The sequence below is a fragment of the Rhizobium sp. P1_C7 genome (assembly GCF_056406295.1).
Window position 1 is genome coordinate 169938 of the sequence record NZ_JBFUAL010000010.1, and the last position, 56011, is coordinate 225948.

General features: G+C 59.1%; 57 protein-coding genes and 1 pseudogene (1 of these 58 running past the window's edge). 45 read left to right on the forward strand and 13 right to left on the reverse strand.

Features of this window, described 5'->3' with window-relative positions:
* The 6 genes in view from nosZ to AC1D2R_RS17715 are tightly spaced (each overlapping or abutting the next) and all read left to right on the forward strand, a layout consistent with a single transcriptional unit that may run on beyond the window.
* Positions 1-439, forward strand: the 3' end of a protein-coding gene (nosZ, locus tag AC1D2R_RS17690; RefSeq protein WP_477968861.1) for a TAT-dependent nitrous-oxide reductase. The gene continues 1472 nt to the left of window position 1, outside the view; only the last 439 of its 1911 coding nucleotides appear in the window; the start codon falls outside the window, past its left edge; the stop codon is at positions 437-439.
* Positions 439-1809, forward strand: a complete 1371-nt coding sequence (locus tag AC1D2R_RS17695; protein ID WP_477968863.1) for a nitrous oxide reductase family maturation protein NosD — start codon at positions 439-441, stop codon at positions 1807-1809. Before nosZ ends, AC1D2R_RS17695 begins: the two co-directional genes overlap by 1 nt.
* On the forward strand, positions 1806-2723 hold the full coding sequence (locus AC1D2R_RS17700) for an ABC transporter ATP-binding protein (RefSeq protein ID WP_477968865.1): 918 nt from the start codon (positions 1806-1808) through the stop codon (positions 2721-2723). The genes AC1D2R_RS17695 and AC1D2R_RS17700 overlap by 4 nt, the downstream gene beginning before the upstream one ends.
* Entirely contained in the window at positions 2720-3547 is an 828-nt protein-coding gene (locus tag AC1D2R_RS17705; protein WP_477968867.1) for an ABC transporter permease subunit, read from the forward strand. The genes AC1D2R_RS17700 and AC1D2R_RS17705 overlap by 4 nt, the downstream gene beginning before the upstream one ends.
* Positions 3544-4077, forward strand: a complete 534-nt coding sequence (locus AC1D2R_RS17710) for a nitrous oxide reductase accessory protein NosL (protein ID WP_477968869.1) — start codon at positions 3544-3546, stop codon at positions 4075-4077. Before AC1D2R_RS17705 ends, AC1D2R_RS17710 begins: the two co-directional genes overlap by 4 nt.
* The gene (locus AC1D2R_RS17715; RefSeq protein WP_477968871.1) at positions 4070-5074 is read left to right on the forward strand and encodes an FAD:protein FMN transferase; all 1005 of its coding nucleotides are present in this window, start codon (positions 4070-4072) and stop codon (positions 5072-5074) included. The genes AC1D2R_RS17710 and AC1D2R_RS17715 overlap by 8 nt, the downstream gene beginning before the upstream one ends.
* Before the next feature lie 344 nt (positions 5075-5418).
* Here the strand turns inward: AC1D2R_RS17715 and AC1D2R_RS17720 are convergent, their stop codons facing one another.
* The gene (locus tag AC1D2R_RS17720; protein ID WP_477968873.1) at positions 5419-6333 is read right to left on the reverse strand and encodes a LysR family transcriptional regulator; all 915 of its coding nucleotides are present in this window, start codon (positions 6331-6333) and stop codon (positions 5419-5421) included.
* A 108-nt stretch (positions 6334-6441) separates the two neighbouring features.
* Here AC1D2R_RS17720 and AC1D2R_RS17725 point away from each other — a divergent pair, with 108 nt between their 5' ends.
* The 4 genes from AC1D2R_RS17725 to AC1D2R_RS17740 are packed head-to-tail and all read left to right on the forward strand — an operon-like array spanning position 6442 to position 9024.
* Positions 6442-7056: a nitroreductase family protein gene (locus tag AC1D2R_RS17725; protein WP_477968875.1), complete on the forward strand. Its 615-nt coding sequence runs from the start codon at positions 6442-6444 to the stop codon at positions 7054-7056.
* Positions 7053-7910 (forward strand): EamA family transporter, encoded by an 858-nt coding sequence (locus AC1D2R_RS17730; protein WP_477968877.1) that lies wholly within the window; start codon positions 7053-7055, stop codon positions 7908-7910. Before AC1D2R_RS17725 ends, AC1D2R_RS17730 begins: the two co-directional genes overlap by 4 nt.
* A gap of 52 nt (positions 7911-7962) precedes the next feature.
* Entirely contained in the window at positions 7963-8373 is a 411-nt protein-coding gene (locus AC1D2R_RS17735; RefSeq protein ID WP_477968879.1) for a VOC family protein, read from the forward strand.
* 27 nt (positions 8374-8400) lie between these two features.
* Complete coding sequence (locus tag AC1D2R_RS17740; RefSeq protein ID WP_477968881.1) at positions 8401-9024, forward strand: YdeI/OmpD-associated family protein; 624 nt, start codon at positions 8401-8403, stop codon at positions 9022-9024.
* Between the two features lie 311 nt (positions 9025-9335).
* On the opposite strand, the gene AC1D2R_RS17745 is transcribed toward AC1D2R_RS17740, so the two are convergent.
* Both AC1D2R_RS17745 and AC1D2R_RS17750 read right to left on the reverse strand, forming a co-directional pair.
* On the reverse strand, positions 9336-9599 hold the full coding sequence (locus AC1D2R_RS17745) for a hypothetical protein (RefSeq protein ID WP_477968883.1): 264 nt from the start codon (positions 9597-9599) through the stop codon (positions 9336-9338).
* Positions 9600-9731: 132 nt separating this feature from the next.
* A complete protein-coding gene (locus AC1D2R_RS17750; RefSeq protein ID WP_477968885.1) occupies positions 9732-10424 on the reverse strand; it encodes a GntR family transcriptional regulator in 693 nt (230 codons plus the stop codon).
* Positions 10425-10712: 288 nt separating this feature from the next.
* On the opposite strand from AC1D2R_RS17750, the gene AC1D2R_RS17755 reads away from it, so the two are divergent.
* The 4 genes from AC1D2R_RS17755 (at position 10713) to AC1D2R_RS17770 (ending at position 15580) form a co-directional block, all read left to right on the forward strand.
* Positions 10713-11723, forward strand: coding sequence for an amino acid ABC transporter substrate-binding protein (locus tag AC1D2R_RS17755; RefSeq protein WP_477968887.1), 1011 nt, complete (start codon positions 10713-10715; stop codon positions 11721-11723).
* Positions 11724-11883: 160 nt separating this feature from the next.
* Positions 11884-13032: an amino acid ABC transporter permease gene (locus AC1D2R_RS17760; protein ID WP_477968889.1), complete on the forward strand. Its 1149-nt coding sequence runs from the start codon at positions 11884-11886 to the stop codon at positions 13030-13032.
* A 3-nt stretch (positions 13033-13035) separates the two neighbouring features.
* Positions 13036-14130: an amino acid ABC transporter permease gene (locus tag AC1D2R_RS17765; RefSeq protein WP_477968891.1), complete on the forward strand. Its 1095-nt coding sequence runs from the start codon at positions 13036-13038 to the stop codon at positions 14128-14130.
* Complete coding sequence (locus tag AC1D2R_RS17770; protein WP_477968893.1) at positions 14123-15580, forward strand: amidohydrolase family protein; 1458 nt, start codon at positions 14123-14125, stop codon at positions 15578-15580. Before AC1D2R_RS17765 ends, AC1D2R_RS17770 begins: the two co-directional genes overlap by 8 nt.
* A 225-nt stretch (positions 15581-15805) precedes the next feature.
* Here the strand turns inward: AC1D2R_RS17770 and AC1D2R_RS17775 are convergent, their stop codons facing one another.
* Complete coding sequence (locus AC1D2R_RS17775; RefSeq protein ID WP_477968895.1) at positions 15806-17281, reverse strand: amidohydrolase family protein; 1476 nt, start codon at positions 17279-17281, stop codon at positions 15806-15808.
* A 170-nt stretch (positions 17282-17451) separates the two neighbouring features.
* Between AC1D2R_RS17775 and AC1D2R_RS17780 the strand changes: the two genes are divergently transcribed.
* The 8 genes from AC1D2R_RS17780 to AC1D2R_RS17815 all read left to right on the forward strand — a co-directional run bounded on the left by AC1D2R_RS17780 (position 17452) and on the right by AC1D2R_RS17815 (position 27472).
* Positions 17452-19017: an ABC transporter substrate-binding protein gene (locus tag AC1D2R_RS17780; RefSeq protein WP_477968897.1), complete on the forward strand. Its 1566-nt coding sequence runs from the start codon at positions 17452-17454 to the stop codon at positions 19015-19017.
* A gap of 94 nt (positions 19018-19111) precedes the next feature.
* Positions 19112-20617, forward strand: a complete 1506-nt coding sequence (locus AC1D2R_RS17785) for an amidohydrolase family protein (protein WP_477968899.1) — start codon at positions 19112-19114, stop codon at positions 20615-20617.
* A 269-nt stretch (positions 20618-20886) separates the two neighbouring features.
* Positions 20887-21855: an ABC transporter permease gene (locus AC1D2R_RS17790; RefSeq protein ID WP_477968901.1), complete on the forward strand. Its 969-nt coding sequence runs from the start codon at positions 20887-20889 to the stop codon at positions 21853-21855.
* An 18-nt stretch (positions 21856-21873) separates the two neighbouring features.
* The gene (locus AC1D2R_RS17795) at positions 21874-22824 is read left to right on the forward strand and encodes an ABC transporter permease (RefSeq protein WP_477968903.1); all 951 of its coding nucleotides are present in this window, start codon (positions 21874-21876) and stop codon (positions 22822-22824) included.
* A 5-nt stretch (positions 22825-22829) separates the two neighbouring features.
* Positions 22830-24023, forward strand: a complete 1194-nt coding sequence (locus AC1D2R_RS17800) for an amidohydrolase family protein (protein ID WP_477968905.1) — start codon at positions 22830-22832, stop codon at positions 24021-24023.
* Positions 24023-25516, forward strand: coding sequence for an amidohydrolase family protein (locus AC1D2R_RS17805; protein WP_477968907.1), 1494 nt, complete (start codon positions 24023-24025; stop codon positions 25514-25516). The genes AC1D2R_RS17800 and AC1D2R_RS17805 overlap by 1 nt, the downstream gene beginning before the upstream one ends.
* The gene (locus AC1D2R_RS17810; protein ID WP_477968909.1) at positions 25509-26492 is read left to right on the forward strand and encodes an ABC transporter ATP-binding protein; all 984 of its coding nucleotides are present in this window, start codon (positions 25509-25511) and stop codon (positions 26490-26492) included. Before AC1D2R_RS17805 ends, AC1D2R_RS17810 begins: the two co-directional genes overlap by 8 nt.
* Complete coding sequence (locus AC1D2R_RS17815) at positions 26489-27472, forward strand: ABC transporter ATP-binding protein (RefSeq protein WP_477968911.1); 984 nt, start codon at positions 26489-26491, stop codon at positions 27470-27472. Before AC1D2R_RS17810 ends, AC1D2R_RS17815 begins: the two co-directional genes overlap by 4 nt.
* A gap of 9 nt (positions 27473-27481) precedes the next feature.
* On the opposite strand, the gene AC1D2R_RS17820 is transcribed toward AC1D2R_RS17815, so the two are convergent.
* Positions 27482-28159: a GntR family transcriptional regulator gene (locus AC1D2R_RS17820; protein WP_477968913.1), complete on the reverse strand. Its 678-nt coding sequence runs from the start codon at positions 28157-28159 to the stop codon at positions 27482-27484.
* Between the two features lie 131 nt (positions 28160-28290).
* On the opposite strand from AC1D2R_RS17820, the gene AC1D2R_RS17825 reads away from it, so the two are divergent.
* From AC1D2R_RS17825 to AC1D2R_RS17835, 3 genes are all read left to right on the forward strand, one after another.
* Positions 28291-28920, forward strand: coding sequence for a flavin reductase family protein (locus tag AC1D2R_RS17825; protein ID WP_477968915.1), 630 nt, complete (start codon positions 28291-28293; stop codon positions 28918-28920).
* Between the two features lie 22 nt (positions 28921-28942).
* Positions 28943-29665: an aspartate/glutamate racemase family protein gene (locus AC1D2R_RS17830; protein WP_477968917.1), complete on the forward strand. Its 723-nt coding sequence runs from the start codon at positions 28943-28945 to the stop codon at positions 29663-29665.
* Between the two features lie 242 nt (positions 29666-29907).
* Positions 29908-30162, forward strand: coding sequence for a WGR domain-containing protein (locus AC1D2R_RS17835; protein ID WP_477968919.1), 255 nt, complete (start codon positions 29908-29910; stop codon positions 30160-30162).
* A 4-nt stretch (positions 30163-30166) separates the two neighbouring features.
* On the opposite strand, the gene AC1D2R_RS17840 is transcribed toward AC1D2R_RS17835, so the two are convergent.
* From AC1D2R_RS17840 to AC1D2R_RS17860, 5 genes are all read right to left on the reverse strand, one after another.
* A complete protein-coding gene (locus tag AC1D2R_RS17840; protein ID WP_477968921.1) occupies positions 30167-31756 on the reverse strand; it encodes a copper resistance CopC/CopD family protein in 1590 nt (529 codons plus the stop codon).
* A 17-nt stretch (positions 31757-31773) separates the two neighbouring features.
* The gene (locus AC1D2R_RS17845; protein ID WP_477968923.1) at positions 31774-32301 is read right to left on the reverse strand and encodes a YcnI family copper-binding membrane protein; all 528 of its coding nucleotides are present in this window, start codon (positions 32299-32301) and stop codon (positions 31774-31776) included.
* Positions 32302-32357: 56 nt separating this feature from the next.
* On the reverse strand, positions 32358-32801 hold the full coding sequence (locus tag AC1D2R_RS17850; protein WP_477968926.1) for a pseudoazurin: 444 nt from the start codon (positions 32799-32801) through the stop codon (positions 32358-32360).
* Between the two features lie 470 nt (positions 32802-33271).
* Positions 33272-35197: a hybrid sensor histidine kinase/response regulator gene (locus AC1D2R_RS17855; RefSeq protein ID WP_477968928.1), complete on the reverse strand. Its 1926-nt coding sequence runs from the start codon at positions 35195-35197 to the stop codon at positions 33272-33274.
* A 24-nt stretch (positions 35198-35221) separates the two neighbouring features.
* A complete protein-coding gene (locus AC1D2R_RS17860; protein ID WP_477968930.1) occupies positions 35222-35953 on the reverse strand; it encodes a Crp/Fnr family transcriptional regulator in 732 nt (243 codons plus the stop codon).
* A gap of 235 nt (positions 35954-36188) precedes the next feature.
* On the opposite strand from AC1D2R_RS17860, the gene ccoN reads away from it, so the two are divergent.
* The 14 genes from ccoN to AC1D2R_RS17930 all read left to right on the forward strand — a co-directional run bounded on the left by ccoN (position 36189) and on the right by AC1D2R_RS17930 (position 48841).
* Complete coding sequence (gene ccoN / locus AC1D2R_RS17865; RefSeq protein ID WP_477968932.1) at positions 36189-37811, forward strand: cytochrome-c oxidase, cbb3-type subunit I; 1623 nt, start codon at positions 36189-36191, stop codon at positions 37809-37811.
* Between the two features lie 8 nt (positions 37812-37819).
* Positions 37820-38554 (forward strand): cytochrome-c oxidase, cbb3-type subunit II, encoded by a 735-nt coding sequence (gene ccoO, locus AC1D2R_RS17870; RefSeq protein ID WP_477968934.1) that lies wholly within the window; start codon positions 37820-37822, stop codon positions 38552-38554.
* 9 nt (positions 38555-38563) lie between these two features.
* Positions 38564-38716: a cbb3-type cytochrome c oxidase subunit 3 gene (locus AC1D2R_RS17875; RefSeq protein ID WP_477968936.1), complete on the forward strand. Its 153-nt coding sequence runs from the start codon at positions 38564-38566 to the stop codon at positions 38714-38716.
* Position 38717: 1 nt separating this feature from the next.
* Positions 38718-39581 carry a cytochrome-c oxidase, cbb3-type subunit III gene (gene ccoP / locus AC1D2R_RS17880; RefSeq protein ID WP_477968938.1) on the forward strand — a complete coding sequence of 288 codons (864 nt, stop codon included), beginning with the start codon at positions 38718-38720 and terminating at the stop codon, positions 39579-39581.
* A gap of 11 nt (positions 39582-39592) precedes the next feature.
* The gene (locus AC1D2R_RS17885) at positions 39593-39778 is read left to right on the forward strand and encodes a hypothetical protein (protein ID WP_477968940.1); all 186 of its coding nucleotides are present in this window, start codon (positions 39593-39595) and stop codon (positions 39776-39778) included.
* Positions 39779-40128: 350 nt separating this feature from the next.
* A complete protein-coding gene (gene ccoG / locus AC1D2R_RS17890; RefSeq protein ID WP_477968942.1) occupies positions 40129-41697 on the forward strand; it encodes a cytochrome c oxidase accessory protein CcoG in 1569 nt (522 codons plus the stop codon).
* Positions 41694-42179: a FixH family protein gene (locus AC1D2R_RS17895; RefSeq protein ID WP_477968944.1), complete on the forward strand. Its 486-nt coding sequence runs from the start codon at positions 41694-41696 to the stop codon at positions 42177-42179. The genes ccoG and AC1D2R_RS17895 overlap by 4 nt, the downstream gene beginning before the upstream one ends.
* The gene (locus AC1D2R_RS17900) at positions 42176-44467 is read left to right on the forward strand and encodes a cation-translocating P-type ATPase (protein WP_477968946.1); all 2292 of its coding nucleotides are present in this window, start codon (positions 42176-42178) and stop codon (positions 44465-44467) included. The genes AC1D2R_RS17895 and AC1D2R_RS17900 overlap by 4 nt, the downstream gene beginning before the upstream one ends.
* Positions 44464-44622 (forward strand): cbb3-type cytochrome oxidase assembly protein CcoS, encoded by a 159-nt coding sequence (ccoS, locus tag AC1D2R_RS17905; RefSeq protein ID WP_477968948.1) that lies wholly within the window; start codon positions 44464-44466, stop codon positions 44620-44622. Before AC1D2R_RS17900 ends, ccoS begins: the two co-directional genes overlap by 4 nt.
* A gap of 200 nt (positions 44623-44822) precedes the next feature.
* Positions 44823-45548 (forward strand): response regulator, encoded by a 726-nt coding sequence (locus AC1D2R_RS17910; RefSeq protein ID WP_477968978.1) that lies wholly within the window; start codon positions 44823-44825, stop codon positions 45546-45548.
* 341 nt (positions 45549-45889) lie between these two features.
* Positions 45890-46294 (forward strand): competence protein CoiA, encoded by a 405-nt coding sequence (locus tag AC1D2R_RS17915; protein ID WP_477968950.1) that lies wholly within the window; start codon positions 45890-45892, stop codon positions 46292-46294.
* Between the two features lie 959 nt (positions 46295-47253).
* Complete coding sequence (locus tag AC1D2R_RS17920; protein ID WP_477968980.1) at positions 47254-47499, forward strand: Rap1a/Tai family immunity protein; 246 nt, start codon at positions 47254-47256, stop codon at positions 47497-47499.
* Between the two features lie 275 nt (positions 47500-47774).
* Entirely contained in the window at positions 47775-48014 is a 240-nt protein-coding gene (locus tag AC1D2R_RS17925) for a hypothetical protein (RefSeq protein WP_477968952.1), read from the forward strand.
* 470 nt (positions 48015-48484) lie between these two features.
* Positions 48485-48841, forward strand: coding sequence for a hypothetical protein (locus tag AC1D2R_RS17930; RefSeq protein WP_477968954.1), 357 nt, complete (start codon positions 48485-48487; stop codon positions 48839-48841).
* Positions 48842-48940: 99 nt separating this feature from the next.
* On the opposite strand, the gene AC1D2R_RS17935 is transcribed toward AC1D2R_RS17930, so the two are convergent.
* A complete protein-coding gene (locus AC1D2R_RS17935) occupies positions 48941-49321 on the reverse strand; it encodes a hypothetical protein (RefSeq protein ID WP_477968986.1) in 381 nt (126 codons plus the stop codon).
* Positions 49218-49469, reverse strand: a complete 252-nt coding sequence (locus AC1D2R_RS17940; protein WP_477968956.1) for an Arm DNA-binding domain-containing protein — start codon at positions 49467-49469, stop codon at positions 49218-49220. Before AC1D2R_RS17940 ends, AC1D2R_RS17935 begins: the two co-directional genes overlap by 104 nt.
* A 258-nt stretch (positions 49470-49727) precedes the next feature.
* On the opposite strand from AC1D2R_RS17940, the gene ccmI reads away from it, so the two are divergent.
* From ccmI to AC1D2R_RS17965, 5 genes are all read left to right on the forward strand, one after another.
* Positions 49728-50849 carry a c-type cytochrome biogenesis protein CcmI gene (gene ccmI / locus AC1D2R_RS17945; protein ID WP_477968958.1) on the forward strand — a complete coding sequence of 374 codons (1122 nt, stop codon included), beginning with the start codon at positions 49728-49730 and terminating at the stop codon, positions 50847-50849.
* Positions 50846-51304 carry a cytochrome c maturation protein CcmE gene (gene ccmE, locus AC1D2R_RS17950; RefSeq protein ID WP_477968960.1) on the forward strand — a complete coding sequence of 153 codons (459 nt, stop codon included), beginning with the start codon at positions 50846-50848 and terminating at the stop codon, positions 51302-51304. The genes ccmI and ccmE overlap by 4 nt, the downstream gene beginning before the upstream one ends.
* A complete protein-coding gene (locus AC1D2R_RS17955) occupies positions 51301-53289 on the forward strand; it encodes a heme lyase CcmF/NrfE family subunit (protein ID WP_477968962.1) in 1989 nt (662 codons plus the stop codon). Before ccmE ends, AC1D2R_RS17955 begins: the two co-directional genes overlap by 4 nt.
* Positions 53279-53425 carry a cytochrome c-type biogenesis protein CcmH gene (locus AC1D2R_RS17960; protein ID WP_477968964.1) on the forward strand — a complete coding sequence of 49 codons (147 nt, stop codon included), beginning with the start codon at positions 53279-53281 and terminating at the stop codon, positions 53423-53425. Before AC1D2R_RS17955 ends, AC1D2R_RS17960 begins: the two co-directional genes overlap by 11 nt.
* Positions 53426-53579: 154 nt before the next feature.
* Complete coding sequence (locus AC1D2R_RS17965) at positions 53580-54251, forward strand: CBS domain-containing protein (RefSeq protein ID WP_477968982.1); 672 nt, start codon at positions 53580-53582, stop codon at positions 54249-54251.
* A gap of 83 nt (positions 54252-54334) precedes the next feature.
* On the opposite strand, the pseudogene AC1D2R_RS17970 reads toward AC1D2R_RS17965, so the two are convergent.
* A pseudogene (locus AC1D2R_RS17970) lies at positions 54335-54644 on the reverse strand (cytochrome C assembly family protein); the annotation flags it as partial.
* A gap of 154 nt (positions 54645-54798) precedes the next feature.
* Here AC1D2R_RS17970 and hemA point away from each other — a divergent pair.
* Positions 54799-56011 (forward strand): 5-aminolevulinate synthase (hemA, locus tag AC1D2R_RS17975; RefSeq protein WP_477968966.1); only part of this gene is annotated, 1213 nt, incomplete at its 3' end.

Consider the following 56011-nt stretch of genomic DNA (forward strand, 5'->3'; position numbering starts at 1 on the left):
CGCAACCATCGTGCACTCTTCAAAAATCAATCCTGTCAGCGTGTGGAGCCGGGACGACATTTTCTTCGCGGATGCGGTGGCGCAGGCCAAGAAGGACAACATCGATCTGTTGTCTGATTCCAATGTCATCCGCGATGGAGACAAGGTCCGCGTCTACATGACTTCGGCGGCGCCGGCGTTCGGACTCGAGTCGTTCTCGGTCAAAGAGGGCGACGAGGTCACGGTCTACGTAACGAACATCGACGATGTTGAAGACCTGACCCACGGCTTCTCCATCGTGAACTACGGCATCCAGATGGAGGTCGCTCCTCAAGCGACGGCTTCTGTCACCTTCACCGCCGACAAGGCCGGCGTCTACTGGTTCTATTGCTCGTGGTTCTGCCATGCGATGCACATGGAAATGCAGGGCCGCATGTTCGTCGAGCCCAAGGCGGCGTGATGCCTACCCTTCGCAAAATATTGATCCTCGGTATGGCGGTCGTCTCGACCGCCATACCGGCACGCGCGAACGATGGCGAGATTCACGTCAGAGCGTCCGACGCAGCCACGCTCCAACAGGTTCTCGATGCGTCTGCCGACGGCGACACCATCAGGCTTGCTCCAGGCACGTACCCTGGCCCGCTCGTGATCAAAAAACCGATCGTTCTGGAAGGGGTGCCGGGCACTGTCATTGTGGGGCTCGAGAAGGGCAGCGTGATCACGTTGACGGCCCCCCACGCCGTGGTTCGCGGCCTCACGATAAAGGGTTCTGGCCTCGATCTGGCAGCGCTTGATTCTGGCATTTTCGTAGCCCAATCAGCGACGGGCGCAGTGGTCGAGGACAACTTGATCATAGGTAATTTGAACGGAATATATCTCCACGGGGCAGCCGGCTCTGTCGCACGGGGCAATGAAATCGAGGGGCTCACGGCCGGCCGCATGAGCGAGGCAGGAAACGGCGTCTCACTGTGGAACGCGCCAGGCGCCCAGATCGTCGACAACAAGATTAGCTTCGGCAAGGACGGCATCTCGACGAACGCCAGCAAGCACAACGTCTTCAAGGGAAATCGATTCCGCAATCTCCGTTTTGCCGTTCACTACATGTACACGAACGACAGCGTGATTTCCGGGAACGTCTCCGAGGGAAATCTTGTCGGCTACGCCATCATGTTTTCCAGCCGGCTGACGATTACTGACAACGTGTCAGACGGCGACCGTGATCACGGCCTGCTTCTCAATTTCGCCAACAGTTCAACGGTTCGACGCAACAAGGTCGTCGGCCGCCTCCAGCCATCCGAGAGATGGACGATGGGGGGCACCAGAACCGACACCACCGATATGCCCGTCGGAGAAGTCCGCCCCGCTCAGGGGCAGCAGATGCTTGGACCCGAAAAGTGCGTGTTCATCTACAACGCCAATCGCAACGTCCTGGAGGACAACCTCTTTCAGAACTGCGCCGTCGGTATTCACTTCACCGCAGGATCCGAGGGGAACGATATCACGGGGAATTCCTTCGTCGGCAATCGCAACCAGGTCAAATACGTCGGATCCCGCTATCTCGACTGGTCAAAGAAAGGCCGAGGAAACTACTGGAGCGACAACCCGTCGTTCGACCTCGATGGCGACGGTCTTGGAGACGGTCCCTATCGTCCCAACGATATTGTCGACACCGTGCTTTGGACGGCGCCGCAAGCCAAAGTTCTCACAACAAGCCCCGCGGTACAAATCATTCGCTGGGCGCAGGCCCAGTTTCCCTCTCTACTCCCCGGCGGCGTGATCGACAGCAAGCCGCTGATGGCTCCTCCTGCCCCGAAGGACGGTACGCGATGACGTCGACAATTTCTCTGAACAACGTGTCGAAACGCTACGGAGACGTGGCGGCGATCGAAGACATTTCGTTTGCTCTGGACGAAGGCGAACTGGTGGCACTCGTCGGCCACAACGGCGCGGGCAAGACTACCCTGATCAAGGCGATCCTGGGCCTCATTCGTCCCACGAACGGCACCGTGCGGGTACTGGGAGAGGATCCGGTATCGGGAAACCTCAGCGTCCGCAGGCAAGTCGGATATTTGCCCGAGAGCGTCTCGTTTCACCTGGCTCTGACCGGCCGGGAGATCCTGTCGTTCTATGCCAGGCTGAAGCGCGTACCCTTCGATCAATGTCAGAAACTGTTTGATCAGGTCGGGCTGGCCAAAAGCGCCGCCGACCGGCCGGTGAGAACCTATTCGAAGGGCATGCGACAACGCCTGGGACTGGCCCAGGCGCTGTTGGGAGAACCTCGCCTTCTCCTCCTGGACGAGCCGACAAGCGGTCTGGATCCGGCGCTCCGGCGAAGCTTCTACGACCTCATCCTGGAGTTCAAGCAAAGGGGAACGACCGTGTTGCTTTCCTCCCATGCGCTCAGCGAACTGGAAGAGCGGGCCGAACGCGTCGTCATCGTAAATCGCGGCCACAAGATAGCCGACGGCTCGCTCGACGAGCTGCGCCAAATCGCCTGCCTTCCAACCCACATAAGATTCAAGCCGAGCAGCGCGTGCGCGGCGAGCCCGTGGGCGAACGGCTCGATCAAGTGGTCCGAGAGAAAGGACAAGTTTCTGGAAGCCGATGTTGACCACAGGGACAAGATAGCGGTGCTCTCCGCCGTGACGTCGGATCCGGCCGCGCTGACCAGCATGACGATCATCGAGCCCACGCTTGACGACGTCTATGCGCACTTCCTTCAAGCCCAGGGACAACGGCCATGAACAACATCGTGATCATTGCGCGCAAGGAGATACAGGAGGGCCTGAGAAACCGATGGGTCCTTGCGGTGACGTTGCTTCTCGCCTCACTGGCGTTGACGTTGTCGTTCCTTGGAAGCGCGCCCACTGGAAACGTCGGCGCGGGCCGTCTGGATATCGTCATCGTCAGTCTTGCAAGCCTGACGATCTTCCTGGTTCCGCTGATAGCGCTGCTCCTTGCGCATGACGCCATCGTCGGCGAGATGGAGCGCGGCACGCTGCTTCTCCTGTTGAGCTATCCCATCGGGCGCAGGCAAATCGTCCTCGGAAAGTTCATCGGCCATACACTCATCCTCTCTGTCGCGACCTTGGTTGGCTACGGCGCGGCTGGCGCCGCGCTGATTGCCGCAGGAACTCCGGTCAGTGCAGGTAGCTGGATTTCGTTCGCCTGCATGATCGGCTCCTCCATACTACTGGGCGCGGTTTTCACGGCCATCGGGTACCTTGTCAGCGCCTCTGTCAGCCAGCGGAGCACCGCGGGCGGGATCGCCCTGGGGATCTGGCTGTTTTTCGTGATCATCTACGACATGGGGCTGCTTGGCGCATTGGTCTCCACGAAGGGAGAGGGGTTTTCGCCGGCCTTGCTGAGCGCCCTGCTCATGGCGAACCCAACGGATGCCTACAGGCTGCTCAACCTCGGATCAGAAGCGGCCGGATCGGTGTCGGCAATGTCGGGCGTTGCCGCCGGCTCATTGCTAACGCCACAGTTGCTGGTGGCTTCCCTTTTGCTGTGGGCCGCCATTCCTCTTTCTCTCGCAATAGCTCGTTTCTCCAGGAGAGAACTATGACCCGCACCATCGCCATTTCATTCATGCTATCGGCGCTGTTTCTCGCCGGCTGCGAGAAGGCCGAAACGACCGTGCCAAAGCCGCTGGAACTCACATCTGAAGCCGTGGACCACTTTTGTGGAATGAACGTCCTCGAACACCCCGGCCCGAAGGGTCAGATCATCCTCGGGGGCGGTAGCAAGGTCGTCTGGTTCAGCTCGTCACGCGACGCGGTCGCCTTCACGAGACTTCCCGAGGAACCGAAGGATGTCGCGGCGATCTACGTCTCGGACATGAGCAATGCCTCGAGTTGGGAAAATCCGGGCGGTCAGAATTGGATAGACGCCAAACGAGCGTTCTACGTCGTGGGAAGCAAGGTTCATGGTGGCATGGGCGCTCCCGAGACAGTTCCTTTCTCGGTGCGCGCGGACGCGGATGCCTTTGCACACAGGAATGGCGGCCGAGTGCTGGTTTTAAAGGAGATCGAGGACAGCGACGTTCTGGCGACACCAGACACCCCGGTAAACGCGGGGAGCCGAACTGATGGCTAAGTTGGTGACGAGACGGCGTGCAATAGGAATCTTCGCAGCCGTGGCCGGGCTGCCCCTGCTTTGCTCCAGCAGCTTGGCCGGTTCCTCTCCGTCGGCCTTCGTGTGGAGCGGTCAGGCGTTGGGCGCGCCAGCGAAGTTGATATTGAACGACCACGACCCGGCAAGGGCTCATCGACTGATAGAGTTGGTCGTGACGGAAGTCGCGCGGCTCGAGAGGATGTTCAGCCTCTATCGTGACGATTCGGACCTCGTCGAATTGAACCGGGCAGGCGGCCTTGCCGCGCCGGAACCGGAAATGCTGGCGTTGCTCCATGCGTGCTTCGGATTCTGGGAGGCGACTGGCGGCCTTTTCGATCCGACCGTCCAGCCACTGTGGGAGCTTTACCGGGATCATTTCGCGAAAGCCGGCGCCGATGAGCGTGGGCCTGACGCGACGGTACTAGGAGATCGTCTGGATAAGGTCGGATTCGGAGGCGTGAAGTTTGGATTTGGCCGCGTAGCGTTCGCGCGTCGAGGAATGGCCATTACCTTAAATGGAGTGGCTCAAGGGTTCATCACCGATCGGGTTGTCGAGATACTGCGCGACGCTGGCGTCGAAAGCAGCTTGGTGGACATGGGCGAAGAGCGTGCCATTGGCGCCCAGAAAGGAGGAGAACCCTGGCGGATCGGTTTGGCGGCCACACAAGACAGCGCAGAGCCAGACGCGGTGCTTTCGATAGTCAACCGTGCGGTCGCTACGTCGGGATCTGCCGGCTTTGTGTTCGATCAGGCCGGAAGATTCGGGCACATCCTTCACCCAAGGGCTGGTGCCGCGCTAAAGCGCTATCGGCGCGTTAGCGTGATAGCCGACAACGCCGTCACCGCCGACGCGCTGTCGACGGCTTTCAATCTGATGGACGTCGCCTCGATCAGGCAGGTGCTTGCAAGCTATCCGGATGCTTGCGTTGATCTCATCCACTCGACAGGAAGCCGTCAAGAACTTGGCCGCTTGGCCTAAGGATCGCGAGCGAGGACGCCTCAATCCTTCGGCACGTTTCTGGATCCGGTCATGCGATATGTGGCGTATCGTGCAAACGTCATCGGCTCGCGCCTGTTCGAAGGTATGATCTGGTATCGCCGTGTTGCCGTTGGCATGGGAAATTTCTTGGATTTTGAACAAAGCGGGCGCGTCTGGCGGCAAGCGTGGGACAGCCCGCAGCTGGCCGGCGGCAATGCCGCGCTCGAGGCGCTGGGCGAACCGCTTGCGAAGATCCCTTGGACCTGTCCCTCGCGCTCCTCCTCGCCCCAAAGTATAAATGTCATTGAGATAGCTTTTGCGAACCAGAGCACCTCGCTGAGGGCTCACGTCGAAGAACCATGAGCACCATGGTCCCGGGCAAATTCTTCGACCAGGAAATCAAGGAAGATGCGGATTTTTGGGGCGAGGTGCTGCCGGGCCGGGTAGACCGCGTACAGTGTGGTTTCGACCGTGCTCCAGTCATCCAGAGCCGATTGGAGCCGACCTGCTTTTAGGTCGCTCTCGACGTAGGGATGTGGGATCAGACTGACGCCGAAGCCCGCGCGCAACGCATCGCGCACAGCAAGGCTCGACGAGACCGAATATCGTCCGTCGACGGCAATCCGCTCGGTGCGACCGTTCTTGCGGAACTCCCATATGTCCGTATGCCCTGAGAGGCTGAATCGGATGCAGTTGAATACCTTCAAATCGGAAGGCGTTTTGGGACGGCCATGCTGTTCAAAATAAGAGGGAGCTGCGCAGAGCACGTGCGTCATGACCGCAAGCTTTCTCGCGACCAGGCTGGAATCCTCAAGATTGTCGCTGCCGCGAATGGCAAGGTCAAACCCCTCTCCAACGATATCGACGCGCCTGTCATCAAGATGCAGGTCGAGTTTCAAATCGGGATAGCGCGATAGAAACTCAGGAATAGCAGCCGAAAGCCGTGTCAACGTGACAGTCATAGGCGCGCTGACCCGCACCGTGCCGCTCGGTGCCGTCTTGATGGGGCATAAGACATCGTCCGCCCTAGCCAGCGCATCGAGCCCGTATGTGACATGCTCCAGATAGATTCTGCCTTCTTCGGTCAGGGCCATACGCCGCGTGGTCCGGTTGATGAGCCGCACGCCCAAATGCGCCTCCAACTCGGCGATGTTCTTGCTGATCGCGGGAGCGGAGAGACCGAGCCGCCGTCCGGCTTCGGCAAAGCTGTTGAGTTCGGCCACACGGCGGAAGACCTGCAAGGCGGTAAGGCGATCCATCACACCATTCTCTCTCAGTGAATAATATCTTTCAAGCGTGGCATATTATCGTCCATTGGTGAATTCTGTATCTGCTTTCGAACAACTTTCTCAGTTTGGAATGGCATAATGATCAATCCCACAATCTCCCTCATCGAGCGACGTGTGTCGGCCAATCTGTTCGATGCCTCGCACGCATTAACGGATGCCGAGGTCGAGGAACTGGCACGTCTCGCAACGCGCGCGCCAACAGCCTACAACCTTCAGAATTGGCGGTTCATCGCGGTGCGGGCGCCGAAAGCAAAAACGCGATTGCGCAGCCTCGCCTATGGCCAGACCAAGATACAGGAGGCCGCCGTCACCTTCATCGTATGCGGCGTACTGCCCGACCACGCCGCTCTCGCTGCAAGGTTGCTTCCCTTTGTGGAAGCCGGATTCATGCCGGCGGTTATGGCTTCGGGCTGGCAAGAAGGCGCTCGTGCACAATACGCCGATCCTCAGACAGCCCGCGATGAAGCCGTGCGTTCTGCAACCCTTGGCGCTGCAACGCTGATTTTTGCAGCTGAAGCGCTGGGCCTCGTCTCCGGTCCGATGATCGGGTTCGATGCCGAAGGCGTGGCGCGCGAGTTTGGTCTTGGGTCGAATGAAGTGCCCGTGATGCTCGTCGCAGTCGGCCGCGCTGCGCCGGGAAACTGGCCGCAAAAGCCCCGCCGACCGCTTGCCGAAGTTCTGGAAATCTCATGAAACCGCGCGGTTCCGATTTGTTGCTTACGGCAGTTGCGCCCGTCATATGGGGCAGCACCTATATCGTCACCACCGAGTTCCTGCCGGGCTTTTCCCCGATGACGGTGGCAATGCTGCGAGCCTTGCCCGCCGGATTGCTACTGCTCGGGATCGTTCGGCAACTTCCAGCGGGCATCTGGTGGTTTCGTAGTTTTGTCCTCGGGGCTCTCAACATCTCGATCTTCTTGAGCATGTTGTTCGTCGCGGCTTACCGCCTTCCAGGCGGGGTGGCCGCAACCGTGCTAGCGGTCCAACCGTTGATCGTGATTTTCCTTGCCTCTATCTTGCTTGCCAGCCCTGCCCGCCCGTTGTCGATCCTCGCCGCTCTTGTCGGGATCGGCGGTGTCGGATTGTTGGTGCTAACCCCGAACGCGACGCTCGATGTGCTGGGCGTTGCCGCCGGCCTCGCCGGGGCGGCCTCCATGTCCCTTGGAAACGTATTGGCCCGCAAGTGGCAATCGTCAGTATCGCTGCTCACCTCTACAGCATGGCAACTGACTGCCGGTGGTCTCCTTCTCGTTCCGGTGGCTTTGCTTTTCGAACCGGCCATCCCACTCCCGACCGCGGCCAACCTGCTTGGACTGGTGTGGCTGGGGCTGATCGGTGCGGCCTTGACTTATGTCCTCTGGTTTCGGGGAATTGTGCGACTGGAGTCTGCAGTTGCGTCATCGCTTCTTTTTCTCAGCCCCGTGACCGCTGCGCTGCTTGGCTGGGTGCTCTTGAATCAGACACTGACCGTGCCTCAAATCACCGGTGTCGTTTTCGTTATTGGCAGTATCTGGCTAAGCCAACGCGCCAATCGCAGTTCGGCTTAGACCGCAACGTCAACACGGGTCGTTCATACCACACCTCACAAGGAGACTAGGAATGTCCAGAATGATTTTTGTGAACCTGCCGGTTGCTGACCTCGCGAACTCGAGGACATTCTATGAAGCCATCGGCTTCACGAACAACCCGCAGTTTAGTGATGACACGGCGGCCTGCATGGTTGTCTCTGAGAGCATCAACGTGATGCTCCTGACCCATGCGAAATGGCAGACCTTCACGAGCCGACCTATTCCGCCAGCGACGTCGAGCGAAGTCATGCTGGCGATCTCATGTGACAGCCGCGATGCGGTGGACGCGATGAACAAAGCTGCACCGGCCAATGGCGGGACAGCGGACATTAACCCCAAACAGGACCTTGGCTTCATGTATAGCCGCAACTTGGCCGATCCCGACGGCCATGTTTGGGAAGCGATGTGGATGGACATGTCCTGCGCGCCTGGCGTTGTATAAAAACATCTCATCGAAAGGAGCCATCCGATGGTCAGGCCAAACCACAATCCCAAGGTCAATGCTTACGCTGGACAGGCTGAAGACTTCGCCAAGCCAATCCTTGCGCACCTGCGCGGCGTCATCCACGCGACCTGCCCGGAAGTCGCGGAGGAGGTCAAATGGGGAATTCCTCATTTTGACTACAGGGGCGAAGTGATGTGCATCTTCGCGGCCTACAACAAGCACTGCTCTTTCAGCTTCTGGAAGGAATCTCTGATGGCCGATGCGCGGCTCAGGCGGAATGCAGAATTGCCCGCCGCGAAGCGCTTCATGGGCAACCTTAGGACCCTTGCCGCCCTGCCCCCCGACGCCGAGCTGATTGCTTGGATAAAGGAAGCGATGTCGCTCAATGACCGCGGCGTGAAACTCCCGCCGCGAGAGTCTAAAGACCCCAAGGAGATAGAAATACCTGCCGCTTTCGCTGCGGCGCTCGCTGCCACGCCCGAGATCAAGGCGATTTTCGACAGCAAGTCGGCTTCGTTTCAAAAGGAATATAATATCTGGATCGGCGAGGCCAAAACTGATGGAACTCGCGTCAAGCGGATCGAGGAGTCTTTATCGTGGATAATCGAGGGCAAAGGGCGCTTCTGGAAATATGCCAAATCTGGATGATGCTGCGCGTGAGTTGGATCGCGCAATCCGCGCCGTTATGCCCTGGTGATGAGCCATCTCGATGAATGTGCTCGGCTCGCTTACGTGGGCGCTCGCGAGCGCGACATCAATCCGGAAACCAATGATGAGCACCATCGCATCGTGGGGTGCTCCGCCAGCGCAATGCGGACAAGGCGCGTGACGCTCTCGTGGAGCGCAACGAAAACTCGCCAAGGGATCCTGGGCGCGCTCGTTGCGACCGGGCAGGGCGTGGCTTGACGCTCTAACGGTAGAACGTGTTGCCCACCTTGACGAGATGGCATGACGAAGGCTCAGGTGGCGCGCAAGCGGTGGATGGTAACCGCGGAGCTTCGTCGCCCCGCGTTAATCTGTGACCATAGCGGTGTGCGGTATCTGCAATAGGAACCGCGCTCAGCGATCTGCGGGTAGAGGGGGGCTGCGGATTGCCGAAGAATGGTCTGAGAATGCGGGCCCATCTCGACGATTTCGTCAAGATACATCACTGCGACGCGGTGGCTGACGCGCCCGGCCACCGCTATGTCGTGGCTCCAATTACCGATTTTTCGGTAGCCCATGAATGTTTGAACTCCCAGCCTGCGGGGGCCACAGCGTACATTCTTTCAGGGCGATACAGCGAAACTGCGTGCCATCGTTGAAATCCGGCAACCCTCGAATACCGAGATGCGACCAGCGCCACCCACGGCCAATCATTGATGGTTCGAACCGGCATAGTGGCGGAGGATCGCTGCTGTGTCAGGGTCGGATGTCTGGAATCCCAGTTCCGCCCGCAGTTCTACCGCACGCAAGTGTTCGAGCATAATCTTCTCAGCCTCAGCGACTTTGCCGGATTGCAACGCGCGAATGATCTGGACGTGCTCCTCAACAGCGCACTCGGGTGAGTGCAATCGGGCAAAGCGCGCGAGGATCAATGAGGAGCGGGATACGACTTCGCGCACGAACCGAGTCAGAGCCAATGATCCCGTCAATTCGGCAAGCAGGATATGGAACTCACCGGCCAGTCGGATCGAGCGTGGACCGTCGCTCTTTAGCGCTCCTTCTTCTTCTCTGACGTGGGCCTCTAGCCGAGTAACGTGGTTCTCATCGAAACGGGCCACAAGTCGACGGACAACTTCGGTTTCGAGCATGAACCGCAAGGAGAAAATATCCTTGGCCTCCTCGAGCGTCGGTTCTGCTACGCTGGCTCCCTTATTGGCCTTGAGATCGACAAGACCCTCGGCATTGAGACGGACAAGGGCCCCGCGTACGCTCGTCCTGCTAACCTTGAATTGATCGGCAATCGTATCCTCTGACAATTTCACGCCGGGTTTCAATGCCTGCTCAATTATAGCCTGGCGAAGCAGCCGATAGACATGATCGGTGCGGCTCGATGGTTCAGACAAGGCAGACCTCCTCAATCGTCAGCGACGACAAAACTCTGGTTCCAAGTATCTACTTACAGGGCGCCTTGTGTGTTCACAATTGATCCCGATTGTCCATCTATCCATGAGATTTTATGCATGCGAAAAGTGCATACAATACATTTGCGCAAATTTCTTATTCATCGTATACAACAATTGCACACAGTTATCCAGTTCCCCTTCGCCGGGGCGTGTGTGATCTGGGAGGAGCGTCTGATCAAATCAGACGACCAGAGAAATGGTAATTGCTGAGATCAATGGGAGAGGAAAATGAAACAAACAATTCTGCACCTGTGCACGGCTGCTGCGATCGGCCTTGCGGCAACAACGGCACACGCTGCTACAACGCTTGATACAGTCCGGGAACGCGGAAAGCTGATCTGCGGCGTGTCGACCAGCACCCCCGGGATTGCCTATCCTGACGACAAGGGACGCATGCACGGCTTCGACGTCGATATCTGTCGTGCCGTCGCGGCCGCAGTGTTTGGCGATGCGGAAAAGGTGGATTTCGTCGTCACCAACATCAACACACGATTCCAGGCGGTCCAATCCGGCGAAATCGACATCCTTTCTCGCCAGTCAACGCAGACATTCTCCCGCGAAACATCCCTCGGCATCGATTTCGGCCCGACCGTCCTTTACGACGGCCAGGGCCTGATGGTGCCTAAGAAGCTGGGTGTAACGAGCGCCAAGGACCTGACGGACGCGGCAATCTGTACATTGCCAGGAACCACGACCGCGCAGAATCTGACTGATTTTTTCCGCACGATTGGTGGCAAGTTCGAAATGGTGGTGTTTGAAAGCCCGGATGAAAACCGCGCAGCATTTTTCTCCGGTCGTTGCGAGGCACTTTCCTCCGACCGCTCGGATCTGGCTGCGATCCGCGCCGTTGCCAACAACCCGGATGACTACGTCATTCTGCCGGAAACGATTTCCAAGGAGCCGTTGGCACCAGCAGTGCGTCAGAACGATTCCAATTGGCGCGATATCGTTGCCTGGTCGTCCTGGATGCTGATGGCCGCCGAAGAAAAGGGCATTACGCAGGCCAATGTCGATGAAATGCTGAAAAGCGAAGATCCGGAAATCCAGCGCATGCTCGGCGTTAACGAGGATCTGGGCAAGATGCTGAACCTCGACACCAAATGGGGCTACAACATCATCAAGAGTGTCGGCAACTACGCTGAAGTGTTCGATCGCAGTCTTACCGGCATCGGCTTGACGCGTGGGCCAAACACGCTCTGGAACGCCGGTGGTCTGCTCTACGCTCCGCCGTTCCGTTAATGCCTAAAGGGGGCCTCATTCCTGTCGGGACGGAGGCCCCTTGCTGAGGCGACTGATTTCTGTGCGCGATTTCTGGCGCGCAGTGTCAAACCGAAACGCGCCCGAGCCAATGTCGCGAAAAGCGATTGAGGTCCCTGCGCCAGGTCCGTAGCGTGCAGTCATGTCTTTTTTCTATGACACGCGCATTCGTGCGCTCTTTTACCAGTCGGTTGCAATTGTCGCGGTGCTGTTGATTGCGTGGATAATGTTCGGTACGGCATCGGACAATCTGGCAAAACAGGGAATAGCGACCGGCTTCGACTTTCTATGGCGACAAGCCGGCTTCGTCATTTCCGAAACCTCGATTGCCTACGGCCCAACCGATACGGTTGGCAGGGCCATTCTTGTCGGCATTATCAATACCGTCAAAGTCTCGCTGCTAGCTGCGATTTTCGGAACGATACTGGGCTTGCTCGTCGGCATTGGCCGGCTATCGCACAATCCTGTTCTATCGCGTCTAATGCTGACCTATGTCGAGCTACTGCGCAACGTTCCGCTGCTGCTCTATCTATTTCTCTGGTACGCGCTGATCATTTCGGTATTTCCACCCGTCAAGCAGGCGATCGAGATTCTTCCCGGTTTCTTTCTGTCCAACAGCGGACTTGCGATGCCATCGATCGCGTTCGAATCCGGCTTCGAACCGCTTGCTGCAGCATTGGTAACAAGCATTGTTGCAGCGATTGCCACAAGAACGTTCCTGCTGCGCCGCCGCCGCGAGACGGGTCAGGAGCGTCCGATCCTTCTGCTGTCACTCGTTGCGTTCGCACTACCGCTGATCGCAGTCGCGCTGGTGTCGAACATCGCCATCGTCTGGGACACTCCAAGGGTCGGAAAGTTCCGGCTGGCGGGCGGTTATCAAATTCGGCCGGAGTTGGTCGCTCTTCTGTTCGGATTGGCACTCAGTGTATCGGCTTCCGTGGCCGAAACCGTTCGCGCCGGCATTCAGGCGGTTAGCAAAGGTCAATGGGAAGCAGCCACAGCCCTCGGGCTTCCCCGTTCCCGCACGATGCGGCTTGTCATACTGCCGCAGGCCTTGCGGCTGATCATTCCGCCGCTGACCAATACCTATCTCACCGTATTCAAGAACAGTTCGTTGGCGATCGCTGTCGGCTATCCCGATCTTGTGATGGTATCGAATACCGTCATGAACCAGACAGGACAGGCGATCGAGACCATTGCCATTTTCATGGGCGTCTATCTCTCCTTGTCGATCCTGATCGCTCTGCTGATGAACTGGTACAATGCGCGCGTCGCGCTAAAGGAGCGCTGATCCATGGCCGACATTGACGCTCTCGCGACAAGCTCACAGCTCAATCCTGCCGACGACCACTTTCCCCGCAAGCTTTCCGCCTATTTTGGTACGCCCGGCAACGCGCTCATCACGATTGCCAGTCTCGTTGCAATCGCCGCCCTGATCAAGCTCGCCTTCGCATGGCTGGTTCTGAATGCGGTGTTTGCCGGCACCCCCGCGGATTGCAAGCTTGCCAGCGGTGCATGCTGGCCCTTTCTGCAGGAAAAGCTGCGTTTCATCCTGTTCGGCTTCTACCCGTTCGACCAGCAGTGGCGGCCATTGATGGCCGTTCTGCTGTTTCTTGTCGCCTGCGGCATTTCGATGGTACCGCGTTTGTGGAGCCGCAGCCTTCTTGTGGCATGGATCCTCCTTGTATTGCCGGCACTTTACATTGTGATGGCCGGCGGTTTCTTCGGTCTGACACGGGTACCGACGGCGCAATGGGGCGGCTTGCCGCTCTCCTTCATGTTGTCATTCATCGGACTAGCAACCGGCTTGCCCCTTGGTATCGCCCTTGCACTCGCACGAGCCTCAAGTCTTCCGGTCATCCGAATTCTCGGCGTGAGCATCATTGAAATGGTGCGCGGCGTTCCGCTCATCAGCATACTGTTCATGGCGACCGTCATGCTGCCGTTGTTCATGCCGGATGGCTTGACCATCGATAAACTCCTTCGCGCGCAGCTAGCGATCAGCATTTTTGCCGCCGCCTATATCGCAGAAATTGTGCGGGGCGGCTTGCAGAGCGTGCCGAAAGGTCAAATCGAAGCCGGACAATCGCTCGGTCTGCACTACTGGCAGTCCATGCGTAAGATCGTACTGCCTCAGGCGTTGCGCAAAGTAATCCCGCCGTTGGTGGCCCTGTTCATCGGCTTCTTCCAGGATACCACGCTGGTGACGATCATCGGTCTCCTCGACTTTCTCGACACCATGCGCTCCGCCCTCCGCTCGCCGGAATGGCAAGGCATCGCCGTGGTTGAAGGCTACTTGTTTGCCGCAGCAGTCTATTTTCTTTTCAGCGCCTTTATGGGCATCTACAGCCGCTTTCTCGAACAGCACTTCAGGACGACCCATGAATAAGACCGTCACCGCTATCCGCAAGGCCCATACCGTTGTGGCATTCGATGCAGCCACGGCCACCCATGTCTATATGCATGACGCCGACGTCGCGTTTGATGAAACCGGCATTGTGCATGTGGGGGGCAACTATGATGGTCCCGCCGCGACCGAAATCAATGGTCGCGACCGCATGGTGATGCCGGGGCTGGTGAATGTGCATTGCCATTCGGGCGACGAACCCGTGGCCAAAGGCATCTTCGACGACCAGGGCACACAGGCGCTCTGGGGTAATGCTTTGTACGAGTATTCGGCGCTCCTGGATATCGATGATACTTCGCTTGAGGCAGCCCTGACGGTGATGGTCGGCGATCTGATGCGCAGTGGCGTGACCACACTTTTGGATATCGCCGCTCCACACGCCAAATGGCTGCCAACGCTGGCAAAGAGCGGCGCGCGCGCCTATGTCGCACCGGGGTTTCGCGAAGCCCAGTGGCACGTTGTCGACAGTCATCGCCTCGACTTCAACTGGGACAAGGCCAGGGGTCGCGATGCCTTTGCCCGTGCGCTTGAACTGGTCGATGAAGCGCGGGCGCACGCCTGCGGCCGGCTCGGCGGCATCGTTGCGCCATCACAAATCGAAACCTGCTCTCCAGAACTGCTGGTTGATGCAACACAGGAGGCGCATAAACGCGGCATTCCGATCACCATTCACGCCGCCCAGACAATGACCGAACATGAAGAACTGTTGCGTCGAACGGGTCTGACAGCGGTGCAGTATATGGAACGCCTGGGCATTCTGGGCCCGAACCTGATCATCGGACACTGCATCTTTATCGACAGCCATTCATGGACGCGGCAGCGTACCGAACTCGACCTCCAGCTGCTTGCCGAGCGCAAGTCGACCGTTGCCCATTGCCCGGTGACCTTTTCGCGCAGCGGCATGACTTTGGAGTCCGTTGGGCGTTATCGGCGCAATGGGGTCAATGTCGCGCTCGGCACCGACAGTTATCCCTTCAACATGCTCGAGGAAATGCGGCGAGCGCTGATCTGTTCGCGCATTGCCGGAAAATCGGTGTTTGACATAGACACCGCAGGCATCCTTGAGGTCGCAACTCTTGCCGGGGCTAAAGCCCTTGGAAGAGGGGATCTCGGCCGTATCGCCAAGGGAGCCAAGGCTGATTTCTCCCTCATTGACCTCAACCACCACGCCATGCAGCCGGTCTATGATCCGCTGCGCAACCTGATCCATTGTGCTGCCGAACGGGCGGTGGAAGCGGTCTATGTCGATGGCGCACGCGTTGTCGAGGGGGGTCGTCCGACGATGCTCGACTATGACGGGGCGGTTGCAGCCTTGAAGGACGCTCAGGCGTATTGCTGCCGAAAGGCCGAAGCCAACGACCCGCAGCGTCGCAAAATTGCCTCGCTCGCCCCAAAATCGCTGCCGCTATCAAGCGCAAGCCGTGCGATGTGACGTGCACCCCGATCTTGGGCTGGCAGCAGCTGGAATTTTCCAGGGGGTGGGCCTCAGGTCGGCAATGGGCATGAGCAGTTCATGAGAAAGATCGGGTCCTGGTTGCCAATGACGCTGCGCGGGGCATACGCAGCGTTTTGTCTACAATATTCGATAGTGATTGGCAAAAAGTGTCGTCGGCATTAGCAGCTCTTTTGCGAAGCTGTGTTCCAACCGTTCGGACGGTCACAATTCAGGCGGCTGGGGCGGAATGACGGGTGCGTCGAAGGTGCGTAGCACCTTGCCCCATCCGGGGTCATGCATATGGTCCTTTAGACCGGCACGCGCGACGAGCGCCAGCGCCTCCTCCTGGCCGAAGGAGATCGCTGCATCGGTGTCGGTCGTCAGTACCTTGCCCGCTTCCATGAGGATTTTGCCGTCGACGATGACGGTATCGACGTCGCTGCCGAGTGCCTGGTGGACCAGCCGATGCACGGGCATCCACATTGGCATGAGATGCGGTTTGCGCATATCGATGATGGCGATGTCCGCCTTCTTCCCGACTTCCAGGGAACCGATCTCATGCTCCATGCCGATGGCGCGGGCCGCATCGATGGTGATCATCTCGAAGATCTTGCCGGGCGGCAGAAGGTAGCGGTCGTGGTTGTGGAGCAGGTGCTGGGTGAACTGCGCGAGCCTTGCTGTCTGCAGCATGTCGAAGTGTCGGCTCGGCGCCGCGCCGTCGGTGGTGATCGCGACGCGAATACCCTTGGACATCATCTCCATGATCGGTGTAGAGCGGCCAGGTGGGGCGTGCGTGACGTGGGTGCCGGTCTCGGCGAGGATGTCTATCTCCTCATGCGAGATGCCCCAGCAGTGCTGGAGGTGGATATCCGGCCCCAAAAGCGCATTTTCCTTGTCCTGGAAGGCCATGCGAATCTGGCCGGCAAAGGCGTCGGAATGCAGTCGGACACCCCATTTGCGGGCTAGTTCCCGCACGCGGCGGGCCTGCACCCGATCGTTCTCAGTGAGTTTCACCGCCTGATCCGGGGTCGATGCGTTCGACGGCTCAACGGAGGGGACGATCGTGAAGGGTGTCACGAACACCTTGATACGGCCGCCAGCACTTCCGTCCAGGGTCTCAATGACCGCTTCCGTGCCCTCCATCATCTCTTCGAAAGCAATGTTGCGCCGCTGAGGCTTGCCACTCTCCCAGCGGGTCACAGGGTGCGGCCAGGGCAGGCCCGACGGGCCGACGCAGATGATTTCGCGCAGACCGATCTCACTATAGGCGCGGGCGTGATTGATGGCGAAGACGGGATCGTCGGCGCGCGGCATCGAGGTGATGATGCTGGCACCGGTCGTGACCCCGGCGCGAAGCCGCTCGATGCCGGAGACGAGGCCGTCGGCATACCAGTAGTCGCGCGTCACATAGTGGTAGTAGGTCGGGGTGACCACACGCATCCACATCGAATTGGTGTCTGCGGCGATGCTGCGGATCAGTGCATGACCGGCATGGCCGTGGGCATCTATCAAGCCGGGGATGATGAGCTTGCCGTGGCAATCGATGACCTGCTTGTCCGCGTGTCGCCCTACCAGATCTTCGGCTGTGCCGATGTCGACGATCCTGTCATTCGTGATGGCCAGCGCGCCGTCTTCGATAATGCGCCGTTCGCGATTTACGGTCACGATCGTGCCGTGAAGCAGCAGGAAGTTCCCCATCCGGTTTTCTCCTCATTTCGTAACCACCGCCATTGGCGATGTTCATGCCGATTTTTGCTTACGATAATTGTCAACAATATAATTGACAATAGAGGTCGACGAAACAATACTCCCTCTCGCCTGAGGGTTTCGCAGCCCCGGACCCAACAACGATCCACAAGGGGGGAAACATGTCCCGTGTAAAAAGCTTCATTCTTGCCGCGCTTGCCGCGGCTGCCATCGCTGTGCCCGCCAGTGCAGAGACACTTCGCTGGGGCGGTCGGGCCGACCTCTACTCGCTCGATCCCTATTCGGTGCCATCGACCTCGAACCTCGCGTTCCTCAACCATATCTATGAGGGCCTGGTGCGGTATGGGCCGGATTTCCAGATCGAACCGGCACTCGCCACCGAATGGAAGCTGGTTGACGGCAAGACCTGGCGCTTTACCCTGCGCAAGGGCGTGAAGTTCCACGACGGCGCCGATTTCACGGCCGACGACGTGGTCGCTTCCTTCACCCGCGTTTCTGATCAGACCTCGCCGTTGCGCGGCAACATCCCGCTCTTTGCCGGCGTCACCAAGGTCGACGACTACACCGTCGATCTCGCCGTCACCGCGCCCACCGCGCTGTTCCTCAACGACATCACCAACATCTTCATCTTCGATGCCGGCTGGCTGAAGGCCAACAACAGCGAAAAGCCGACGGACGTTGCCACGAAGACCGAAGGCTACACGACCATGCACACCAACGGCACGGGCCCGTTCAAGCTCGAAAGCCGTGTGCCGGACAGCAAAACGGTTCTCGTTGCCAATCAAGGCTGGTGGGATGAAAAGAAGCACAATCTCGACCGCATCGAATTCATGCCGATCACCTCGGCTGCAACGCGCGTCGCGGCCCTTCTCTCCGGCGAGATCGACCTGATCGATTCCGCGCCTATCCAGGACCTGCCGCGGCTTGAATCCTCGTCGGGCATCACTGTCAAGAAGCGTACCGAACTGCGCACTGTCTTCCTCAATTTCAACCGCAAGGAAAAGCTGGAAGACGGCCGCCCGAACCCCTTCAACGACATCCGCGTGCGTCAGGCCGTCGAAGCCACCGTCGACCGCGAGCTGATCAACAAGAAGGTCATGCGTGGGCTCGCCCGTCCGTCCGGCTCGCTGATCGCACCGGAAATCTCCGGCTACGACAAGTCGCTCGATACCTTCCAGCCGTCCGATCCGAAGCTTTCGAAGAAGCTGCTCGCTGAGGCCGGCCAGTCGGATCTCGCGTTCACCTATACCTGCATGAACGACGAGAGCATCAACGAAGAAGACATCTGCTCGGGCGTCGCCAACATGATGAAGCGTGGCGGCTTCAACCCGACGATCGATATCGCGCCACGCGCCGTGCAGACGCCCAAGCGTAGCGCCGGCAAGGCTGATATGTTCAACCTCAGCTGGGCAAACGAGCCGACGCTCGACGCATATTCGCTGCTGGCGCAGGTGCTGTCGACCAAACAGGGTGCGATGGGCGTCTCCAACTATGGCAACTGGTCCAACCCGGCGCTCGACAAGCTGGTAGCCGCGGCTGCGCAGGAGCCGGACAGCACCAAGCGTATCGCGCTCGAAGGTCAGGCGCTGAAGATCGCCAAGGATGAAGTCATGCTGATTCCGCTGCACCAGCAGCCGATCGCCTGGGCCATGCTCGGAACCGTCAAAAGCGTCGACTTCCGCGCTGACAACAAGCCGCGCCATTGGCTGACCCAGATGGGCAAGTAAGGCGATCGCCTGAATATTTGACAGGAAAAGAGCGTCTCATGACCGCATGAGGCGCTCTTTTTATATGGTTTCGAACGTATCAGCCGGACATGCCATGACATCCGATGTTCTCCATACACTCACTGTCGGCGAACGGCCGGCAGGCCGCACACTGCTGACGGCCGACTGGCTGCTGGCCTGGCGCGAGGGCGGCCACCGTCTCGTGCCACGCGGCGAGATTGTGATGGAAGACGGCGCGGTCATCTATGCCGGGCCGTGCTTTTTGGGGGAGGTTGCCCGCCGCATCGATTTCGGCACGGCTCTGATCAGCCCCGGCCTGATCGACCTCGATGCGCTCTCCGATCTCGACACCTATACGCTGGTTCTCGACAACCAGCCGGGATGGGCAAGGGGCCGCATCTGGCCGCGTTCCTATGTCGAGCGCGGGCCTTATGAAATGTACAGCCAAGAAGAACTGGCTTTTCAAAAGAAGTTCTCTTTCGGCCTCCAGCTTCTGAACGGCGTCACCACGGCTGCACCCGTCGCCTCGCTCTATTATCGCGAATGGGCCGAGACGGTCGCCGAGTTCGACGCGGCTGCTGATGCGGCGGGCGAGCTGGGTCTTCGGGTTTTCCTGAGCCCGGCCTATCGCTCCGGCGGCATGGTGCTGGAAGGGCCGGGGCGGATGGTGCCGGTCTTCGACGAGGAGAGGGGGCTCGCCGGCCTCAACGACGCGATATCCTTTATCGAGCGGCAGCAGGACCGCTACGGTGGCCTTGTCAACGGCATGCTCGCGCCGGATCGCGTCGAGACCTGCACGCTGGAGCTTCTGAAGCGGACCATGGCGGCGGCCGGCGATCTTAATTGCCGGGTGCGGCTGCATATGGCTCAGGGGCCAGCGGAACTCGAAACCATGCGGACCCTGCATGGTTCGACCGGGCCGGGCTGGATGGCAAGCCATGGCCTGCTCAGCGAGCGGCTGATAGCGCCCCACGGCACCCATGCAACAGACGAGGACCTTCGGCTCTACGCAATCAATGGCGTTTCCATTGCCCATTCACCGATGGTTTCAGCCCGCATGGGCAGCGTTCTGAATTCCTTCGCCGCCTGTCACAGGCTCGGCATCAATCTCGGCATGGCGACGGATACGGCGCCGCCCGACATGCTCATGAACTTGCTGATGGCGCTCGTCACCTGTCGCATCAGTGAAAAGAAATCCGATGCGGTGCTCTCCGCCGACCTGTTTAACGCGGCAACACTTGGCGGCGCCAAAGCACTCGGCCGAACCGATATCGGCAGGCTTTTCTCCGGCGCCCGTGCCGACATCGCTGTGTTCCGTCTCGACGATCTTTACATGGCACCCAGCGTCGATCCGATCACGACGCTGGTGCTCGGCGGTTCAGGCAAGGTCACACAGGCCGTCTTCGTCGACGGCCGGCTTTCCATGCTGGAAGGAAGGCTGGCGGGCTTCGACATGCGCGCGGCGCGCAAGCAGGCGCAAAGCCAGTTCGAGGGGCTTCTTGCGAAGTATCCTGAAAGAAGCTGGGAGCATCCCCCGGTGGAGGCACTGTTTTCGCCGGGCTATCCGTTGTGGACAGAAAAGTTCGACAAAGAATGTTGAGGAAATGACGTATTGGCCCCCGTAAATTGTCTACAATGAAGTTGACAAGATTCGAAACCCTGATTTAATGCCGGATGACGAGAACAAGGGAGGTTGTGTGTGAGGGGCGCTCGTCGTGCGGTGGCTGAGGCCGCTGCGGTTTGGACTGTGTGCCGGCCGGTTGTGCCCTGGCATGTGCCCCCAGAATAACATTCCCCAACTTTGAATGTCATTGATCGAACCGTCCGGGCAGAATCTGCCGGAGGCCGGAGCGACGTCGAGAGGTCATTATGCTGGTTTTCATCATCAAGCGCCTCGGAAATGCAATCCTGGTGATGCTTGCCGTCGCCCTGCTTGCCTTTCTGATCTTCCGGCTCGCGGGCGATCCCGTCGAGCTGATGGTGGGCGAGCAGACTTCGCAGGCGGACAAGGATGCATTGCGCGACCGCCTCGGTCTTAACGACGGTCTGGTGATACAATATGTCCGCTTTGTCACCGATGCGGCACAGGGAAATTTCGGCGTCTCCTATCGTAACGGCCAGAAGGTGCTGCCGCTGATTGCGGAGCGCTTTCCCGCCACTCTTGAGCTGGTTCTGGTGGCGACCATCATCTCGCTGGTGGTTGGTCTCCCACTCGGCGTGCTGACCGCGATCAGGCGCGGAAAATGGTACGCGGAGGGCCTGCAGTTCCTCTCCATTGTCGGGGTGTCGCTGCCGAGCTTCGTCGTCGGCATCCTGTTGATCCTCGTCTTCTCGGTGATCATGGGTTGGGCCCCCGCCTTCGGTCGCGGCGACGTGGTGCAGCTCGGCTGGTGGTCGACCGGACTGCTCACCCCCTCCGGCCGCGCAGCGCTGATCTTGCCCTCGATTGCACTGTCGCTTTACCAGATCACCCTTGTGATGCGCCTTGTGCGGGCGGAGATGCTGGAAGTGCTGCGCTCCGATTTCGTGAAATTCGCCCGTGCCCGCGGCATTCCGCGCTGGCGCATCTATTTCCGTCATGCCTTGCGCAACTGTCTTATGCCCGTAGTGACCATGACGGCGATGAATGTCGGCTCGCTGATCGCCTTTGCGCTGATCACCGAGACCGTATTCCAGTGGCCGGGCATGGGCATGCTGTTCATCCAGGCCGTGACCTTCCTCGATATCCCGGTCATGGCCGCCTATCTCTGCATCATTTCCTTCATCTTTGTTGTCCTCAACACGATGGTTGACATCACCTATGCGGTAATCGATCCGCGCTTGCGCACCGCACGCTAAGAAACGGGAGCCGGTTCGATGACCACGGAACTTTTGCAAACGACCAAGGCCACCCGCCCTTCGCTCATGAAGCGCATCCGCAACAGCGATGTCTGGTGGTCCTTCACCCAGAGCAGGTCGGCAAAGATCAGCGCCCTGCTTCTGGCGATCCTGATCCTGACGGCGGTCTTTGCGCCGTTGATCGCGCCGCAGAATCCCTATGACGGGGCCTCGCTCGATATGTGGAAGGCCGAGTTGCCGCCGATCTGGCAGGAGGGTGGCGAAATGCCGTATCTCCTCGGCACGGATACGCAAGGCCGCGACATGCTCTCGGCGATCCTCTACGGTACGCGCATCTCCATCGTCATCGGCATGGCCTCGGTCGCGCTGTCGCTGGTAATCGGCATGACTGCCGGTCTGGTCGCCGGTTATTTCGGCGGTTTCATCGACAATCTGCTCATGCGTATCGGCGACATCACGCTGTCGATCCCGACCATCCTTGTCGCCATCCTTGTATCGACTGTCGTGCGCCAGATGCTCCCGGAATACCTGCGCGATGCCGGGGCGTCTGCGGTGCTGGTTCTTGCCATCGCGTTGTCTGCCTGGGTGCAATATGCGCGAACGGTACGCGCCCAGGCGATCGTCGAAAGCGGCAAGGACTATGTGTCGGCGGCAAAGCTTATCGGCGTGCCGGCGCGGCGCATCATGGCCCATCACATCCTGCCCAATACGCTGACGCCGATCATGGTCGCCGCCACGCTTAATTTCGGCATGGCGATCCTGACGGAGGCGACGCTGTCGTTCCTCGGCATCGGCATGCCGCCGAGCCAGCCTTCGCTCGGAACGCTGATCCGCATCGGCAACCAGTTCCTGTTTTCCGGTTCATGGTGGATCGTCCTGTTCCCCGTCGTTCAACTCTGCCTGCTGGTCGTCACCGTCAACATGCTCGGCGACTGGCTGCGCGATGCGCTCAATCCGAAACTGAGGTAAGTTCCATGCACGATCTCTTGCTCCGCAATGTCCGGCCGATGGCCGGTGAAAGCTGCGACATCCTTATCAAGGACGGGAAGATTGCCGGCTTCGGGACATTCGCGGCTGCGCCCGGCATGGCCGTCGACGATGGCGAGGGCGCCATCGTCGTGCCCGGCCTGATCGACGCCCACACCCATCTCGACAAGACGACCTGGGGTATGCCCTGGCACGTCAACAACCGCGCGGCGATCCTGCGCGAGCGGATCGATTTCGAGCGCGAAAACCGGCTCGAGATCGGCATCGACCCGCATCGCCAGTCCATGCGCCATGCGATCGGGCTCGTCGCCAATGGTGGCACCCATATCCGCAGCCATGTCGATATCGATCCGACCCATGGCCTCTCGCTGGTCGAGGGCATCTGGGAGACACGCGAAAAGCTGAAGGGTATCATCGACATCGAGATCGTCGCCTTCCCGCAATCCGGCGTCATGGTCATGCCCGGCACGTTGGAGCTTCTGGACGAAGCGCTGCGCCAGGGCTGCGAAGTTCTGGGCGGCATCGATCCCTGCGGCATCGACCGCGATCCCAAGGGCCAGCTCGACATCCTCTTTGCGCTGGCGGTCAAGCACGGCGTTCCGATCGATATTCATCTTCATGAGGCCGCCGATCTCGGCGCCTTCACTATGGAACTGATTTTCGAGCGCATCCGCGCCAACGGTATGGAAGGCAAGGTAGCGATCAGCCACGCTTTCGCGCTCGGCATGAACGACTATCTGAGGGTCGGCAAGCTGATCGAGCAGATATCCCGCCTCGATGTCGCGATCCTGACGACCGGCGCACCTTCTGCCCACGTGCCTTCGATCATGCGGCTGAAGGAAGCCGGCGTTCGCGTCGGCGGCGGCTGCGACGGCATCCGCGATACCTGGGGCCCGTGGGGCCAGCCGGACATGCTGGATCGCGCCAAGATCATCGGCATGAAGAACGGGCTGCGCTCGGATATCGAGCTTGCCCATGTGCTTCACGTCGTTTCGCAGGGTGGCGCCGATGTCATGCAGCTTGAAAACTACGGCCTGGATGTCGGTTGCAATGCCGATTTCACGCTGCTGACCGGCGAGACGCTCGCCCATGCCGTCGTCGACATCGTGCCGCGGCCACTGGTCGTCAAGGGCGGCCGTGTCACCGCCCGCCAGGGCAAGGCCGTGGTGGAGATGCCGTGATGAGCGAAGCTTTGGCATCCCTGGCGCTCGGCCGCCGTCCCGAAGGCCGCACGCTCGTCACCGCAAGCTGGGTGCTCGGCCACAAGGATGGCAGCCATCGCCTTCTACACAACGGCGAGGTGGTCTTCGAAAACGGCGAGATCTTATTCGTCGGTCACCGTTTTGCAGGCGAGGTGGCCCGTCGCATCGATTTCGGCAATGCCCTGATCAGTCCCGGCCTGATCGATCTTGACGCGCTGTCCGATCTCGACACCACCATTCTCGGCATCGACCATCATCCCGGCTGGGCCAAGGGCCGTGTCTGGCCGCGCTCCTATGTCGAGGCCGGTCCCTATGAGATGTATAGTGAGGCCGAACTGGCCTTCCAGAAGCGTTTCGCCTTCGGCCAGCTTCTCCTGAACGGCATTACGACCGCAGCTCCCATCGCTTCGCTGTTCTACCGAAAATGGGGAGAGACCGTGGCCGAATTCGACGCGGCGGCCGATGCTGCCGGGGAACTCGGCTTGCGCGTCTACCTCAGTCCCGCCTATCGCTCCGGCGGCATGGTGCTGGAAGAACCCGGCCGTATCGTACCGGTCTTCGATGAGGAGCGCGGCTTCCAGGGGCTGAACGACGCCATCGCCTATATCGAGCGGCAAAACGGCCGCCACGGCGATCTCGTGCGCGGCATGCTGGCGCCCGATCGGGTCGAGACATCGACGCTGGCGCTGATCCAGCGCACGGACGCCGCCGCCCGCGATCTTAATTGCAAGTTCCGTCTGCATATGGCGCAAGGCGCCATGGAGGTCGATACGGTTCGCGCCCTCTATGGCTCAACCGCACCGGTCTGGCTGGCAAAGGCGGGTCTTCTCAGCGACCGGCTGATAGCGCCGCACGCCACCAACGCGACTGAGGAAGACTTGGCCCTCTATGCGGCAAACGGCGTTTCCATCGTGCATTGTCCGCTGGTCTCAGGCCGAGGCGGCAGCATCCTCAATTCCTTCTCCGCCTGCCGCAAACGCGGCATCAACATCGCCATGGGCACGGACACGTCGCCGGCCGACATGCTGATGAACCTGCTTGCCGGGCTGATCACCGGCCGCATCGCCGACCGCGCGCCCGACCAGTTGCGCTCGGCCGATCTCTTCGATGCTGCTACGCTCGGCGGTGCCCGCGCACTCGGTCGCCCCGATCTCGGGCATCTGTCGCCCGGTGCCCGTGCCGACATCGCCGTCTTCGATCTCGACGATACGATCATGGCACCGTCCATCGATCCGATCACGACGCTGGTCACCGGCGGTTCCGGCAAGGTTACCCGCGCCGTCTTCGTCGATGGCCGCGTCTCCATGCTGTCGCGCAAGGTGGCGGGCATCGACATGGAGAAGGCGCGTGTCGAAGCGCAGGCCCAGTATGACGGGCTGATTGCCAAATACCCCGAGCGAAGCTGGGCCAATCCCCCGGTTTCGGAGATCTTCCCGCCGAGCTATCCGATTGAGGTGGACGCACATGGGTGAAGCACAACAGGCGGTCATCGACGTCCGCAATCTCAAGGTCGAGTTTCCGGGTCGCCGCGGCACGGTGACCGCGCTGTCGGATATCAGCCTTTCGATCCGCGCCGGCGAAATTCTCGGCGTCGTGGGTGAATCTGGAGCTGGCAAGTCGATGACGGGGCTGGCTATCCAGGGCCTGCTCGAACGGCCCGGCCACATCGCCGATGGCGAAATCTGGCTTGGCAACCGTCGCATCGATACGCTCGGCGACAGGGCGATGGAGCAGATCCGTGGCCGGGAGATCGGGGCGATCTTCCAGGACCCGCTGACCTCGCTCAACCCGCTGTTCACGGTCGGCGCGCAACTCACCGAAACGATCCGCCAGCATCTGCCGCTCGGCAAGGCTGAGGCGCGGGCGCGTGCCGTGCAGTTGCTGCGCGATGTTGGCATTCCCTCGCCGGAAGAGCGGGTCAATCATTATCCGCACCAGTTTTCGGGCGGCATGCGTCAGCGCGTGGTGATCGCGCTTGCGCTTTCGGCTTCTCCGAAGCTGATCATCGCCGACGAGCCGACCACCGCGCTCGACGTGTCGATCCAGGCACAGATCATTTCTCTGCTGCGCCGGCTCTGCAAGGAGAAAGAGACGGCCGTCATGCTGGTGACCCATGACATGGGCGTCATTGCAGAAGCTGCCGACCGCGTCGCCGTGCTCTATGCGGGCCGCCTTATCGAGATCGGCCCGGTCGAGCAGGTGCTGCATTCGCCACGCCATCCCTATACGCAGGGGCTGATGGCCTCGATCCCATCGCTCGGGGCCCGGGTCGAAAGGCTCAACCAGATCGACGGTTCGATGCCGCGCCTCGACGCCATCCCGACCGGCTGCGCCTTCAATCCGCGCTGCCGCTCCGCCGGCCCGCGCTGTCTCAACGAACGGCCCGAACTGATAGCCGTCGGCGAGGGCGCCAATGCCTGCTGGCTTAACGCGGGAGGAACAGCATGACCACTCAGAAAACGCCGGCCCTGACCGTCAACGGCCTGGTCAAGACCTTCGACGTCTCGGCGCCCTGGCTCAATCGCGTCATCGAGCGCAAGCCCCGCCAGTTCGTTCAGGCGGTCAACGACATCGACTTCACCGTGCCAGCCGGAGGTTGCCTTAGTATCGTCGGCGAGAGTGGCTGCGGTAAATCTACGGTCGCGCGTCTGGTCACGGGGCTGCACAGGCCGAGTGGCGGCGAAGTCCGCTTCGCGCCGGGCCGCTCCGGCGCGCCGCTTTCGGCCCAGATGATCTTCCAGGATCCCTACGCCTCGCTCAATCCGCGCTGGCGGGTGAAGAACATCATCGCCGAACCCTTGCGCGAACTAAAGCTGCGCGAGACACCGGCCGAGGTCATCGAGCGGGTCGAGGAGCTTTTGCTAATCGTCGGACTTTCCGCCTCGGACGGCGAGAAATTCCCGCACGAGTTTTCCGGCGGGCAGCGTCAGCGCATTTCGATCGCCCGGGCGCTGGCGAGCGAGCCGGAGTTTCTCGTTTGCGACGAGCCGACTTCGGCGCTAGACGTCTCGGTGCAGGCGCAGGTTCTGAACCTCATGCGCCGGCTGCAGGATGAGCTGGGTCTCACATATCTCTTCATCAGCCACGATATGAGCGTGGTGCGCCACATGTCGGATCGCATTGCCGTCATGTATCTCGGTCGCATTGTGGAGGAGGGGGATACCGAGGAGCTCTTCGCCCGCCCGCGCCATCCTTATACGCAACTTCTGCTCCAGACCATTCCCAATATCGCGGAACCGCGTCGCGACCGGGAATTGGCGAGTGGCGAGGTGCCTAGCCCGCTTAAACCGCCGTCCGGCTGCACCTTCCATCCGCGCTGCCCGATTGCTACGGCGCGGTGTTCGGCGGAGATACCGGCGGTTCGCATGCTTTCAAAGGGCACACGCGTCGCCTGCCATCTGGCGACCGACGACGCCGCAAGTGCCTGAGGCAATGCCTCAGGCAAGCGCTGCGCGCAGGTCGTGGGAAAAGTCGCGGATCTCGCTGAGGTCGAGTTCGGATTCCACATGTTCGAGGTGATGGGCCATCAGACGGGTGGCCTTTTCGGCCTCGCTGTTGTTGATCGCCTCAACGATCTCGGCATGCTCGTCCGGCCCGCAATTGAAACGGTTGTTGTTGCGGTAGACGGCCGTGATGAGGGACGATCGGGAGATCAGGTCCCGCATGGTCGTAAACAGGAAATCGGAGCCTGCGGTTTCGGCAAGCAGCAGGTGGAAGCCGCCGGAAAGCTTGATGATGTCGGTCGTGACATCATGGGCGTTGGCAATCCGCTCCTTGGCGACATGGTCGCGCAGGCGCTTGAGATCGGCTTTCGAGACCGATTTGCACAGACGCTCGACGACGCGGCGCTCCACCGTTCGGCGTACGAAGAAGACATCACGGGCTTCCTCGACCGAAGGCTTGGAGACGAAGGCACCCCGATTGGGGATGATGGTGACGAGACCGTCGCGTTCAAGAGCGGCCAGTGCCTGCCGGATGCGGGCGCGGCTGACGTTGAAAATCGCGGCCATCTGCTCCTCCTTCAGCTGAACGCCGGGACGGAGCCTGCGCTCGGCGATAGACAGCCAGACTTTCTCGACAATCTGTTGTGTAGAAGGACCGGTTTGCTCAGTCATAAATTGCACTCCCCATTGGGGTTAGACAAGCGGGAAACAGCGGAAAATGTCAACTGTAACAGTAGAATTCTGATTGCAAAATTGTCAACAATATGAAATAATATTGTATATTATTAACTCAGGATCGAGCCATGGAATTTGACTTTACCGAGCTTGAGCCGCTCAGCCGCTACCGTCTGTTGACGAATTTCATCGGGCCGCGGCCAATCGCGCTCGTGACGACGCGTTCCGAGGCCGGCCACAGCAACGCGGCGCCGATGAGCTTCTTCAACGTGTTCTCCCACGATCCGGCGATCGTTGTGCTCGGCATCCAGCCTCGACTGAATGGTGAGGAAAAGGATACGATGATGAATATCCGCCGCACGCAGGAGTTTGCCATCAATATGGTGGACATGGCACTTTCACAGCAGATGCTTGTCTGCGGTCTCGGCTTCGACAACGAGGTCGACGAGCTTTCCATTGCTGGCCTCACGGCAACCACCTGCAGTCAGATCGATGCGAGCTATGCGGCCGAATCGCCCTGCGTCTTCGAGTGCCGTGTCGAACGCCTCATCGATTATCCGCGCCGCACCCTGGTTCTCGGCGAGGTCGTGCACATGCACGTCCGGCGTGAATGCCTGGATGCTGAGGGGCATTATGTCGATCCGGAAAATTACCAGCCGATCGCCCGGCTGCACGCCGACAACTACATCACCTCGGACCGCCAGTTCGTCCTGAAGGCTCCGCCAATTGCCGATTTCATCAAGCCGCAGCGCGACTGAAGGCTTTGAAAGGTTCGATACCATGCACATCCGTCTGATCAATCCGAATTCCACGGCGTCCATGACTGTGCAGGCGCTGAATAGCGCCTTGCGCGTCAAGCAGAAGGACACGGATGTCTCGGCCGTCAATCCGCTCGACACGCCCGTCAGTATCGAAGGCGGCGCCGATGAAGCCGTTGCGGTTCCGGGCATGCTCGATGAAATCCGCAAGGGCGAGCGGCTGGGCGTCGATGCTTATGTGGTGGCTTGCTTCGACGACCCCGGTCTACATGCCGCGCGCGAAGTGGCGCGGGGACCGGTGATCGGAATCTGCCAGGCGGCCGTACAGGTCGCCATGACCATCAGCCGCCGCTTCTCGATCATCACCACGCTGCCGCGCTCGATCGCGATCATCGAGGATCTGGTGAGCGACTACGGTGCGGAGCGCCATTGCCGCAATGTCCGCGCCATTAATCTTCCCGTTCTAGGACTGGAGGAAGACCCGGCCGGGGCAGAATCGCTGCTGATCCGCGAGATTGAGGCAGCGAAGACAGAAGACCGGGCCGAAGCGATTATCCTCGGTTGCGCCGGGATGTCCGCTCTTTGCGATCGGCTGCGTGAGGCAACGGGCGTTCCCGTCATCGACGGAGTGACGGCGGCGATAAAGATGGCGGAGGCGATGGTTGGCGCAGGCTACATGACTTCGAAAGTCAACTCATATGACTATCCGCGCTTGAAGGAAACGAAGATTTCGGCCTGCGCCTGACCGGTCATGTGACCGATAACTATCAGAAAACATTGTATAAGATACATTCAGCTCGTTTGTGTGTGTATTGCCATGTGCACGTTTTGGGCATCGTCCCCCAAGAGACGAGTTCTCTGCGGACTTTAGCTAAGGAGGCCCTTGTCCATCGGGACTAGCAATGCAACACGGTCCTGAATCGGGCGGGATCGTTCGATTCACAAAACTCATTGGACGGGCGCACTTCCCCGCGCGAAACTTCAACGATGAGCAATGGTAACCTCCTTTATCGCATCGACCCCGCGCGGAACATGCGCCGGTTTTATCATCTGACCATAGAAACCGATCTGCTCGGCGACACGGTTCTGATCCGGCGCTGGGGACGGATCGGAACGGATGGCAAGCGCCGTGTCGATCTTTGTTTCGATAGCTCGAAGGCGAACATGCGTGTGGCGGAACCGGTTCGCCTCAAGCAGCGCCGCAGCCATCCGCGAGAGAGAATGGGCATTTCGCTTAACTAAAATCCTATTTCAACAGACGGCCTTCAAGATGCGCAGATGTAAAGTCATCGATCAGGACTTCGACATCCACTTTCCAGCCTGCCGGATCGCCAAGAGCCAGAACCGTTCCTTCCCAGCCGCCTTCGGAAGACTTTCGCAAGTCGTACCTTATCGGCTCGATGCCGGCCTCCGGATTCATCAGTCGAAGCATCACCGAACGCGGCCCGATCGGTCCGAAATCAGGACCCATGACGACCACCCGCGCGCGGGTCACTCCGGCGGGATCGCGACCAAGCTCCAGTTGCGCCATGAGCTTGTCGGAATGCAGATGAAGCGAAGTGGCTGGTTCATCGACGAAGGCCATGGCCGGTCCGGCAAAGCGCCAGAGGGACGCTGCGCCGACGATGGCGATCGCCAATGCAATCTCGCAGGCAATGCTGCGTCGCAGGTGCATTCGGGCGGTCCGGCTGCCCGCAAGCGCCGGTTTTGTGAGCCAGAATCGATTGTATCCCGCGACAATGCAGAGGATCCCCACGAGCGCGATTTTCACAGCCAGGACCTGGCCGTAGAGCGAAGAAAGCATCTGCGAGATCTCGGGAAGCTCGATAAATGCAAGGGTCGCGCCTGCTGCAAGCATGAGAACGAAAGGCACCGGAATTGCCCGCGAGAAGGCCAGAAGGGGGCGCTTGCTGAACCGCGTTTTGCCAAGCTGCAACAGAGGCATCAAACTGCCAATCCAGAACAGCATGGCCGCTCCATGAAGGAATATGCATGTCCTGGCCAGCCAGCGAGGCTCGACGACATTGCAGTGTCCCGTAAACGTGAAGGCCATTGAAGCGGTGGCCATCGCGAGCATCGCGCTCATCAGATAGCCTCGACGGTTCGCAGTGAGCGGAAGCGATATCAGGACGATCGAAAGAAAGGCGAGACCCGCGGCGATCAAAGCGTTTCCGTGCGCGGCGTATTTTAGAGGTTCAAGACCGCGTAATGTGAGGCCCAGGCCCAATTCGTCCAGGCCCTGCAGATACAGGCCCGTCATGAGAAGAAGACCGCCGGGGACCAGTATCGCGACGGGTCGTACAGGCAGTGCGCGGCCCGGATCGAGCCAACGATTGAACAGCGCGCCGCCAACGAAAACTGCCAGATAGAGTATCGTCGCGATATGGACGAGCCATATGGCGACGTTCAGACCGGATGAAGCGGCTTCGGCGACATCCGTCGCCGCCGGCGACGCCGCGCCGACGTGAAAAACGAGCGAACCGCCGACCGGATGTCCGTCTTCGGACTCGACACGGTAGCTAACGATCACGGAGCCGTGGCCGACTGGATCTGGAAGATTTAATGTCACGACCGTGCCGGTGCTGGCCGCGATCAGATTCTGGCTGACGCCGCCCGCGTCTCTCACCGCGGCCCTGATCACGCTAACCGGTTCGTTGAACTGAAGCCTGACGCCAGAGGGGAGGGTCTTGACGGTCTCATCCCAAGCCGGTGACGAACTGACAAGAACGGCATGGGCATGCGCGCCGACTGGGACGAGAACGCCCATTGCTAGGACAAGCAGGAGACCTGCAGGTTGAAGGAGCAACGTCGCCCATTTTTGAAGCTTGAAGCACATGGGCGACTACTCGCATTTCAAGTGCGGGGCTGCTCGACCACGTCGAAGTAGGGAGCGGGGGTTTCATAGTCATCGGACGTCTTGCCCGCTGCGGGGATTTCGATCCAACGTTCGGAAGCGCCGTCGGTGCATTCCTGAACGACCGGAACGTAGATCCGGGTGCCCGCAGGAATCTCCTTGGCGACCGTCCCGCGGAAGATGAACTCGTCGTACTCGTCGTCGGCCAGGCTGCCGCCGGTCCACACGATCTCGGTTACGCCTTCCTTCACCGGCTTTCCGTACAAATCGTAGCTCTTTTCATATGCCGCCTTGACCTTCTCTTCGGTCCAGCCGGGCTTCGGCATCGGTTTCGCCGACAGGAGTCCTTCGGGAACCTTCACACGAACCTTGATCGTTGGCTTGCCTTCGCAACCATGCCCAATGCGAACGACGGCCTTGTAGGCTTTGCCGGAAATGCCCTGGCTCTGCTCCAGCGTAGCATGTGCATGGGCCGCGCCAACAGCGAACAAGCCCGCCACGACCGCGATTGAGATTTGCTTGATCATGAATATTCTCCGTCGCGGGCTGGCGCGCATACAGGCGCCGCCCGCACCGAGTTAAGTTACTGGACGAGCTGCGCGAGATCGGCGTCAAGCCGCTTGCGCACCATGTTGGGAACCTTGGCCGTCTTGATGGCCTCGAGGTTTGCGGGCGCGTCGCCGACCTGGATCAAAGCGACCATTCCCATACCGGCGTGCGGCGTGCATTTCACGACGTAGGCGCCGGGCAGGTCGAATTTGGCCTGGTACTGTTCGCTGGGCTTCGACTTGAACTCTGGAGCGCCGTCCGGGATGAGACCCTTGAACGTCTCGACGTTATGGCTCTTGTCGGTTGGAACGAAGGTGATCGTGTCGCCGGGAGCGATCTTCACGAAACTGGGTTCGAATACCATTGCGCCGGCAGTGCCCTTGTTGAGCATCTGAACCTGGTGGTCAGCGGCCATCAACGGCGCCGTCGAAGCAATCAAGGCTGCCGTTGCAGCAATCAGACCGTACTTCAAACGCATTTTCATATCTCCTGTTCTTCGAGGCCGTCTTGGCCTCGGACCGTTTTCTAAGATATGCGGCGGGTGTGTTCTTTGACGCTCGTCAAACTGGAAAAATGAAAGCTTCCAAAACGGGTCAGGAATTTCGGCCATTGAGGCAGGGCCTGCGGGAGGATCCTGCACTGGCCGCTGAAGCCGGGCGCTCTGCAGACGTCCATCGGACAATCAAAGCGGCGAAGATCGACTGTCGCCGCCCCCATCCGCATTGGGTCAGGGTAGGACGAAGCCGCCCTTGATGACGCGCAACTCCGTCGCAGACCGCTGCGAGAGGATGATCTTGATGACCGGGTCGATCTCCGTGCAAACGATGGCGTCGACCCAGTTGTCCGGTGTGATAGTGCTGGCCGCGTCGCCGTGGTGATCCCAGCGTCAGGCGAATTGGCGACGGGTGCTGCCATTATCGAAATTATGCCGGAGAACGGGTAAACGGATCAACGTTCGTCAAGGAGCTCGCGAACTTTCCAAGCGAGTTCTCGGGCCGTGTAGGGCTTGCGAAGCCATTGCGAGCCAGAGATCCCATCCGTTTCGGCCAGCCCTGGTTCCGAGTAACCAGACGTAAAGAGCACGGCCATGTGAGGACGAAGATCGCGTGTCTCGCGAGCCAGTTCGTCACCTGTCATTCCACCGGGCATCACGATGTCGGTGAACAGGAGTGCGATCTTGTCGTTGGCCCTTAGTACATCCATGGCACGGCGTCCGTTATCCGCCTCTAGAACCGAGTATCCCATCGATGACAACCGTGCCACGGCGACTCGCCGCACACGAGGATCGTCCTCGACAACCAAGACCAGTTCGTCGCCGCGAGGCAGGGGGCTTTCAACCGCCTCCGGCTCCGGGTGGACCTCCTGAGATCCGGAACCGGCCATCGCTGGTAGATAGATCCGGATCGTGGTCCCACGCTCAGCTTCGCTGTATAGCTGGAGGTGGCCGCCGGACTGCTTTACGAACCCATAGACCATGCTGAGGCCAAGACCGGTGCCAGCGCCCACTTCCTTTGTCGTGAAGAATGGTTCGATCGCGCGTTTTGTCACTTCCTCGGACATGCCGGAGCCGGTGTCGGTCATTGAGATCAGAACGAAATTGCCGCTACGGACGTCCGGGTACATCTTGGCGTAGTCGGCATCCAGGTGCACCCGCGAGATTTCCGTCGTGAGACTTCCGCCCTTTGGCATTGCGTCGCGGGCGTTCAGTGCGATGTTCAAGATCGCGTTCTGAAGCTGCGAGCTGTCTACGAGCACGTTCAGGCCCGAGCCGGCAATGACAGTCGAGAGCTTGATGTCCTCGCCCAGGGTTCGCCTCAAGAGATCCGAGAAGCCGGAAACCAGCTGACCGAGATGCGCAGGCTTTGGATTGAGTGGTTGCCGCCGCCCGAACGCCAACAGCCCTCCCGTCAGCTTCGCGCCGTCTGCGGCGGCGTCCTGTGCCTCTTTCAAGATGTCCCTGAGCTGTCCCGGCGGCAGCTTGTCCTCGATCATTTCCAGATTGCCGCTGATCACCGTGAGCAGATTGTTGAAGTCGTGAGCAATCCCCCCGGTCAATTGCCCGACCGCCTCCATCTTCTGAGATTGACGAAGGTCTTCCTCGATTTTGACCTTGCTGGTGAGGTCGCGCACGAAGCCGGTGAAGATTCGCTCTCCCTTGGCTGTCGCTTCGCCGACATGGAGCTCCATCGGGAAATGGGATCCATCGGCACGCTTGCCCGTTACGACACGGCCGTAGCCGATGATACGCTTCTCGCCAGTCTGGATATAGTGATCGATATAGCCGTCGTGAGCGTCCCGGTAGGGGTGGGGCATCAAGTTGCTCACGTTTCGTCCGCAAATCTGCTCGGACGATATGCCGAAGAGCTTTTCGGCCGCCTTGCTGAAAGAAAGCACCATCCCCTTGTCGTCGATGACCACCATGGCGTCGGGGACCGTGTCGAGGATCGAACTCAGATGGGCTTCCCGCGCGTTGACCGCTTCCTGGGCGCGCCGGAGAGCGCTGACATCGCTGTTTGTCTGGATGACGGCCAGATCTCCATCGGTGAGGTTGACCAAGACACAACGCGTCGCAACGTAGATGTCATGTCCGCTCTTGTGACGATGAATGATCTCGCCCTGCCAGAAGCCACGGGACTTGAGCTGCGCGTTGATGCTGTCGGCAGGTTCTGGAAACTGCGTGGCGAGGAGTTCGTGTACTTTCTCGCCGACGGCTTCCTCTCGGGTCCAGCCATACATGTTCTCGCACCCGATAGACCAATGCGTGATGGTGCCTTCGGAGCGATGTATAATTATGTCCGCCCCGTCGAGCACATGCACCAAGGCATCCAGTTCCTGGGGTGATGCGGTGCGCGGCGATATCAGGCGATGGGGCATGGGTCTACCTGGCGTCTCTCTGCATTAGTGGAGACTGACCCTATGGCAGGTTTGGTCGGAGAAATCATCAGCGTTCCCTGACAACTGTATCACACGATTGAGATTCACAATTCTCAGGTCGTGCCGCCCTTCCGGGACGACGATGTTGCGCGTGGCAAGCTTTGTGATGGTTCTTGAGACGGTTTCGATGGTGATGCCAAGATAGTCCGCGATGTCCTGTCGGTTCATGGGCACCCGTAGCAAGCCTTGGCGCATCTGGGCATGAGGACGCGAGGCAAGCTTGACGATGAAGCTGCAGAGCCGTTCTTCCGCGTTCAACCTGGACAGCAACACTATCTGATCGTGGGCCGCCGCAGTTTCCTGGCAAAGCAGGTTGACGTAAACGGGACGCAGTGACTCCGATCGGGCAACTTCCTCGTGGAAGCTCTTTCGCGACACGCGTCGGATCTTGCAGTCGCTCACCGCCTCGGCTGTAAAGCGGAACGTCTCCTGAAGCGACGCGCCAATCAGATCGCCGGAAAAGTGGAACGCGGTGATGACACGACGGCCTTCGCCGATGATGCGGTGGAGACGGACCACTCCTTCCACAACCTGGAACAGGTGGTTGACAGTGTCGCCCTCCCAGAAGATCGCCTTCCCAGCCGCAATTGTTTCTGTCGCGGAAGTCAGGAAAAGAGATGAGAGCGATTGCCCTCCACAGATCGCGTCATGCGTTGGTTCTGCGTGTTCGAAGACGGCGTTATTCTGCATCAGCATGGACGTATCCCCTCTTGTTTGCGAGGGCACTAGATCGTCGGTGCGTCACAGAGAAATGATCGGGCGGTTTCAAAAGGTGAAACTTTGTAACGGATTGTAATAGCGGCCGGACCCCGATCGAAACTGCGGCGTCGTTGATCTAGATCAAGGAGCCTCTCGCGCGCCCGTGACAGTCCTTCCCCAAGTACGAGAGAGACGGCCGCGATGTGGTCGACTGCGCACTAGGGACGACATCATGAAGTATACAACTGAAACCATGGTGGTCGCAGTGGGGGCATTCCTAGCCTTGCTGGGTGCTGCCTTCGCGCACGACCATCTATTTGCAGTCCATATGAGCATTCTTTGTTTCTGCCTTCTCGCGGGCACCGTGTTGCTGATGAGAAACATGGATTTCTCACCGGCAGGTCGGTTGCCGAAGGTCGAAGCGTCAGGCTATTTCGACGAAGTCATTCGCTACGGCCTTATCGCGACGGTCTTCTGGGGAGTGGTCGGCTTTCTCGTCGGAGTGGTCGTCGCGCTCCAATTGGCCTTCCCCGACCTGAATCTGGCGCCGTACCTCAATTTCGGGCGCCTGCGTCCGGTCCACACTTCGGCGGTCATCTTCGCGTTCGGCGGCAACGCCTTGATCATGACATCCTTTTACGTGGTGCAGCGTACCTGTCACGCGCGTCTGTTCGGCGGTAGCTTGGCTTGGTTCGTGTTCTGGGGTTACCAGCTCTTCATCGTGATGGCGGCGACAGGATACGTGCTCGGCATCACCCAGGCACGCGAATACGCGGAGCCGGAATGGTACGTCGATATCTGGCTGACCATCGTTTGGGTCGCCTACCTGGTCGTTTACCTGGGAACCATTCTGAAGCGCAGGGAACCCCATATCTACGTCGCAAACTGGTTCTATCTCGGCTTCATCGTAACGATCGCGATGCTCCACGTGGTGAACAACCTCGCGGTTCCGGCATCGTTTCTCGGCACGAAGAGCTACTCGGCGTTCTCCGGCGTCCAGGATGCGTTGACGCAATGGTGGTACGGTCACAATGCGGTGGGCTTCTTCCTGACGGCCGGCTTTCTCGGAATGATGTACTACTTCGTTCCCAAGCAAGCGAACCGCCCCGTCTACTCCTACCGGCTTTCGATCATCCACTTCTGGGCTCTGATCTTCATGTATATCTGGGCCGGCCCTCATCATCTGCACTATACGGCGCTTCCGGATTGGGCCCAGACGTTGGGAATGGTGTTCTCCATCATGCTTTGGATGCCTTCCTGGGGCGGGATGATCAATGGCCTCATGACCCTTTCGGGCGCGTGGGACAAGGTTCGCACCGACCCGATAATCCGCATGATGATCGTTGCCATCGCGTTCTACGGCATGTCGACCTTCGAAGGTCCCATGATGTCGGTCAAGACCGTCAACTCGCTCAGCCACTACACGGAATGGACGATCGGCCACGTTCATTCAGGTGCGCTCGGATGGGTCGGAATGATCACCTTCGGTGCAATCTACTACCTGACGCCCAAGCTCTGGGGCCGCGAACGCCTGTACAGCCTGCGTATGGTCAACTGGCACTTCTGGCTCGCAACTCTGGGCATCGTCATATACGCCGCCGTCCTTTGGGTGGCCGGTATCCAGCAGGGCTTGATGTGGCGCGAGTACAATTCGCAAGGCTTCCTGGTCTACTCCTTTGCCGAAACGGTGGCTGCGATGTTCCCCTACTACGTGCTGCGCGCCGTAGGCGGAGCGCTCTACCTGGCAGGCGGCGTCGTGATGGCATGGAACGTTTTCATGACCATACAAGGACGCGTTAGGGACGAGGCTGCAATTCCGACCACTTTTGTGCCCCAGGCACAGCCTGCCGAGTGAGGTGATACATGGCATCGCTTTTGGACAAACACCAAATCCTCGAGAAAAACGCCACGCTCCTTCTGGTGGGGTCGCTACTCGTGGTCAGTATCGGCGGAATCGTCGAGATAGCTCCGCTGTTCTACCTCCAGAACACCATCGAGAAAGTGGAGGGCATGCGCCCCTACACCCCGCTCGAGCTGGCGGGGAGAAACATCTACGTCCGTGAAGGTTGCTACCTCTGCCACAGCCAGATGATCAGGCCGTTCCGCGACGAAGTGGAGCGCTACGGCCATTACTCGCTGGCAGCTGAATCCATGTACGACCATCCGTTCCAATGGGGTTCAAAGCGCACCGGTCCCGATCTTGCGCGGGTTGGGGGGCGCTACTCCAACGAATGGCACGTGCAGCACCTTGCCAACCCGAGGGCGGTGGTACCGGAATCGATCATGCCCAGCTACGCGTTCCTGAAGGAACAGGAAGTCACGGTCAAAGACATCGGAATGGATCTCAAGGCCAATGAAGATGTTGGCGTGCCTTACGTCGATACCATGCTCGCGAACGCAGAGGCCGACATGAAGGCACAGGCCGATCCAGGCGCCGACACGACGGCGCTGCTCGAACGCTATCCCAAGGCAAAGGTCGGCGATTTCGACGGAGATCCGGCGAAGCTCACCGAGATGGATGCGCTCGTGTCCTACCTCCAGATGCTCGGAACGTTGGTCGACTTCTCGACCTACGACGATGCGACCGGCTATCGATGAGGTGATCGAATGGAAACCTACACAGCAATGCGGCACTTCGCCGACAGTTGGGGCCTTCTCGCAATGGCGGCGTTCTTCGTGGGCGCGGTTGTCTTCACACTTCGCCCTGGTACCAGGCAGACGGCGAAAGAGGCCGCCGATATTCCCTTGAAGGACGATTGAGATGTCGGAAAAGCATATTGATGAAATCAGCGGCGTCGAGACCACGGGACACGAGTGGGACGGTATCCGCGAGCTGAACAACCCCATGCCCAGATGGTGGGTGTGGACCTTCTATGTGACCATTCTCTGGGCCATCGGCTACGCCATCGCCTACCCGGCGATACCGATGATTACCTCGACAACGAAGGGCCTCCTGGGATTTTCGAGCCGATCAGAACTGCAGCAGGATCTGGATCTGGCAAAGGCTGGTCAAGTCAAGTTCCATGATCTGATCGCGACCAAGACGGTACAGGCGATCGACGCGGATCCTGCTCTTCGCGAATTTGCCATTGCGGGCGGTGCGTCATCGTTCAAGGTCAACTGCGCACCGTGTCATGGCTCGGGCGCAACCGGGGGGCCGGGCTTTCCGAATCTGAACGACGATGACTGGTTGTGGGGGGGCGATCTGGACTCTATTCAGGCGACGATCGGCCATGGCGTCCGCTTCGACGACGACACCGAAACTCATGTTTCGGAGATGCCGGCCTTTGCGGAGGTGCTTGATCGAACTCAGACGAGGCAGGTTGCGGCATACGTCTGGGGCCTTACCAATACAGCGTCCGAGGCGTCGCTAGCCGAAGCTGGAAAACAGATCTTCCTCGACAACTGTGCTGCATGTCACGGCGAGGACGCCAGGGGAAAGACCGAGATGGGGGCGCCAAATCTCGCAGACGCCATCTGGCTCAAGGGGCGAGGGGAGGACGCGATCGCTCGCCAGGTCGCAGCGCCTAGGCACGGCGTGATGCCCGCATGGGCTGGTCGTCTGGGCGATACTACGGTGAAGGAACTCACCATATTCGTCCACTCGCTCGGCGGTGGAAAATAGGGAGACCAGCAATGACCACGCACGACCACAATCCGATGCTCAGCCTCTATGGCACGCCGCGCTCAGTCATCCACTCGCCCGTCTCGGCACGAGCCAAGGCGGTTCCTCCCGGCGCCAAGCGGGATGATCCGGAAAAAATCGGCAGTTCGACCGTCGATTTGACCTGCCTCAAAGACGACGAGCTGACGAGCCACTAGATACGTCCTGTCTGGTGGAGGTGTTTGCGTGGATTATCTCCGTGCAGCTCCTGCGGGCCGCGCCTTCTCTCCAAGGCGCGGCCATCCTGTTTTCGCTTTTAACGAAGCCCTCCAGAGGGCTCTGTTTCATGGCAAGCGCCGCCGGTGGCCAATCGTCTGTTCGTTTGATTTTCCTCAAAGACCACCCCTTGAGCCGACGGTAAAAGCGCCCCGTCAAGTTCCTTGAAGGCCATGTCTCCTGTTTGGGGACTGGCCTTTCATTTTCTCGGAAGGTCCGCCGTTCTTGATCTGCGTCAAGGACGAGACTTCTGGACGATGACAAATGGGTTGAGAAACTTGGATAGGGCCCCATGAACCTGTACACCGCTCCAGATCCCAATGGTATCGAACGGGTCGCTGTCGAACCAGTCAATGCCCGCCGCAATCGGCAGCCTCTCTACGAAGCTCGCAAGAAGGTGTTCCCAAGGAGGGCAGAAGGTCGCTTCCGCCGATTCAAATGGATTGTGATGCTGATCACGCTTGGCATCTACTATCTTGCGCCTTGGATCCGCTGGGATCGTGGTCCCTATGCACCCGACCAGGCCATCCTCATCGACCTGTCTTCGCGCCGTTTTTTCTTCTTTTTCATCGAGATCTGGCCGCAGGAATTCTACTATGTGGCGGGACTGCTGGTGATGGCTGGTTTCGGCCTCTTTCTGGTGACGTCCGCCGTTGGCCGCGCCTGGTGCGGCTACGCCTGTCCTCAGACCGTCTGGGTCGACCTCTTTCTTGTGGTCGAACGCGCCATCGAAGGAGATCGCAATGCCAGGATGAAGCTTGATGCGGCTCCCTGGAGTTTCGCGAAACTCAGAAAGCGCGTTTTAAAACATGCTATTTGGCTGGTCATCGGCGTCGCTACGGGCGGCGCCTGGATCTTCTATTTTTCGGACGCGCCCAGTCTTGCGATAGCGCTGTTCACGCGACAGGCTGCCGTCGTGGCTTACGCCACTGTGGCCACGCTGACTGCAACGACTTACGTGCTGGGTGGACTGATGCGCGAGCAGGTCTGCACCTATATGTGCCCTTGGCCGCGGATCCAAGGGGCGATGCTTGACGAGAATTCCCTGGTCGTCACTTACAACGACTGGCGGGGTGAACCTCGGTCGCGACATGCGAAGAAGGCACATGCCAAGGGTCATGCCGTAGGCGACTGCGTAGACTGCAACGCCTGCGTGGCGGTTTGTCCCATGGGTATCGACATCCGGGACGGCCAGCAGATGGAGTGCATCACCTGTGCGCTTTGTATTGATGCCTGCGACGGTGTCATGGACAAGCTCGCAAAACCACGCGGCTTGATCGCCTACGCAACGCTCAGCGAATATTCGAGCAACATGGCGCTTGCTACAGACTGTGGGCGAACGGCCATCCAACCGGACCGCGTCCGGAACGAGGACGGAACCTTCACCTCGGCAATCCGCCACTTCAATTGGCGCATCATATTCCGTCCAAGGGTTGTCTTCTACGGTGTGGTATGGGCTTCGATCGGAGTGGCGATGCTTGTCCATCTCGCTTTGCGAGAGCGCCTCGAGCTCAACGTCGTCCATGACCGCAATCCCCAATTCGTCCTGGAGAGCGACGGTTCCATTCGCAATGGCTACACGCTCCGCGTCCTCAACATGGTTCCGCAGCCAAGGAAGGTGACAGTAAGCCTGTCAGGCCTCGAGGGAGCGACGATGCGCATTCCCGAGCTCAGCAAGACCGACGGACGAACCTTCACCATTGATGCCGAACCTGACGCCGCCACCACCATCAAGGTGTTCGTTACGTGGAAGCAGTCAGGCTCTGCAACCAACGAATTCCTCTTCGTGGTCGATGACGCCGACCATGCCGACAGAGCGACCTACCGCGCCGCGTTCAATTCGCCAGGAGACGAGAAATGACGACCTCTACTCAAGGGTTCACCGGCCGACATATGCTGCTGGTGACGTCCGCGTTCTTCGCGGTGGTGATTGGAGTGAACGTAACCATGGCGTGGTTCGCTTCGTCCAGTTGGAGCGGGCTTGTGGTGGAAAACACCTATGTCGCGAGCCAGGAGTTCAACAGGAAGGCCGAGGCGATGAAGGCAATGTCCGCTTCGGGCATTACCGGCAGTATCTCGATCAAAGGAGACGCGATCCGCTACGACATTCGCAACAAGGACGGGTCGCCCACAATGGTCGACGACGTCACGGCGAACTTCAAACGCCCGGTCGGAGCCCACGAGGATTTTCATGTCGACTTCAAGAAGACCGCCGAAGGGCACTTCGAAGCCAGGCATGGTGTCGCTGTCGGAGACTGGATCGTCGAAGTCATCTCCAGAAATGAAGCTGCCGTCGTCATGCATGAGGCCAAACGCATCGATACCGCGGAGTTTAACCAGTGACCTGCTGCACGATGAACACCGAGAGCGTCCTGGCTCTCAGCACGACCTCATTCAGCTCTGAGGAAATCACGCTCGCCAGCCATCCTATGGGCGACGGCCTGCGGCAACTCGACCTGAGCGTTCCGGACGTACATTGCGGCGGTTGCATTTCGGCGATCGAACAGGAACTTTCGGCTCTACCGTTCGTTAAAAAAGCACGGGTAAACCTGACTGCTCGGCGTGTGACCTGTTTATACCTCGAGGCCACCGAAAGGGGGCTAACGGACCCTTCGGGAATCATTTCTGCGGTCAATGCGGCCGGATATCGCGCGCATCTTTTTTCGCCTCAAGCGCCGGAAAACGACAGGACCAAAAACCAGCTTATTCTCGCAGTCGGCGTTTCCGGGTTCGCTGCAGCCAACATAATGCTTCTTTCCGTTTCGGTCTGGTCTGGCGCGGATGCAGCAACGCGCGACATGTTCCATTGGATTTCCGCGATGATAGCTGCTCCTGCGCTGGTATACGCGGGTCGCTTCTTCTTCCAGTCGGCATGGAACGCTCTCAAAAATGGGCGGACGAACATGGACGTCCCGATTTCGCTCGCGGTCACGCTCTCCTATGCTGTGTCGCTGTCAGAGACGATCCACCACGGCGAGCATGCCTGGTTTGATGCATCGGTCTCCCTTCTGTTTTTTCTGCTGATCGGCAGAACACTTGATCACGTGATGCGAGAGAAGGCGCGTGCGGCCATCAACGGGCTCGCTCGGCTCGCGCCTCGAGGCGCGCTGGTGGTGACGCCTGACGGGTCGCACCGTTATGTTGCTGTTGAAGAGATCGCGCCTGGCGATGAAATCCTTGTCGCTGCGGGCGAACGTGTTCCGGTCGACGGGCTGGTCGTCAGCGGTGAAAGCGACCTGGATCTCTCCATCGTTACGGGCGAGAGCATACCGGTGGTCGCCACCGCCATAGACAGCGAAGTGAGCTCCGGTGCGATGAACCTGACGGGCTCGCTCGTCGTACGCGCGACAAAACTTGCGAAGAACTCACTTCTGGCAGAAATCCTAAGCCTCATGGAGGCTGCCGAAGGTGGTCGGGCACGCTATCGACGGATCGCCGACCGCGCTGCCGGACTCTATTCCCCAGTCGTCCACCTTCTGGCACTTGTCTCATTCATAGTATGGGGCGTGATCGGTGGAGACTGGAAGCATGCGATGCTGGTTGGCGTTGCGGTGCTCATCATTACTTGTCCCTGCGCGCTTGGGCTTGCCGTTCCAGTGGTGCAGATCGTCGCCGCAGGCGAGCTCTTCCGAAAGGGGATCATGGTTAAGGACGGCTCGGCGCTGGAAAGACTGGCCGAGGTGGACACGGTCGCTTTCGACAAGACAGGCACGTTGACGATGGGCAGCCCAAAGCTGATCAAGACTGAAGCCGCCAACGACCAGGACATTGCGATCGCACTCGGGTTGGCTGGGCATTCGCGGCACCCTTTGTCACGAGCGCTCGTGCGTGACACCCAGCGCCTCCCAGTCTCGTTTGACACTGTGTCGGAGGTCCCCGGTGGTGGGCTTCAAGCCATCAGCGGCCATTCTGTCTATCGGCTGGGCAGTGCGGCCTTTGCTTGTGCCACCGGCGATTTGCCGTCGAGCGATAACAGTCCCCTCTCTGAGGTCGTGCTTGCGAAGGATGGTGCCACCCTTGTCCGGTTCTACTTCGACGACACACTTCGGCCGGGCGCATCCGACACGGTCAGGCAACTCGATGCATCTGACCTCGGTACCTTGATTGTGTCAGGCGATCGACAGAGCGTTGTCGACAACACGGCGCGCAAGCTTGGCATCGACACTGCAATGGGGGGGCTGACGCCGAAACAAAAGGTCGACGAGTGCCAGCGGCTGAACGCCGGGGGCCATCGAGTCCTTATGGTGGGCGACGGCATCAACGATGCTCCAGCACTTGCGGCTGCCCATGTCTCGATGGCTCCGTCAACTGCTTCCGACATAGGCCGCCAAGCCGCCGATCTGGTTTTCTTCAACGAGCGCCTGGACGCTGTTCCAGAAGCTATCAGCGTCGCGAAAAATGCTGCGAGACTCATCCGCCAGAACTTTGTTCTGGCGATCGGATACAATGTGCTCGCTGTGCCCGTTGCTATAGCTGGCCTCGCAACCCCGTTAATTGCCGCAGTCGCGATGTCGACGTCTTCAATCATCGTCGTGGTGAACGCGCTCCGTCTGAACACATTGGAAACACGTCGCAACTCAAGCCCCGACGTGGCGACAGTGGCCATCCGACCGGAGGTCAAAACAGCATGAACATGCTGATCTACCTCATACCAATCGCCCTTCTGTTGGGAGGGGTCGGGCTCTTCGCATTCGTCTGGTCGCTCAAGAGCGGCCAGTATGACGACCTCCAGGGCGCTGCCTGGCGGATTCTGTCCGATGATGAAAACAGCCCGCCGAAACCCTGATCAACGCCTCCAGAGATAGAACGTAGAACCAGGCTTGAAAAAAATGGCGCGCGTTCAGGGTCCGAGCGGGGTTCCCGCCTTTTGACCGTCGACGTGCATATCTCATAGAAGATCTGTGAACCCACGACCGAGACTGTGGCATTGGCTGCGATCCTGAGCTATCTCTTCCGGCCAAAGTCGCAGCGGGACGAATGAAGGATATGGAACCGGATCGCATTCTCGTGGTCGATGACGACGCCCGGATCAGGCAGATGCTGGTTCGGTACTTTGAAGACAACGGCTACAAGGTAACTGCAGTCTGTAACGGTGTTGGCATGCGCACCGAACTGGCGAAGGGTTCTTACGCGGCGGTCTTTCTCGACCTTGTCCTACCCAATGGTGAGAATGGGCTGGAGCTGTTGAAGGAACTTCGCAACACTTCGAACGTGCCGGTCCTCATGCTCACGGGTCAGGATGATGTGACGGACAAGGTCGTCGGCCTTGAGGTCGGGGCGGACGACTACATTGCAAAGCCGTTTCACCTTCGCGAGCTTCTTGCAAGGCTGAGGACGATCTTGCGTCGTCGAACGTCGATAGATCCGACATCTCGTGCTGCTGCAGACGAAGATGAAACCATGCTGTTCGACGGCTGGCGACTGAGTGTTGCTCGTAGAAGGCTAACCGCTCCGAACGGCCACGATGTGCCACTGACGACCGGGGAATTCGACATGCTGCTCGCTTTCGTACGAAACGCTGGCCGTGTTCTGTCACGAGATACCCTCATGGACATGACCAGAAACCGAAACCTGGAAGCATTTGACCGGGCGATCGACGCTCAGATCGTCCGCCTGCGGAAAAAGATTGAAGTGGATCCGAAGGATCCGGCAATGATCCAGTCCGTGCGCGGAGTTGGCTACGTGTTTACCGGGCGGCTAGTTCGCGCTTAATTGTGCAGCATCACAGAAAAACACCACTATCACATTGGTTTTATTGCTTTTTTTTAGTTCATTGGTGAGATCCGGACCCCTGTACTTCTCCCAGTTGCGAAAATGCTTAACAGCAGTCGCGCCACATCGTATTGTGTTTCACTGATGCCACAGGGGGCAGATGACGCCCCTGACGCCCCACCGCTAGATCCGGCCAACGACAGGATTGAATGCCAAAGGTAAGCTGCAAAACGGACAGGTACATGCATCTAGTGACATAAAATGGGAAGAATCTGCTCAGCCGGCCTTTACCTCCGTCCAATCCGACAGCAACACTTCCCAATCGATTGCGGGGGAAGCGAATGAAATACGCGCTGGTCAATGGGGTTCGTCAAGAAGCAGAGCCAAAACTCCGCGGAACCTGCCCGAACTGCGACAGAAACATGGTCGCGAAGTGCGGGGAAGAGCGGATTTGGCACTGGTCTCATCTCACGAAACTTGAGTGTGACCATTGGTGGGAGACGGAGACAGAATGGCACCGCGCGTGGAAAGCATTGTTTCCAAAAGAGTGGCAGGAAGTCATCCAGGTTGCCGCCGATGGCGAACGTCACATTGCGGACGTTAAGAACGACGCAGGCTGGGTGATCGAACTCCAGAACTCGCCAATTTCTCCCGAAGAGCGGCGTTCCCGGGAGAACTTCTATGAGACCATGGTCTGGGTCGTGAATGGTATGCGCAATAAGTCTGATGTTGAAAGCTTTTCGTAAAGCAGTGGCTGAGGGCCTCATAATCAAAGACACCCATTATACATAGACCCTGTAAGCGGCACCGGAATATTCCGGCGTTGGGCCCCGCTCCAACGACCAGTGTTCATCGACTTTGGAGACGACGAATTCCACATCGCTGGCTTACGGCATTCTGAATCTGTCCTCTGGCAGTTCCTATTGAATCCGCAAAACAGGCGCGTTGTTGTCGCTGCCGTTACGCGAGAGAGTTTCCTACAGTTCTGCTTGAAGGGCAGCGAATTGCAGCATCTTTTCGTGACGCGTGGGCAGCCGCAACAGCAACGCTACAAACAGCCGCTAAGGCGATATCGCTCTACGCGACGTTTCTGAGGAGTTGGTGACAGGGGCGTTCATAAGCGCCTCGGGCGGACACTTGACATCCAAACGCGAAAGATTGGCAGTTGCGAGCAACCGGTCGTCCGTTCGGCTTCCCATTTACAGCGCGTAGATGAGAAATCCCACGGAGACCCTCATGAACAAGAAACATCTCGCCATAGCCGCGGCAGCATGCCTTGCCGTCATCAGTTTCACCATGCCGGTGACCACTTATGGGGACGCGTGATGCTGCGCGGCGTAATAAATGGAATCGCACTATCCGTGCCCGTGTGGCTGCTGATCCTATGGTGGATACTATGACAGAGCGTGAGGGGCGCCAAGGATAACTACGACCTAAGAAAAAGCGTCAAGGACATGTGTACGGACAAATCCAATTGGGGGTTGCCGGGTCCCATCGCTGCTGCCCTTGACGGCATCAAGCGTGCACTGCCTAAGACGCAGCCGACCTATCGCGTAGGCGACACTATTCTGACCTGCAGATCCTCCCGGAGCAGAAATAAAGGGGCGCTCAAATTAAGAAACTGATTATCGCCGCTCTTGGCCTGGGTCTCATCGCATTTCCGGTACATGCAGATCGAGGCGCCGTCTGGGATACGGGCAATCAACTGAAAGAGTACTGTGCTGACAATGGAAAAAGTACTGTTTATTCTGGGTTTTGTAGCGGTTACATAATCGGTTCCGTTGATAGCATGATGGAAAGTGACTGCCTGGCCGTGGCACGCAGACCCAATGTCATTACTGGGCAGTTGGTCGACGTGGTCAAGCTGTATCTGTCTAAACATCCTGAAAAGCTGGATGAACGCGGTTCGACACTTGTTGCCGAAGCGATCACGGAAGCCTTTTGCAACTAGGAATTAGGTCATGGGTTTCACAAAGATCGCGCGATTGGTAGCTTTGCTCGCCGTGTTAGGTGCCGTGCTATCGGTCGTGTAAGGGTTTGTCATCGCGACCGATGTCACCGGGCTTTCATACGAACAGGCGCTCGCGCGCTAGGGCGGCGGTGCTTCATCGTCGGGTCAACTTATTGACCGAGGAACTTATCTGCTCGTTGTCGGAGCAGCCCTAGGGACGCTCGCAGAGATCAGTCTCACTTTACGCAAGAGAAACGAACAGGTGGAAAATTGAAATGACAACGTATCGCTATGATGACCTTCGCCCGCGCCTCGGTGTTATACAGAACCGCATGACAACGCCCAACTCGGAAGGCGGCGAATGCTGGAAGGCATGGGAGCATTTCGCACGCTGCTACGGTCAGGGAGTCACGACGAGAAAAGGCATCCTGGAGCATATGGGTGCACGCAAGCTCAACAAGGGAAACCTTGGTACTGAGTTGCCGCGATGGAAGCAGTTTTACGGTATTAAGTAAAAGACTACTCGCGCGCTTATAAAGGTCTCGCAGCGATGCGGCCAGCCACAAACCTAAATGTGGAATATCAAACTTTGCTTCAACGCTTCGCTTTGCAAAGAGGCACTCGGAGATTTTTCGGAGTTTCGACGCCTACTCACCCCGATGGGTTGCTTCTCGATGGAGCACAGCAGGATGGTTTTTGCCACGTGGCGGAGCACGGAGGTACCATCCGCGCGGTCGGCGCGGCAGAGGTTTGATTTTACCTCCACGCAGCGGGAGAGTATCCTGATAGCGTCGATGTTCGACCCGCCTCCATGTGCCGCTACGCATCACGGCGATGGCCCTTGAGGGGCAGGCGACCTACCTGACCCGCAAGTGTCTGGTAGCAAAAACAACTAATCGAGGTATGGGAAAAGATCGCGCGTTCTTGGTAATCAGTGCGCAACCTCCCGGCGTTTTTCGAGGGGCTGCCTCTAAGGAGGTATGCTATGACACTCGCCACATCAACAGTATCCCTGATCACACTTGGGGCGATCTCCGTCTGCACTATCGTTCGAACCGACGCCCATCAAGCGAAGAGCGACTGGACCTATCCTCCGGCGTGCTGCAACGCTCACGGTTTGGTTGGAGATTGTGAGGCCATTCCCACTCAGGACATCAGTCGAGGGCCTCGCGGCTTTTCCGTCTTCCTGCATGCGGGCGACCACCACCTCGCGACAAAACCACACCTGTTCTTCATTCCGTATGGGGACGAAATCACCTCTGGCGATGGCCGATATCATATCTGCCTTCATCCCACGGAAGACGACGTGAACTGTTTCTTTTCGCCACCTGATAGTACCTAACCACCTTTGCAAGCGGGGCCGCCGCTAGCTTCCCTTCAAGGGCAACTACGTAGTTTGTCCTTCCTGTATCGCTGGCGCTGATTGTAATCGAAGTCGTCTTTAGCCTTCCAAAGAAATCTCCGGCATGAGTAATACCCCGATAACCAGCGTTATAGGGGGTATTGCTGAACATGAATGCCACAGGGGCGTAAGGGCCTCGACAACATGCATCGGTTCAATCTTTGCAACCTGAACGTTTGCGAGCGATCCGCAATATTGATCGAGGATCTGTTCCCAACGTTGCTTGACGAAACGATGTTTCCAATCTTTCGCCTTGATCCGGATAAGCGCCCTGCATGTTTCTTCAAATGTGGTCTTGGCGACATTCAAGGGATTCTCACCTTTGGCAACCTGCTCGCGGATGGTCTTGCGCCCTGATGCGAGCATCGGCCAGTGACATCGTTTCGACGCTGCCGCAGCCAATATCTTTTTCTTTGCCATCGACCTTGATCCGGACGACCCAGCTCTTCGTGCCGCCTATCGATACGGCCAGATAAAGGTTCGCCCCGTCGGCATATCTCTTGCCCGGTTCGAACGTTCCGCGTTTGACCTGTGAGGCCGTGAGTTTGAATTTCGTGCGTGTGCTCATGGCTCTTTTATACGTGTCCGGCGCCTATTTCGCAACCGCGCTTTTACCAGTTTAGACGGTGAAAACAGTAACTTACAACATGTTACAGTAGTGCACACTCAATCTTCAAGATCCGAATAGACCGTTGATCCTAAAACACTATTCGAGCACACCAGAGCACACCAGATTTCGCTGGCATACTTCGCGCTTAATTGATCCTCATCAATGTTCTTGTGACGAGCCGCGTTATGTTCGGGCGTGCAATTGCGTCTGGACGTCATGGTAATATGGATTCTATTCGCGGTCGTGACGACCGCTGCAACCGCCGCTCTGCTTCATCCGCTTGCCTCAAGCCAATGTCGACGGGCCAACGGCTCTGCAGAAGCTTCCGAAGTGTATCGGGAACAACTCCTCGAACTCGATCGGGAACTGGGAGCAGGGCGAATCCCGCAGAGCGAATATGAATATGCTCGCGCCGAGATCGCGAGACGCCTCTTCAAGGCGACTGACCATATTACGGCAGAGCGCTGCACGCCCCCGCACACCTATCGGTGGTTGCGTCTGGCCATTGTTGTATTGCTTCCGGTCATGAGCATCGGCTTGTACGTTGGCCTCGGATCACCCGAAATGCCGTCGATGCCTCTGCGAGCCCGGGTGCGCGATCCCAGCCGGGACCTTGCAATGCTCATCGAACAGACCGAGAGGCACCTCGCGCGCCAGCCCGACGATGGTCGGGGCTGGGATGTCATAGCGCCTGTCTTTCTAAAAGTTGGCCGCGTGGACGATGCCGAGAAAGCATACCGGAATGCGGTTCGGATCCTTGGCCCCAGCGTTCAGCGATTGGATGGTCTTGCCGAGTCGGCAATGGCCAGGTCTAACGGTGTGGTGACAGAGGATACTCAAGGGGTACTCCAACAGCTGCTCCGCCTCGAACCGGGTAACGCGCGCGCACGGTTCTACGTCGCCCTGGGCCTGGAACAGATGCAAAAGACCGCGCAAGCTCGAAAGGCCTTTGAGGAGCTGGCCACACAGTCACCAGCAGCTGCACCTTGGATACCACTTGTCAACGAACACATCGCCTCGAACGGTGGCGTGCCAGTCTTGCCAAAGGCGGTCCCAGAAGTGGGTCCCGCAGCAAACGAGCGCTCGAAAGCTCACGACCAACGGCAGATGGTTCACGCCATGGTGAAAAGCTTGGATGCCAAGCTGACTGCAAACCCGGACAATCCGGACGGTTGGTTGAGGCTGATCCGATCCAATGCCGCGCTGGACGAGAAGAGCCAGGCAGCGGAAGCCTTGAGACGCGGGCTTGCAGCCTTCCCGGTACGTGGCGTGCAGGCAGCCAGACTTGTCGCTCTGGGACGGGAGTTCGGCATTGTCATGGAAGGAACGACGAGATGACACGCAAGCAGAAGCGCCTCGCGGTCATTGGTGGCGGCATGGGCTTTATCCTGGCTGCGGTGCTGCTGGTAATGTTCGCCTTCAGCCAGTCGGTCGCCTACTTTTACATGCCATCCGATCTTGCAAGCAATGAGGTGTCGCCAGGAACGCGAATTCGCCTCGGCGGCCTGGTCGGTGAGGGAAGCATAGTTCGGGGTGCCGGCACGGTGGTGCAATTTTCCGTCACCGATCCGACTGGTCGTTCCGTGAAGGTCCGCTATGCGGGCATTTTGCCTGATCTGTTCCGGGAGGCGCAAGGCGTCGTGACGGAAGGGCGCTTTGAACCTGGAAGCGACGTCTTCAACGCCGATACCGTACTCGCCAAGCATGATGAGACATACATGCCGAAAGAGGTTGCCGACAAGTTGAAAGAGCAGGGCCTCTGGCAGCACGCGGGCAAGGGGACGTCCGAATGATCATCGAGGTTGGTCACTACGCGCTGATTCTGGCTTTGGCGACGGCCGTTGTGCTGTCCCTTGTTCCGATTATCGGTGCGCGCCGTATCGATCAGGCAGTGATGGATGTCGCTCCCGTCGGTTCGGTTGTTCTCTTTGCACTGGTCGCTTTCTCCTTCGGCGTGCTGACCTACGCGCATGTCGTATCGGACTTCTCGGTCGAAAACGTCTGGGAAAACTCCCATTCGCTGGTGCCGCTTGTCTACAAATATTCGGGGGTTTGGGGCAACCACGAGGGGTCGATGATGCTCTGGCTTCTCACCCTTACCCTCTTCAGCGCACTCGTCGCTGTTTTCGGACGCAATTTGCCGGATACGCTGCGGGCGAACGTGCTCGCGGTACAGGCGTGGATCGCGGCTGCCTTCATTCTTTTTATTCTGCTGACGTCGAATCCCTTCATCCGCCTTGACCCCGTGCCGGCCGAGGGACGAGACCTCAATCCCGTTCTGCAAGACATTGGTCTCGCGATCCATCCACCCTTGCTTTACCTTGGCTACGTCGGCTTTTCCGTCTGCTTCTCGTTCGCCATCGCGGCGCTTCTCGAGGGCCGCATTGATGCGGCGTGGGCGAGATGGGTGAGACCTTGGGCCCTCGGCGCTTGGACGTTCCTCACCCTCGGGATCGCCATGGGCTCTTATTGGGCGTATTACGAACTGGGCTGGGGCGGGTGGTGGTTTTGGGATCCGGTAGAGAATTCATCGTTCATGCCATGGCTCGCCGGAACCGCGCTCCTTCATTCGGCGCTTGTGATGGAAAAACGCGAGGCGCTGAAAGTATGGACTGTTTTGCTTGCGATCCTGACCTTCTCGCTGTCGTTGATGGGGACGTTCCTCGTACGCTCAGGCGTCCTGACGTCCGTTCATGCATTTGCCACTGATCCGTCGCGAGGGATCTTCATCCTATGCATTCTTGCGATATTCATCGGGGGTGCGTTGTCACTCTTTGCCTTTCGGGTCCCGTTGCTATCGGCTGGAGGATTGTTTGCGCCGATTTCACGCGAAGGTGCTTTGGTGCTGAACAATCTGATTCTGACGGTCGCCTGCGGGAGTGTCTTGACCGGGACCCTCTACCCTCTGTTGTTGGAGACGTTCACCGCAGACAAAATCTCCGTCGGCGCTCCCTTCTTCAATCTGACCTTCGGCTTGCTCATGATCCCGCTGCTGGTCGCGGTTCCGTTCGGTCCGCTGCTGGCGTGGAAGCGCGGCGACCTTCTGGGCGCGATGCAGCGCTTGTATGTCGTTGCAGGCTTGTCCTTCCTCGGGGCCCTGGTTCTATTCTATGTCCAGAACGGGGGGCCGGTGCTCTCGGTGTTGGGCCTCGCGGCTGGACTTTATCTCGTCTTGGGCGCGCTCGCCGACCTCTGGTATCGTGCGGGCGTCGGCAAGATGGCGACGAGCGTCGCATGGCGCAGGCTTTCGGGGCTCCCCGGTTCGGCATTTGGGACCGCTCTTGGCCACGCGGGCCTCGGGCTCACAGTTCTCGGCATCGTTGCCGTTACCACGTTCCAGACGGAGCATGTTGTCCAGATGAAGCCTGGCGATGTTGTTGAAGCGGGACGCCACTCGCTTCGTTTCGAGGGAATGAAACCTGAAACTGGCCCCAACTACACGGAGGAGCGTGGACATTTCACCCTTGCGCGCGGGGGGGTGGATGTGGCCGACGTCTGGTCCGCAAAGCGCACCTACAACGCTCGTCAGATGCCCACGACGGAGGCGGGTATCGTCACATTGGGCTCGAGCCAGCTCTATGTTTCCCTCGGAGATGCGACAGGCAACGGCGGGATCGTGGTACGCGTTTGGTGGAAACCGTTCATCCTCTTCATATGGGGTGGTGCCCTGGTGATGGCGATCGGCGGCTTTGTGTCGCTCAGTGACCGGCGCCTTCGCGTAGGTACGCCTGCCAGGAGAAATACGCCGGCCAAACAGTTGGCTCGACATGCGAAATGATGGATTGTCTGTGTCACGCTACGGAGAATCGGTACTGCTGAAGCCGCGCATGGGCGTTCGGACCATTCCGTTGTGGTCGGCGCCTCTGCTTCCCACAGGATTCGCCCTTACGATTGACGATGGGGCAGATCGCTAAGGGGAGGCCTGCTCGTGCCTGCCGAGGCGGCGAGAGCAAAGATTGACAGTTTGCCGGGTTCAATCTGACGCATTGTTTGATGGAGATCAAAGCTCGCCTCGGGACGCGGGTCTATCGTCATCGAAGCAATCAACGCGATTTCGAGGCAGCCCGAATGCAGGCCAAGGACATAATGACCACCAATGTGGTTTCGATCAGCCCCGCTGTCGGCGTGCGCCATGCTGTAGCGATCATGATGCAGAGCAATGCGAGCGGGCTGCCAGTGGTCGATGATGAGGGCCGTGTTTGCGGGATGCTCACGGAGGGCGACCTTCTGCTGCGCAGAGAGATCAGGGTCCCGCTCCGTTCGGCACGTGCTCCGGAACTCATCTCCGAGATCGATCTGGAGCGATACATCTGCACCAACGGGTGGTGTGTCGCGGACGTCATGTCGCGGGATGTGATCGTCGCGCGGCCTGATAGCGAGATTTCCGACATCGCCGAGAGCTTGCAGGCTCACAGGATCAAAAGGCTGCCGATCGTTGCAGATGGGCGCCTTGTCGGAATCGTGAGTCGAAGGGACATTTTGGGTATCATCGCAAGGTCCCCCACGGCCGCGTTGCCGTGCGGAGACGATTCGATAAAACTAGCGATACGAACAAGGTTGAGATCGGATCTTGGACTGACGCCACAGAAAGTGCAGGTCACTGTCAGGAACGGGCAGGTAACAATCGAAGGCCAGGTGGAGTCTGACTTGAAGCGCAAGGCTGTCCAGGTCCTCGTTGAAGGCCTGGGGGTCACAGGCTATCGTGACCGGCTACGAGTATCGTCCGAATTCGAAACCTGAAGCGCTGTTGCTTGTCGACGAAGGCTCTGGCCGGCGAACCACACCTTGAGTGAGGTCACAAGCATGACCGAAAGCGTCAAGACAGCGGCCCTTGCCGCGAGCCTGTGTTGAGAAATCAGCGTCCGTCGCCAGATTTCGTTCCTGATCGAGGCGCTGTACAGCGTGAAGAAGAGGGCGGCGAACGCCAATCCCATTGCCATCAGTGGCCGTAGAAGCTCGATGTCCAACGCCGGTCCGTCCATGCGCAGGACGCTCGACGGCTGGTGGAGCGTGTTCCACCAATCGACCGAAAATTTTATGATCGGAATATTTGCGAAGCCAACGATGATCAGAACCGCGCCAACGCGCGGCTCTGGTGGGCTCATCGATAGATCGGTTGATGGCGACGATGCCCGGGCCCACCCTTTGAAGCGTCTCCCTCAAAGCGGTTGGCGCCGCTCCTCTCGGCAAATGTTCGGCGAAAGCGCGGATACCGGCCTAAACTTGATGAAGATCAAATACGCACCGGTCGCGCTGCTGTATCGAGCAACGGCGCAAGGAGTTAACGATGGATTTCGAAGCATTCTTCAAAAACGAGCTGGATGGCCTGCATACGGAAGGCCGTTACCGCGTTTTTGCCGATCTTGAGCGTCATCGCGGCAGCTTTCCGCGTGCCACGCGTCACACGGCCGATGGCCCGAAGGACGTTACCGTCTGGTGTTCCAACGACTATCTCGGCATGGGCCAGAACCCGAAGGTGATCGAGGCGATGAAGAACGCCATCGATCACTGTGGCGCGGGTGCGGGAGGCACCCGGAATATTTCTGGTACCACCCACTACCACGTTCTGCTGGAGCGCGAACTTGCCGATCTGCATGGCAAGGAATCGGCGCTGGTCTTCACCTCGGGTTACGTCTCCAACTGGTCAGCGCTGGGCACGCTCGGCGCCAAGATCCCCGGCCTCGTGATCTTCTCGGATGCGCTGAACCATGCCTCGATGATCGAAGGCATTCGCTATGCCAAGTGCGACAAGGTSATCTGGAAGCACAACGACATCCAGGACCTCGAAGCCAAGCTGGCGGCCGCCGATCCGAAGGCGCCGAAGCTGATCGCGTTCGAGTCGGTCTATTCGATGGACGGCGATATCGCCCCGATCRGGGAGATCTGCGATCTCGCCGACAAGTATGGCGCCATGACCTATCTCGACGAAGTTCATGCAGTCGGCATGTACGGCCCGCGCGGCGGCGGCATTGCCGAGCGCGATGGGCTGATGGACCGCCTGACGGTCATCGAAGGCACGCTCGGCAAGGCCTTCGGCGTCATGGGCGGCTATATCGCCGCCTCCACGGCCCTTTGTGATTTCATCCGCTCGTTCGCCTCTGGCTTCATCTTCACGACAGCGCTGCCGCCGGCGCTGGCTGCCGGTGCGGTCGCCTCGATCCAGCACCTGAAGGTCAGCCCCTTCGAGCGCGCCCGTCACCAGGATCGCGTGCGCACGCTGCGCGCGCTCCTCGACAAGCGCGGCATTCCACACATGCCGAACCCGAGCCACATCGTCCCCGTCATGGTCGGCGATGCGGCCAAGTGCAAATGGATCTCGGATCTGTTGCTCGACAATTGCGGCGTCTACGTGCAGCCGATCAACTATCCGACGGTGCCGAAGAAGACCGAGCGCCTGCGCATCACACCCACGCCGCTGCATACCGATGCCGATATCGAGCATCTGGTCGAGGCGCTGCATTCCCTCTGGGCACGCTGCGCGCTGGCCAGGCAGGTCGCGT

Bases quoted from the DNA above. Each gene is read 5' to 3' on its own strand.
- AC1D2R_RS17695 (WP_477968863.1), top strand. From the start codon at position 439: ATGCCTACCCTTCGCAAAATATTGATCCTCGGTATGGCGGTCGTCTCG.
- AC1D2R_RS17700 (WP_477968865.1), top strand. From the start codon at position 1,806: ATGACGTCGACAATTTCTCTGAACAACGTGTCGAAACGCTACGGAGAC.
- AC1D2R_RS17705 (WP_477968867.1), top strand. From the start codon at position 2,720: ATGAACAACATCGTGATCATTGCGCGCAAGGAGATACAGGAGGGCCTG.
- AC1D2R_RS17710 (WP_477968869.1), top strand. From the start codon at position 3,544: ATGACCCGCACCATCGCCATTTCATTCATGCTATCGGCGCTGTTTCTC.
- AC1D2R_RS17715 (WP_477968871.1), top strand. From the start codon at position 4,070: ATGGCTAAGTTGGTGACGAGACGGCGTGCAATAGGAATCTTCGCAGCC.
- AC1D2R_RS17720 (WP_477968873.1), bottom strand. From the start codon at position 6,333: ATGGATCGCCTTACCGCCTTGCAGGTCTTCCGCCGTGTGGCCGAACTC.
- AC1D2R_RS17725 (WP_477968875.1), top strand. From the start codon at position 6,442: ATGATCAATCCCACAATCTCCCTCATCGAGCGACGTGTGTCGGCCAAT.
- AC1D2R_RS17730 (WP_477968877.1), top strand. From the start codon at position 7,053: ATGAAACCGCGCGGTTCCGATTTGTTGCTTACGGCAGTTGCGCCCGTC.
- AC1D2R_RS17735 (WP_477968879.1), top strand. From the start codon at position 7,963: ATGTCCAGAATGATTTTTGTGAACCTGCCGGTTGCTGACCTCGCGAAC.
- AC1D2R_RS17740 (WP_477968881.1), top strand. From the start codon at position 8,401: ATGGTCAGGCCAAACCACAATCCCAAGGTCAATGCTTACGCTGGACAG.
- AC1D2R_RS17745 (WP_477968883.1), bottom strand. From the start codon at position 9,599: ATGGGCTACCGAAAAATCGGTAATTGGAGCCACGACATAGCGGTGGCC.
- AC1D2R_RS17755 (WP_477968887.1), top strand. From the start codon at position 10,713: ATGAAACAAACAATTCTGCACCTGTGCACGGCTGCTGCGATCGGCCTT.
- AC1D2R_RS17760 (WP_477968889.1), top strand. From the start codon at position 11,884: ATGTCTTTTTTCTATGACACGCGCATTCGTGCGCTCTTTTACCAGTCG.
- AC1D2R_RS17765 (WP_477968891.1), top strand. From the start codon at position 13,036: ATGGCCGACATTGACGCTCTCGCGACAAGCTCACAGCTCAATCCTGCC.
- AC1D2R_RS17770 (WP_477968893.1), top strand. From the start codon at position 14,123: ATGAATAAGACCGTCACCGCTATCCGCAAGGCCCATACCGTTGTGGCA.
- AC1D2R_RS17775 (WP_477968895.1), bottom strand. From the start codon at position 17,281: ATGGGGAACTTCCTGCTGCTTCACGGCACGATCGTGACCGTAAATCGC.
- AC1D2R_RS17780 (WP_477968897.1), top strand. From the start codon at position 17,452: ATGTCCCGTGTAAAAAGCTTCATTCTTGCCGCGCTTGCCGCGGCTGCC.
- AC1D2R_RS17785 (WP_477968899.1), top strand. From the start codon at position 19,112: ATGACATCCGATGTTCTCCATACACTCACTGTCGGCGAACGGCCGGCA.
- AC1D2R_RS17790 (WP_477968901.1), top strand. From the start codon at position 20,887: ATGCTGGTTTTCATCATCAAGCGCCTCGGAAATGCAATCCTGGTGATG.
- AC1D2R_RS17795 (WP_477968903.1), top strand. From the start codon at position 21,874: ATGACCACGGAACTTTTGCAAACGACCAAGGCCACCCGCCCTTCGCTC.
- AC1D2R_RS17800 (WP_477968905.1), top strand. From the start codon at position 22,830: ATGCACGATCTCTTGCTCCGCAATGTCCGGCCGATGGCCGGTGAAAGC.
- AC1D2R_RS17805 (WP_477968907.1), top strand. From the start codon at position 24,023: ATGAGCGAAGCTTTGGCATCCCTGGCGCTCGGCCGCCGTCCCGAAGGC.
- AC1D2R_RS17810 (WP_477968909.1), top strand. From the start codon at position 25,509: ATGGGTGAAGCACAACAGGCGGTCATCGACGTCCGCAATCTCAAGGTC.
- AC1D2R_RS17815 (WP_477968911.1), top strand. From the start codon at position 26,489: ATGACCACTCAGAAAACGCCGGCCCTGACCGTCAACGGCCTGGTCAAG.
- AC1D2R_RS17820 (WP_477968913.1), bottom strand. From the start codon at position 28,159: ATGACTGAGCAAACCGGTCCTTCTACACAACAGATTGTCGAGAAAGTC.
- AC1D2R_RS17825 (WP_477968915.1), top strand. From the start codon at position 28,291: ATGGAATTTGACTTTACCGAGCTTGAGCCGCTCAGCCGCTACCGTCTG.
- AC1D2R_RS17830 (WP_477968917.1), top strand. From the start codon at position 28,943: ATGCACATCCGTCTGATCAATCCGAATTCCACGGCGTCCATGACTGTG.
- AC1D2R_RS17835 (WP_477968919.1), top strand. From the start codon at position 29,908: ATGAGCAATGGTAACCTCCTTTATCGCATCGACCCCGCGCGGAACATG.
- AC1D2R_RS17840 (WP_477968921.1), bottom strand. From the start codon at position 31,756: ATGTGCTTCAAGCTTCAAAAATGGGCGACGTTGCTCCTTCAACCTGCA.
- AC1D2R_RS17845 (WP_477968923.1), bottom strand. From the start codon at position 32,301: ATGATCAAGCAAATCTCAATCGCGGTCGTGGCGGGCTTGTTCGCTGTT.
- AC1D2R_RS17850 (WP_477968926.1), bottom strand. From the start codon at position 32,801: ATGCGTTTGAAGTACGGTCTGATTGCTGCAACGGCAGCCTTGATTGCT.
- AC1D2R_RS17855 (WP_477968928.1), bottom strand. From the start codon at position 35,197: ATGCCCCATCGCCTGATATCGCCGCGCACCGCATCACCCCAGGAACTG.
- AC1D2R_RS17860 (WP_477968930.1), bottom strand. From the start codon at position 35,953: ATGCTGATGCAGAATAACGCCGTCTTCGAACACGCAGAACCAACGCAT.
- ccoN (WP_477968932.1), top strand. From the start codon at position 36,189: ATGAAGTATACAACTGAAACCATGGTGGTCGCAGTGGGGGCATTCCTA.
- ccoO (WP_477968934.1), top strand. From the start codon at position 37,820: ATGGCATCGCTTTTGGACAAACACCAAATCCTCGAGAAAAACGCCACG.
- AC1D2R_RS17875 (WP_477968936.1), top strand. From the start codon at position 38,564: ATGGAAACCTACACAGCAATGCGGCACTTCGCCGACAGTTGGGGCCTT.
- ccoP (WP_477968938.1), top strand. From the start codon at position 38,718: ATGTCGGAAAAGCATATTGATGAAATCAGCGGCGTCGAGACCACGGGA.
- AC1D2R_RS17885 (WP_477968940.1), top strand. From the start codon at position 39,593: ATGACCACGCACGACCACAATCCGATGCTCAGCCTCTATGGCACGCCG.
- ccoG (WP_477968942.1), top strand. From the start codon at position 40,129: ATGAACCTGTACACCGCTCCAGATCCCAATGGTATCGAACGGGTCGCT.
- AC1D2R_RS17895 (WP_477968944.1), top strand. From the start codon at position 41,694: ATGACGACCTCTACTCAAGGGTTCACCGGCCGACATATGCTGCTGGTG.
- ccoS (WP_477968948.1), top strand. From the start codon at position 44,464: ATGAACATGCTGATCTACCTCATACCAATCGCCCTTCTGTTGGGAGGG.
- AC1D2R_RS17910 (WP_477968978.1), top strand. From the start codon at position 44,823: ATGGAACCGGATCGCATTCTCGTGGTCGATGACGACGCCCGGATCAGG.
- AC1D2R_RS17915 (WP_477968950.1), top strand. From the start codon at position 45,890: ATGAAATACGCGCTGGTCAATGGGGTTCGTCAAGAAGCAGAGCCAAAA.
- AC1D2R_RS17925 (WP_477968952.1), top strand. From the start codon at position 47,775: ATGACAACGTATCGCTATGATGACCTTCGCCCGCGCCTCGGTGTTATA.
- AC1D2R_RS17930 (WP_477968954.1), top strand. From the start codon at position 48,485: ATGACACTCGCCACATCAACAGTATCCCTGATCACACTTGGGGCGATC.
- AC1D2R_RS17935 (WP_477968986.1), bottom strand. From the start codon at position 49,321: ATGGCAAAGAAAAAGATATTGGCTGCGGCAGCGTCGAAACGATGTCAC.
- AC1D2R_RS17940 (WP_477968956.1), bottom strand. From the start codon at position 49,469: ATGAGCACACGCACGAAATTCAAACTCACGGCCTCACAGGTCAAACGC.
- ccmI (WP_477968958.1), top strand. From the start codon at position 49,728: ATGGTAATATGGATTCTATTCGCGGTCGTGACGACCGCTGCAACCGCC.
- ccmE (WP_477968960.1), top strand. From the start codon at position 50,846: ATGACACGCAAGCAGAAGCGCCTCGCGGTCATTGGTGGCGGCATGGGC.
- AC1D2R_RS17955 (WP_477968962.1), top strand. From the start codon at position 51,301: ATGATCATCGAGGTTGGTCACTACGCGCTGATTCTGGCTTTGGCGACG.
- AC1D2R_RS17960 (WP_477968964.1), top strand. From the start codon at position 53,279: ATGCGAAATGATGGATTGTCTGTGTCACGCTACGGAGAATCGGTACTG.
- AC1D2R_RS17965 (WP_477968982.1), top strand. From the start codon at position 53,580: ATGCAGGCCAAGGACATAATGACCACCAATGTGGTTTCGATCAGCCCC.